The organism is Chelativorans salis (assembly GCF_025336525.1).
GTDB classification, from domain to species: Bacteria; Pseudomonadota; Alphaproteobacteria; order Rhizobiales; family Rhizobiaceae; genus Chelativorans; species Chelativorans salis.
In genome coordinates this window covers 223,728-276,168 of the sequence record NZ_JAOCZP010000002.1, presented here as the reverse complement: position 1 = coordinate 276,168, position 52,441 = coordinate 223,728, and the positions used below count along the sequence as shown (strand labels likewise).

61 protein-coding genes (2 of these 61 only partly in view) are annotated in these 52,441 nt (G+C 64.3%); 31 read left to right on the top strand and 30 right to left on the bottom strand.

The annotated features are described in order from the left end of the window. Nucleotides 1-111 carry the 3' portion of a BA14K family protein gene (locus N5A92_RS07240; RefSeq protein ID WP_260901340.1) on the top strand. It extends 366 nt beyond the left edge of the window, so the window shows 111 of its 477 coding nt (coding positions 367-477); its start codon lies off the left edge, out of view; its stop codon occupies nucleotides 109-111. A gap of 49 nt (nucleotides 112-160) precedes the next feature. Here N5A92_RS07240 and N5A92_RS07235 read toward each other — a convergent pair whose 3' ends face one another. The 3 genes from N5A92_RS07235 to N5A92_RS07225 form a co-directional block, all read right to left on the bottom strand. Beyond that, nucleotides 161-808, bottom strand: coding sequence for an MBL fold metallo-hydrolase (locus tag N5A92_RS07235; RefSeq protein ID WP_260901339.1), 648 nt, complete (start codon nucleotides 806-808; stop codon nucleotides 161-163). 124 nt (nucleotides 809-932) lie between these two features. Next, nucleotides 933-1,208 (bottom strand): hypothetical protein, encoded by a 276-nt coding sequence (locus N5A92_RS07230; protein WP_260901338.1) that lies wholly within the window; start codon nucleotides 1,206-1,208, stop codon nucleotides 933-935. Nucleotides 1,209-1,326: 118 nt separating this feature from the next. Continuing rightward, nucleotides 1,327-2,220, bottom strand: coding sequence for a branched-chain amino acid aminotransferase (locus tag N5A92_RS07225; protein WP_260901336.1), 894 nt, complete (start codon nucleotides 2,218-2,220; stop codon nucleotides 1,327-1,329). Nucleotides 2,221-2,454: 234 nt separating this feature from the next. Here N5A92_RS07225 and N5A92_RS07220 point away from each other — a divergent pair, with 234 nt between their 5' ends. Then, nucleotides 2,455-2,985: a MarR family winged helix-turn-helix transcriptional regulator gene (locus N5A92_RS07220; protein WP_260901335.1), complete on the top strand. Its 531-nt coding sequence runs from the start codon at nucleotides 2,455-2,457 to the stop codon at nucleotides 2,983-2,985. Next, nucleotides 2,982-3,719: a response regulator gene (locus tag N5A92_RS07215; RefSeq protein WP_260901334.1), complete on the top strand. Its 738-nt coding sequence runs from the start codon at nucleotides 2,982-2,984 to the stop codon at nucleotides 3,717-3,719. The genes N5A92_RS07220 and N5A92_RS07215 overlap by 4 nt, the downstream gene beginning before the upstream one ends. Nucleotides 3,720-3,728: 9 nt before the next feature. Here N5A92_RS07215 and N5A92_RS07210 read toward each other — a convergent pair whose 3' ends face one another. From N5A92_RS07210 to N5A92_RS07190, 5 genes are all read right to left on the bottom strand, one after another. After that, nucleotides 3,729-4,571 (bottom strand): alpha/beta hydrolase, encoded by an 843-nt coding sequence (locus N5A92_RS07210; protein ID WP_260901333.1) that lies wholly within the window; start codon nucleotides 4,569-4,571, stop codon nucleotides 3,729-3,731. Between the two features lie 207 nt (nucleotides 4,572-4,778). Further along, complete coding sequence (locus tag N5A92_RS07205; RefSeq protein ID WP_260901332.1) at nucleotides 4,779-5,144, bottom strand: SPW repeat protein; 366 nt, start codon at nucleotides 5,142-5,144, stop codon at nucleotides 4,779-4,781. An 89-nt stretch (nucleotides 5,145-5,233) separates the two neighbouring features. Then, the gene (locus N5A92_RS07200) at nucleotides 5,234-5,737 is read right to left on the bottom strand and encodes an Hsp20/alpha crystallin family protein (RefSeq protein ID WP_260901331.1); all 504 of its coding nucleotides are present in this window, start codon (nucleotides 5,735-5,737) and stop codon (nucleotides 5,234-5,236) included. 75 nt (nucleotides 5,738-5,812) lie between these two features. Continuing rightward, the gene (locus N5A92_RS07195) at nucleotides 5,813-6,280 is read right to left on the bottom strand and encodes an Hsp20 family protein (RefSeq protein WP_260901330.1); all 468 of its coding nucleotides are present in this window, start codon (nucleotides 6,278-6,280) and stop codon (nucleotides 5,813-5,815) included. Between the two features lie 173 nt (nucleotides 6,281-6,453). After that, nucleotides 6,454-7,656 carry an MFS transporter gene (locus tag N5A92_RS07190; protein WP_260901329.1) on the bottom strand — a complete coding sequence of 401 codons (1,203 nt, stop codon included), beginning with the start codon at nucleotides 7,654-7,656 and terminating at the stop codon, nucleotides 6,454-6,456. A gap of 319 nt (nucleotides 7,657-7,975) precedes the next feature. Between N5A92_RS07190 and N5A92_RS07185 the strand changes: the two genes are divergently transcribed. Continuing rightward, nucleotides 7,976-9,403 (top strand): sensor histidine kinase, encoded by a 1,428-nt coding sequence (locus tag N5A92_RS07185; protein WP_425248546.1) that lies wholly within the window; start codon nucleotides 7,976-7,978, stop codon nucleotides 9,401-9,403. 49 nt (nucleotides 9,404-9,452) lie between these two features. After that, nucleotides 9,453-9,812 carry a GFA family protein gene (locus tag N5A92_RS07180; RefSeq protein ID WP_260901328.1) on the top strand — a complete coding sequence of 120 codons (360 nt, stop codon included), beginning with the start codon at nucleotides 9,453-9,455 and terminating at the stop codon, nucleotides 9,810-9,812. Nucleotides 9,813-9,976: 164 nt separating this feature from the next. On the opposite strand, the gene N5A92_RS07175 is transcribed toward N5A92_RS07180, so the two are convergent. From N5A92_RS07175 to N5A92_RS07165, 3 genes are all read right to left on the bottom strand, one after another. Then, nucleotides 9,977-10,330 (bottom strand): tRNA-binding protein, encoded by a 354-nt coding sequence (locus N5A92_RS07175; protein WP_260901327.1) that lies wholly within the window; start codon nucleotides 10,328-10,330, stop codon nucleotides 9,977-9,979. A gap of 4 nt (nucleotides 10,331-10,334) precedes the next feature. Next, nucleotides 10,335-10,835, bottom strand: a complete 501-nt coding sequence (locus tag N5A92_RS07170) for a type III secretion system chaperone family protein (protein ID WP_260901326.1) — start codon at nucleotides 10,833-10,835, stop codon at nucleotides 10,335-10,337. Between the two features lie 332 nt (nucleotides 10,836-11,167). After that, a complete protein-coding gene (locus N5A92_RS07165; RefSeq protein WP_260901325.1) occupies nucleotides 11,168-11,464 on the bottom strand; it encodes an accessory factor UbiK family protein in 297 nt (98 codons plus the stop codon). A 169-nt stretch (nucleotides 11,465-11,633) separates the two neighbouring features. Here N5A92_RS07165 and lgt point away from each other — a divergent pair, with 169 nt between their 5' ends. Beyond that, entirely contained in the window at nucleotides 11,634-12,488 is an 855-nt protein-coding gene (lgt, locus tag N5A92_RS07160) for a prolipoprotein diacylglyceryl transferase (RefSeq protein WP_260901323.1), read from the top strand. After that, complete coding sequence (locus N5A92_RS07155) at nucleotides 12,485-13,567, top strand: class I SAM-dependent methyltransferase (RefSeq protein ID WP_260901322.1); 1,083 nt, start codon at nucleotides 12,485-12,487, stop codon at nucleotides 13,565-13,567. Before lgt ends, N5A92_RS07155 begins: the two co-directional genes overlap by 4 nt. A 12-nt stretch (nucleotides 13,568-13,579) precedes the next feature. Here the strand turns inward: N5A92_RS07155 and N5A92_RS07150 are convergent, their stop codons facing one another. Both N5A92_RS07150 and N5A92_RS07145 read right to left on the bottom strand, forming a co-directional pair. Next, nucleotides 13,580-13,966 (bottom strand): type II toxin-antitoxin system VapC family toxin, encoded by a 387-nt coding sequence (locus N5A92_RS07150; RefSeq protein WP_260901321.1) that lies wholly within the window; start codon nucleotides 13,964-13,966, stop codon nucleotides 13,580-13,582. Beyond that, nucleotides 13,963-14,208: a type II toxin-antitoxin system Phd/YefM family antitoxin gene (locus N5A92_RS07145; RefSeq protein WP_260901320.1), complete on the bottom strand. Its 246-nt coding sequence runs from the start codon at nucleotides 14,206-14,208 to the stop codon at nucleotides 13,963-13,965. Before N5A92_RS07145 ends, N5A92_RS07150 begins: the two co-directional genes overlap by 4 nt. 221 nt (nucleotides 14,209-14,429) lie before the next feature. Between N5A92_RS07145 and pgeF the strand changes: the two genes are divergently transcribed. The 4 genes from pgeF to N5A92_RS07125 all read left to right on the top strand — a co-directional run bounded on the left by pgeF (nucleotide 14,430) and on the right by N5A92_RS07125 (nucleotide 18,862). After that, entirely contained in the window at nucleotides 14,430-15,224 is a 795-nt protein-coding gene (gene pgeF, locus N5A92_RS07140; protein ID WP_260901319.1) for a peptidoglycan editing factor PgeF, read from the top strand. Continuing rightward, a complete protein-coding gene (locus N5A92_RS07135; protein ID WP_260901318.1) occupies nucleotides 15,224-16,375 on the top strand; it encodes a M24 family metallopeptidase in 1,152 nt (383 codons plus the stop codon). The genes pgeF and N5A92_RS07135 overlap by 1 nt, the downstream gene beginning before the upstream one ends. A 48-nt stretch (nucleotides 16,376-16,423) precedes the next feature. After that, the gene (locus tag N5A92_RS07130; protein WP_260901316.1) at nucleotides 16,424-16,999 is read left to right on the top strand and encodes a hypothetical protein; all 576 of its coding nucleotides are present in this window, start codon (nucleotides 16,424-16,426) and stop codon (nucleotides 16,997-16,999) included. 930 nt (nucleotides 17,000-17,929) lie between these two features. Continuing rightward, complete coding sequence (locus N5A92_RS07125; protein ID WP_260901313.1) at nucleotides 17,930-18,862, top strand: ribose-phosphate pyrophosphokinase; 933 nt, start codon at nucleotides 17,930-17,932, stop codon at nucleotides 18,860-18,862. Between the two features lie 11 nt (nucleotides 18,863-18,873). Here the strand turns inward: N5A92_RS07125 and N5A92_RS07120 are convergent, their stop codons facing one another. Next, nucleotides 18,874-19,260, bottom strand: a complete 387-nt coding sequence (locus N5A92_RS07120) for a DUF488 domain-containing protein (protein WP_260901312.1) — start codon at nucleotides 19,258-19,260, stop codon at nucleotides 18,874-18,876. 249 nt (nucleotides 19,261-19,509) lie between these two features. Here N5A92_RS07120 and N5A92_RS07115 point away from each other — a divergent pair, with 249 nt between their 5' ends. The 5 genes from N5A92_RS07115 (at nucleotide 19,510) to N5A92_RS07095 (ending at nucleotide 23,087) form a co-directional block, all read left to right on the top strand. Continuing rightward, on the top strand, nucleotides 19,510-20,166 hold the full coding sequence (locus N5A92_RS07115; RefSeq protein ID WP_260901311.1) for a 50S ribosomal protein L25/general stress protein Ctc: 657 nt from the start codon (nucleotides 19,510-19,512) through the stop codon (nucleotides 20,164-20,166). A gap of 30 nt (nucleotides 20,167-20,196) precedes the next feature. Continuing rightward, complete coding sequence (gene pth / locus N5A92_RS07110; RefSeq protein WP_260901309.1) at nucleotides 20,197-20,913, top strand: aminoacyl-tRNA hydrolase; 717 nt, start codon at nucleotides 20,197-20,199, stop codon at nucleotides 20,911-20,913. Between the two features lie 119 nt (nucleotides 20,914-21,032). Then, entirely contained in the window at nucleotides 21,033-22,136 is a 1,104-nt protein-coding gene (gene ychF, locus N5A92_RS07105; protein ID WP_260901307.1) for a redox-regulated ATPase YchF, read from the top strand. A gap of 22 nt (nucleotides 22,137-22,158) precedes the next feature. Further along, a complete protein-coding gene (locus N5A92_RS07100) occupies nucleotides 22,159-22,623 on the top strand; it encodes a MaoC family dehydratase (RefSeq protein ID WP_260901306.1) in 465 nt (154 codons plus the stop codon). Continuing rightward, on the top strand, nucleotides 22,620-23,087 hold the full coding sequence (locus N5A92_RS07095; RefSeq protein ID WP_260901305.1) for a MaoC family dehydratase: 468 nt from the start codon (nucleotides 22,620-22,622) through the stop codon (nucleotides 23,085-23,087). The genes N5A92_RS07100 and N5A92_RS07095 overlap by 4 nt, the downstream gene beginning before the upstream one ends. Nucleotides 23,088-23,202: 115 nt before the next feature. On the opposite strand, the gene N5A92_RS07090 is transcribed toward N5A92_RS07095, so the two are convergent. From N5A92_RS07090 to N5A92_RS07070, 5 genes are all read right to left on the bottom strand, one after another. Continuing rightward, complete coding sequence (locus N5A92_RS07090) at nucleotides 23,203-23,748, bottom strand: adenine phosphoribosyltransferase (RefSeq protein ID WP_260901304.1); 546 nt, start codon at nucleotides 23,746-23,748, stop codon at nucleotides 23,203-23,205. Nucleotides 23,749-23,840: 92 nt separating this feature from the next. After that, on the bottom strand, nucleotides 23,841-24,665 hold the full coding sequence (locus N5A92_RS07085; protein ID WP_260901302.1) for a cytochrome c1: 825 nt from the start codon (nucleotides 24,663-24,665) through the stop codon (nucleotides 23,841-23,843). A gap of 29 nt (nucleotides 24,666-24,694) precedes the next feature. Further along, nucleotides 24,695-25,981, bottom strand: a complete 1,287-nt coding sequence (locus tag N5A92_RS07080) for a cytochrome b (protein WP_260901301.1) — start codon at nucleotides 25,979-25,981, stop codon at nucleotides 24,695-24,697. A gap of 20 nt (nucleotides 25,982-26,001) precedes the next feature. Further along, complete coding sequence (petA, locus tag N5A92_RS07075; protein ID WP_260901300.1) at nucleotides 26,002-26,565, bottom strand: ubiquinol-cytochrome c reductase iron-sulfur subunit; 564 nt, start codon at nucleotides 26,563-26,565, stop codon at nucleotides 26,002-26,004. 193 nt (nucleotides 26,566-26,758) lie between these two features. After that, entirely contained in the window at nucleotides 26,759-27,070 is a 312-nt protein-coding gene (locus N5A92_RS07070) for a DUF6665 family protein (protein WP_260901299.1), read from the bottom strand. A gap of 70 nt (nucleotides 27,071-27,140) precedes the next feature. Here N5A92_RS07070 and N5A92_RS07065 point away from each other — a divergent pair, with 70 nt between their 5' ends. Together N5A92_RS07065 and N5A92_RS07060 are read left to right on the top strand one after the other, a co-directional pair. After that, a complete protein-coding gene (locus N5A92_RS07065) occupies nucleotides 27,141-27,485 on the top strand; it encodes a cupin domain-containing protein (protein ID WP_260901298.1) in 345 nt (114 codons plus the stop codon). A gap of 35 nt (nucleotides 27,486-27,520) precedes the next feature. Beyond that, nucleotides 27,521-28,153, top strand: a complete 633-nt coding sequence (locus N5A92_RS07060) for a LysE family translocator (RefSeq protein WP_260901296.1) — start codon at nucleotides 27,521-27,523, stop codon at nucleotides 28,151-28,153. Here N5A92_RS07060 and N5A92_RS07055 read toward each other — a convergent pair. Next, nucleotides 28,150-28,320 (bottom strand): helix-turn-helix domain-containing protein, encoded by a 171-nt coding sequence (locus N5A92_RS07055; protein ID WP_260901295.1) that lies wholly within the window; start codon nucleotides 28,318-28,320, stop codon nucleotides 28,150-28,152. The two genes, N5A92_RS07060 and N5A92_RS07055, sit on opposite strands and share 4 nt — an antisense overlap. 225 nt (nucleotides 28,321-28,545) lie before the next feature. Further along, the gene (hemF, locus tag N5A92_RS07050) at nucleotides 28,546-29,460 is read right to left on the bottom strand and encodes an oxygen-dependent coproporphyrinogen oxidase (RefSeq protein WP_260901294.1); all 915 of its coding nucleotides are present in this window, start codon (nucleotides 29,458-29,460) and stop codon (nucleotides 28,546-28,548) included. A gap of 103 nt (nucleotides 29,461-29,563) precedes the next feature. Here hemF and N5A92_RS07045 point away from each other — a divergent pair, with 103 nt between their 5' ends. Continuing rightward, nucleotides 29,564-29,821, top strand: a complete 258-nt coding sequence (locus N5A92_RS07045; protein ID WP_260901293.1) for a hypothetical protein — start codon at nucleotides 29,564-29,566, stop codon at nucleotides 29,819-29,821. 105 nt (nucleotides 29,822-29,926) lie between these two features. On the opposite strand, the gene N5A92_RS07040 is transcribed toward N5A92_RS07045, so the two are convergent. Then, entirely contained in the window at nucleotides 29,927-30,388 is a 462-nt protein-coding gene (locus N5A92_RS07040; protein WP_260901292.1) for a tRNA (cytidine(34)-2'-O)-methyltransferase, read from the bottom strand. Nucleotides 30,389-30,995: 607 nt separating this feature from the next. Between N5A92_RS07040 and N5A92_RS07035 the strand changes: the two genes are divergently transcribed. Together N5A92_RS07035 and N5A92_RS07030 are read left to right on the top strand one after the other, a co-directional pair. Continuing rightward, the gene (locus N5A92_RS07035; RefSeq protein ID WP_260902302.1) at nucleotides 30,996-32,846 is read left to right on the top strand and encodes an ABC transporter ATP-binding protein; all 1,851 of its coding nucleotides are present in this window, start codon (nucleotides 30,996-30,998) and stop codon (nucleotides 32,844-32,846) included. A 2-nt stretch (nucleotides 32,847-32,848) separates the two neighbouring features. Beyond that, nucleotides 32,849-34,729, top strand: a complete 1,881-nt coding sequence (locus N5A92_RS07030; protein WP_260901291.1) for an ABC transporter ATP-binding protein — start codon at nucleotides 32,849-32,851, stop codon at nucleotides 34,727-34,729. A gap of 28 nt (nucleotides 34,730-34,757) precedes the next feature. On the opposite strand, the gene N5A92_RS07025 is transcribed toward N5A92_RS07030, so the two are convergent. Further along, the gene (locus N5A92_RS07025) at nucleotides 34,758-34,949 is read right to left on the bottom strand and encodes a hypothetical protein (RefSeq protein ID WP_260901290.1); all 192 of its coding nucleotides are present in this window, start codon (nucleotides 34,947-34,949) and stop codon (nucleotides 34,758-34,760) included. 92 nt (nucleotides 34,950-35,041) lie between these two features. On the opposite strand from N5A92_RS07025, the gene N5A92_RS07020 reads away from it, so the two are divergent. Further along, complete coding sequence (locus tag N5A92_RS07020) at nucleotides 35,042-35,941, top strand: LysR substrate-binding domain-containing protein (protein WP_260901289.1); 900 nt, start codon at nucleotides 35,042-35,044, stop codon at nucleotides 35,939-35,941. Nucleotides 35,942-36,047: 106 nt separating this feature from the next. After that, nucleotides 36,048-36,233: a DUF1059 domain-containing protein gene (locus N5A92_RS07015; RefSeq protein ID WP_159587076.1), complete on the top strand. Its 186-nt coding sequence runs from the start codon at nucleotides 36,048-36,050 to the stop codon at nucleotides 36,231-36,233. 168 nt (nucleotides 36,234-36,401) lie between these two features. Here N5A92_RS07015 and N5A92_RS07010 read toward each other — a convergent pair whose 3' ends face one another. The 3 genes from N5A92_RS07010 to N5A92_RS07000 are packed head-to-tail and all read right to left on the bottom strand — an operon-like array spanning nucleotide 36,402 to nucleotide 38,964. Continuing rightward, nucleotides 36,402-37,691: a CCA tRNA nucleotidyltransferase gene (locus N5A92_RS07010; RefSeq protein WP_260901288.1), complete on the bottom strand. Its 1,290-nt coding sequence runs from the start codon at nucleotides 37,689-37,691 to the stop codon at nucleotides 36,402-36,404. After that, nucleotides 37,688-38,329, bottom strand: a complete 642-nt coding sequence (locus N5A92_RS07005; RefSeq protein ID WP_260901287.1) for a CoA pyrophosphatase — start codon at nucleotides 38,327-38,329, stop codon at nucleotides 37,688-37,690. The genes N5A92_RS07010 and N5A92_RS07005 overlap by 4 nt, the downstream gene beginning before the upstream one ends. After that, complete coding sequence (locus N5A92_RS07000) at nucleotides 38,326-38,964, bottom strand: DUF1285 domain-containing protein (RefSeq protein ID WP_260902300.1); 639 nt, start codon at nucleotides 38,962-38,964, stop codon at nucleotides 38,326-38,328. The genes N5A92_RS07005 and N5A92_RS07000 overlap by 4 nt, the downstream gene beginning before the upstream one ends. A gap of 132 nt (nucleotides 38,965-39,096) precedes the next feature. Between N5A92_RS07000 and N5A92_RS06995 the strand changes: the two genes are divergently transcribed. The 5 genes from N5A92_RS06995 (at nucleotide 39,097) to N5A92_RS06975 (ending at nucleotide 47,115) form a co-directional block, all read left to right on the top strand. Beyond that, a complete protein-coding gene (locus tag N5A92_RS06995; RefSeq protein ID WP_260901286.1) occupies nucleotides 39,097-40,119 on the top strand; it encodes an AAA family ATPase in 1,023 nt (340 codons plus the stop codon). A gap of 18 nt (nucleotides 40,120-40,137) precedes the next feature. Continuing rightward, complete coding sequence (locus tag N5A92_RS06990; RefSeq protein WP_260901285.1) at nucleotides 40,138-41,046, top strand: DUF58 domain-containing protein; 909 nt, start codon at nucleotides 40,138-40,140, stop codon at nucleotides 41,044-41,046. Further along, nucleotides 41,043-43,868 (top strand): DUF4159 domain-containing protein, encoded by a 2,826-nt coding sequence (locus tag N5A92_RS06985; protein ID WP_260901284.1) that lies wholly within the window; start codon nucleotides 41,043-41,045, stop codon nucleotides 43,866-43,868. Before N5A92_RS06990 ends, N5A92_RS06985 begins: the two co-directional genes overlap by 4 nt. Further along, nucleotides 43,868-45,940 carry a hypothetical protein gene (locus N5A92_RS06980; protein WP_260902298.1) on the top strand — a complete coding sequence of 691 codons (2,073 nt, stop codon included), beginning with the start codon at nucleotides 43,868-43,870 and terminating at the stop codon, nucleotides 45,938-45,940. Before N5A92_RS06985 ends, N5A92_RS06980 begins: the two co-directional genes overlap by 1 nt. 206 nt (nucleotides 45,941-46,146) lie before the next feature. Further along, the gene (locus tag N5A92_RS06975; RefSeq protein WP_260901283.1) at nucleotides 46,147-47,115 is read left to right on the top strand and encodes a hypothetical protein; all 969 of its coding nucleotides are present in this window, start codon (nucleotides 46,147-46,149) and stop codon (nucleotides 47,113-47,115) included. A 488-nt stretch (nucleotides 47,116-47,603) separates the two neighbouring features. Here N5A92_RS06975 and N5A92_RS06970 read toward each other — a convergent pair whose 3' ends face one another. Beyond that, entirely contained in the window at nucleotides 47,604-47,762 is a 159-nt protein-coding gene (locus tag N5A92_RS06970) for a hypothetical protein (protein WP_260901282.1), read from the bottom strand. Nucleotides 47,763-47,985: 223 nt separating this feature from the next. Then, nucleotides 47,986-48,510: a GNAT family N-acetyltransferase gene (locus N5A92_RS06965; RefSeq protein WP_260901281.1), complete on the bottom strand. Its 525-nt coding sequence runs from the start codon at nucleotides 48,508-48,510 to the stop codon at nucleotides 47,986-47,988. 288 nt (nucleotides 48,511-48,798) lie between these two features. On the opposite strand from N5A92_RS06965, the gene N5A92_RS06960 reads away from it, so the two are divergent. Further along, nucleotides 48,799-49,788, top strand: coding sequence for a glutathione S-transferase family protein (locus N5A92_RS06960; RefSeq protein ID WP_260901280.1), 990 nt, complete (start codon nucleotides 48,799-48,801; stop codon nucleotides 49,786-49,788). A gap of 3 nt (nucleotides 49,789-49,791) precedes the next feature. Here N5A92_RS06960 and N5A92_RS06955 read toward each other — a convergent pair whose 3' ends face one another. After that, nucleotides 49,792-50,286 (bottom strand): NUDIX domain-containing protein, encoded by a 495-nt coding sequence (locus N5A92_RS06955; RefSeq protein WP_260901279.1) that lies wholly within the window; start codon nucleotides 50,284-50,286, stop codon nucleotides 49,792-49,794. Between the two features lie 53 nt (nucleotides 50,287-50,339). Between N5A92_RS06955 and N5A92_RS06950 the strand changes: the two genes are divergently transcribed. Next, nucleotides 50,340-51,260 (top strand): metallophosphoesterase family protein, encoded by a 921-nt coding sequence (locus N5A92_RS06950; protein WP_260901278.1) that lies wholly within the window; start codon nucleotides 50,340-50,342, stop codon nucleotides 51,258-51,260. Here N5A92_RS06950 and N5A92_RS06945 read toward each other — a convergent pair. Then, entirely contained in the window at nucleotides 51,224-51,607 is a 384-nt protein-coding gene (locus N5A92_RS06945; protein ID WP_260901275.1) for a hypothetical protein, read from the bottom strand. The genes N5A92_RS06950 and N5A92_RS06945 overlap by 37 nt on opposite strands. Nucleotides 51,608-51,961: 354 nt before the next feature. Here N5A92_RS06945 and N5A92_RS27260 point away from each other — a divergent pair, with 354 nt between their 5' ends. Beyond that, nucleotides 51,962-52,441: the beginning of a calcium-binding protein gene (locus N5A92_RS27260; protein WP_313958392.1), read on the top strand. Its footprint extends 873 nt past the window's final position; the window shows 480 of its 1,353 coding nt (coding positions 1-480); its start codon is at nucleotides 51,962-51,964; the stop codon falls past the right edge of the window.

Below are 52,441 nucleotides of genomic sequence, written 5' to 3'. Positions count from 1 at the left end.
TGGAGCCGCGAGTGGTATCGCGCCTGCGACGCCCGCTATCGCAGCTTCGATCCACAGTCGGGCACCTTTATGGGCTATGACGGCCAGCGCCACTTCTGCGTGATCAGGTAAAAGAAAAAGACGGTAGGGCAGCAGGTGACGGACCCGATGCCCTACCGACCTATTCTCCTATCAGGAACGGATTGCTTCGCCGCTCGTCGCCGAACCGGCCGCCCGGCCCATGGCCGCACAGGAAACCGATCTCGTCGCCGAGTGGCAGAAGCTTGTCCTTGATTGAACGGATCAGGGCGGCATGGTTGCCGCCCGGAAGGTCCGTGCGGCCGATGGAGCCGTTGAACAGGACGTCGCCCACATGGGCGAACCTGGCATCCGCATTATAGAAGACGACGTGCCCCGGCGCGTGGCCCGGGCAGTGCAGCACCTGAAAGCCGTGTCCGACGAAGGAGACGACGTCGCCTTCCTCGAGAAAGCGGTCGGGCGTGACGTTACGCACCGGGTCCGTCAGCCCGAACATGCGGCCCTGCTCGGCCAGATTGAGCAGCATCTCACGGTCTGCTTCGTGCGGGCCGAGGATCTCGACATCGAGCTCGTCCTTCAGATCCATTGCCCCGCCGGCATGGTCGATATGGCCGTGGGTGAGCCAGATGGCCTCGATCGTCACTCCTGTCTGGTCGATGGCGGCACGGATGCGCTCCACCTCGCCGCCCGGATCGACCACCACGCCCCGCTTCTCATCCTCATCGAAGAGGATGGCGCAGTTCTGCTGGAACGGAGTGACGGTGACGATGGCGGCTTTGAGAGTGGTCATGACGAGGTTCTCTCCCGGGGGTCTGTTGAGAGTCGGCTGTCGGATGGGGTGGCTCTACCCCTCTCTCTATCTATAACAGAACGGGCGGCTGGCGCCGCCCGTTCGCACTCTTCCCGAAGAAAGCTCAGCTTTTCTTCATGCTTCCCATGACTGCGCCGACGATCCCGCTCAAGACGCCGCCGCCGACGACGCCGCCTACCGCGTCCCCAAGCAGGCCGCTCAGTGCGCCGGCATCACCGCCGAGAGAGGAAAGCAGAACGCCGCCGCCCACGCCGCCAACGGCGCCGCTGATGATCTTGGCAGCGTGTCCCATCGCCGCGTTCTTGAACGCCGCACCGACGGCCTCACCGCCGATGATGCCGGCGATCGCCTGCACGATGATCGGAAGAAGTGCTTCCATAACTATCCCTCCAGTAGCGCCGGCATCGCGTGCCGGCGCCACGATGAAACGCCGAATTAGACTAAAGTCAAATACGGGAGGACTGGCTCAGCCAGCGGCGGCCAGAGGGAACGGGCCCCTATTCCGCCGCCATGCGCTGGCCGGGGCGCACCTCGTTGGCATAGTCGTTCATCAAAAGACGAGCGATTTCACCGACTTGGAAGGTGTAAGGCCCGATTTCGGAAACCGGCGTCACCTCCGCCGCAGTGCCGCACAGGAAGCACTGCTCGAAGCTTTCCATCTCCTCGGGCATGATCGCCCGTTCGACCACTTCTATGCCCCTGCGGCGGGCGAGACCGATGACCGTGCGGCGGGTGATTCCATCGAGGAAGCAGTCCGGCACCGGCGTGTGCAGCACCCCGTCCTTGACGAAGAAGACGTTGGCGCCGGTGGCCTCGGCCACGCGGCCACGCCAGTCGAGCATCAGCGCGTCGGTATAGCCCTTGGCCTCGGCCGCGTGCTTGGACAGCGTGCAGATCATGTAGAGGCCGGCGGCTTTGGACTTGGAGGGCGCGGTCTTCGGGTCGGGGCGGCGGTACTCGGCCATGTCGAGGCGGATACCCTTCAGCCGCTGCTCCGGATCGAAATAGCTCGGCCACTCCCAGATAGCGATGGCGAGATTGATGCGGTTGTTCTGCGCCGAGACACCCATCATCTCGCTGCCGCGCCAGGCGATGGGGCGCACATAGGCGTCCTGAAGCTCCTGCTTGACGAGGAGCTGGCGGCAGGCCTCGTCGATCTCCTCCACCGTCCAGGGGATACGGAAGCCGAGGATGCGGGCGGATTCGTGCAGGCGCTCGGTATGTTCGGTGAGCTTGAAGATCTCGCCGCCATAGGCGCGCTCACCCTCGAACACCGCGCTTGCATAGTGCAGCCCGTGGGTGAGTACGTGCACCTTTGCATCCGCCCATCTGACGAACTCGCCATTGAACCAGATAAAGCCGTCAAGCTGGTCGAAAGGAACCGATGCCATCGTAACCTCTCCTGCGGGCCACGCCCTGAACAATGCCCAATACGAAACTGGCGAAAAACCGATTATGCCGGAAGACCGCGCGCCGAAGCAAACGCATTTACAGGAAGTTCCGGAAAACCCGCCTCGACGCACCTTTTTGTTCGCCATGAGCCGAAAAGCTTGGCAAAAATTATCAAGCGGCCTTAATTATGTCAATATGGCTGACATAATTTTAGTTCACCGGGAAAAACAACGATGAAAAGTCCTACGAAGCCGACCCCGCATGAGGCGACACGGGAAGACGAGGACGTGGACTTCGCCCTCATCGAACTCCTGTTCTTCGCCTACCGGGACTTCACCTCCGACCCCGACGCGATCCTGGCGCGCTATGACTTCGGGCGGGCGCATCACCGGGTGCTGCACTTCGTCAACCGACGGCCGGGACTGACGGTGGCGGAACTTCTTGAGGTGCTGAGAATTACCAAGCAGTCCCTCGCGCGCGTGCTCAAGCAACTCATCGATACCGGCTATGTGGTGCAGGTGCAGGGACCGCGGGACCGGCGCCAGCGCGAGCTCTACGTCACCAAGAAAGGCCACTCGCTCGCCCTGGCGCTGGCCCTGCCACAGTCCCGCCGCATCAATGCGGCACTTGAGGAGGCGGGGATTGAGGACCGTGCCGCCCTCGAGCGCTTCCTGAAGGCGATGGTGGATCCGGAACTCAGGGCGCAGGTCGACAGGCCGCCTTCCGGCGGCGATCGTACGAGCGAGAGAGGGAAGATGGAATGATCGAAGGCACCGTTGTCGAAAATGGCGCAGGCGCGCTGCCGAACGGCCCGCTGCCCGACGACGCCCCGCATCTGCTTGTCGTCGACGATGACAAACGCATCCGCACGCTTCTTCACCGCTTTCTGCGCGAAAACGGATTTCGAGTGACGATCGCCGGCGATGCGACGGAGGCGCGCCGCAAGCTCGAAGGGCTGGATTTCGACCTCATCATCCTCGACATCATGATGCCGGGCGAGGACGGCGTGGCGCTGACGCAGAGCCTCAGGACGCAAAAGACGATGCCCATCCTCATGCTGACGGCGCTCTCGGAGACGGAGAGCCGCGTCACCGGGCTGGAAGCGGGTGCCGACGACTATCTGCCGAAACCTTTCGACCCGCGCGAGCTGGTGCTTCGGGTCAACAGCATCCTGCGCCGCAGTGGCCAGCAGATGCCGCCCAAGCTGGAGCAGGTGGTGTTCGGCCCCTACACGTTCCAGATCCCCCGGCGCGAATTGAAGCGCGCCGGCGAGCCGCTGAAGCTCACCGACCGCGAGCGCGAGATCATGGCCATCTTCGCCGAGCGCGCCGGCGAGACCATCCCGCGCCACGAGCTCGTCGGAGAGGAATCGGAGGTGGGCGAGCGCACCATCGACGTGCAGATCAACCGCCTGCGCCGTAAGATCGAGCGCGACCCCTCCAACCCTGTGTGGCTGCAGACCGTGCGTGGGGTGGGATATCGGCTGAGCGTGGAGTAGGGAAAGCCCCTACTCCAGCCCGAACAGAAATCCGGCGATGGTTTCCATGCCACCGTGTCGGGGCATGTTGATGTGGTTTGCGCCTGGCAAGACGTGCAGGACGGACCTCCCTTCGCTGAGTGCGGCGAGTGCCTCGGCGAAATCGGGCGGCGTTATGGGGTCATTCTGGCCGGCCAGGAGCAGGATCGGTGCATCGATGGCGCCGATGCGCGAACCGTTGTCGAAGCGGGTGCGCACCAGCCAGAGGGGGACCGAGGTCTGCCGGCTGACGGCGGCGGGAAACGAGGTGAAAGGCGCCTCGAGAATGACCGCGCGGGGCCGAGCCCTGGTCGCCACATAGCTGGCGACGCCCGTTCCCATCGAATAGCCGTAGAGGACAATGCCGTCGGGAGCCAGTTTCTCATCGGACAGCTTGGCGAGAAGCGTCGCCGCGTCGCGGTAGAGCATGCTCTCGCTCGGCTGTCCCGGATTTCCGCCATAGCCGCGATATCCCGCCAACATCAGCCCATATCCCTCCTCGGCCAGCGTGAAGAGATGCTTCGGTCTGCGGATGAGATCGCCGAGCCGCCCCGGGAAATAGACGATGACGGGCTTACCCGGCGCCGGCGCGTAATACCAGGAGCGCAGCAACAGCCCGTCATGGGTGCTCATGTCGACAGGCTGCAGTTCGACGCTGCTTTCGATCTCCAGGAGGTTCAGAACCAGCCTTTCGCGGAAAAGGACGAACTCCGGCACGGTCTGCACCGCTACAACGCCGGCTGCCAGGAAGAGGGCCGCGAAGACGACGACGGCACGACGCAGGAGAGAGAACCGGCGGCGCCAGCCCCCACCCACGCGGATAACCCCTTCCATCGACAAAGACTTCAGCCCCTAGAGCGGCACGCGCCGCACCCCATGAATGCTTTTGTCGGGCATCATACGGTAACACGAGATTTCAAGCTATAACATTTGGTGATCAAATATATGTAACAATCGGCCGGCGAACCCTTCTCCGGCCGCAAAAAGTACACCCCGACCGCCGGAGCGGTCGGGGCCCGCTGTAGCGGGACGTAGGGCCGGTCAGGCGGCTGACATCCGCTGGCGCGCGAAATACAGTTCCAAGCCAGCGAGCACAGCGACGATCAGCCCGGCGATCACATGCGCCCAGAGGGCGGCCGCGATCGCGGCGAATCCCAGAACCCAAGGTGAGATGATCGCCCAGATGCCGAGGACGAGGTTTACCCATTCCTCCCACTCGGCGAAGGAGACCAAGGCTCCAATGGCGACCAGTGCGATAAGGGCACCAACCACCCAGGCGTTCCAGGCGGCCGTCGTTTCGGCCATGAAGCCCAGCGCCCAAGGCGTGAGCAACAAGGCAATGCCGACAACGAGGTTAACCACGTCGAGGGCAGTTTCCTGGGTATTTCGTATGACATCTTTTGCCATGACGACTGCTCCTTTCAGTCAGTATGGCAGGCAACGGGCTTTCCTTCGGGAAGCCGGCGTTGCGGCTGCCGACTCCGACGGGCGTGGCATCAGCGCCCGCCGTTGATGGCGATGCGCTTCGCGCTGCTTTTCGCCTGCTCGGTCTTCGGCAGGGTCACCGTCAGCACGCCGTTCCTGAAATCGGCCGCAACCCGGTCCTCATCGACCTCGGGGCCAAGTCCGATATGCCGCTCGAAACGGCCGTAGAAGCGCTCGCTGAATTGACGGTCCTTGTCCTCCGCCTCCGACTTCTTCTCACCTCGAAGTGTCAGAACGCCGTCCTTGAGGAGGACCTCCATGTCCTTTTCCTCGAGTCCGGGGACCTCTGCGGTCACGCGGATCTCGCCGTCGGTTTCACTGACCTCGACATCGGGCCAGGACGACCAGCCCGACATCCGACTGAACGGTGCCGGGGCGTCGAAATTCCGGAACACGTCGTCGAAAAGCCGGTTCATTTCCCGGTGCAAGGCCAGAAACGGACTGTTGTCTTCGCGGTAGACGGCCGGCGTGCGGCCACCACCGCGGTTCCAGGGGATGAGATTACGCATGTTCATGGCTATCTCCCTCGCATCGCTTGGCTGGGAGCGGTCCGCGCCCCGAACGCCGGCGGCGCGGACCGCTCACGAAAGTCAGGCGGCCTGCTTTTTGCCTTCGATCTGCTTGGAGGCCGCCGGTGTCTTGCCCGTGACCACGTCGATCCGGCGCGGCTTCATCTCTTCCGGGATGTCGCGCTCGAGATCGATGGTCAGCATGCCGTTCTCGAGCTTCGCGCCGACGACCTTGACGTGGTCGGCAAGCTCGAACCGGCGCGTGAAGGAACGCCCGGCAATGCCGCGGTGGAGATACTCCGCCTTGTCGTCCTCCGCCTTGACGCCGGAGACGACGAGCAGGTTCGGCTCCTGGATTATCTCGAGCTCGTCCTGCGCGAAGCCGGCGACGGCCATGCTGATGCGATAGGCGTCTTCACCGGTTTTGGCGATGTCGTATGGAGGCCAGTTGTCGACGGTCTGCAAGCGCGCCGGATTTTCCAGCAGACCGAGTATCCGGTCAAAGCCGATGCTCGACCGGTAGAGGGGAGAAAGGTCGAATGTTCTCATAGCCACATCCTCCTTAGAGCAACATGGTACGAGGGACGCCAAAGAGCTGGCGCCCCTTGACGGTATCGGTCCCATTCTCGGCGACCGATAAAAGAAATTTGGGTGTGAAGAGTGCAAGTTTCAAGAATGCGGGCGCCGTTTCCGCTATGGGCGGAAACGGCTTGGCAGAGGGCCTATGCAGGCTGGAGCCGCATACGCGGCTGTGATGGGAAGGCGAGCGCCACCGCCACCGCGCCGAGCCCGACAGCGAACGAGCCGATGAAGAGCCAAGCATAGCCGCCGAAGGTGTCGAACACCCAGCCGCCGGCGAGCGGGCCGAGCGCCATGCCGAGGCTCGACAGCATGGTTGCGGCCCCGAACACGGTTCCCATGACCGCCTGGCCGAAATATTCGCGCGCCAGCACCGCATAGAGCGGCATCACGCCGCCATAGGCCGCGCCGAAAATCACGGCCAGCGCATAGAACTCGCCGAGCCGGCTGACAAAGACATAGGCCCCGATCGCCAGCGCCTGTACGATCAGGCCCCCGATCAGCACCGGTTTGGCGCCGATACGGTCGCCGAGCACGCCGAAGAGGACGCGGCCGCCTAGGCCCGCCAGCCCCTCGACGCTGTAGATGCTGACCGCGGCCATCGGCGCGATGCCGCAGACGAGGGCGTAGCTGACCATGTGGAAGATCGGCCCCGAATGCGCCGCGCAGCACGCCATGAAGGTGAAGCCGAGTACCAGGAACCGCGGCGAGCGCAGCGCCTGTGCGGCCGATACCCTGGCGCCGGCTGCGGCGGCGCCGGAATCAGCGTCGGCGCTCGTCGTGACCGGCGGACGGCGGACCAGGAAGGCAGCGGGTATCAGGAGCGCCCAGGCGACCACGCCGATGACCAGCATGGCGGTGCGCCAGTCATAGGCGGTGATCAGCCAGCGCGCGAAGGGCGAGATGGTCAGCGGCGCCACGCCCATGCCCGCCGAGACGAGCGAGACGGCAAGACTGCGGTTCTTGTCGAACCACGCGGTGGCGGCGGCGATCATCGGCGCGAAGAAGGCGCTGGCGGCGAGGCCGACGAGAATGCCGTAGGTCAACTGGAATTCGAGCGGGGATTGCGTCCGGCTTGCCAGCACCAGGGCGAGGCCGAGAAGGGCTGCGCCGGCAAAAACGACGATGCGCGTGCCGAAACGGTCGCTCGCCACGCCCCAGCCGAAATTGCCGAGGGCCATCACCAGGAAATTAAGGGTCATGGCGCTCGAAATCGCGGCGCGCGACCAGCCGGTCTCGGTCGACATCGGGTCCAGGAAAACCGCCAGCGAGAACATCGCTCCAATGGCGACACAGGTCATCAGCGCGCCTGCGCCGACGATTACCCAACGATAAGGAATAGACATATCCGATTTCCCCTCGGTCTTCACAATCATCGTTCCGACACCACTTAGCGGTATGCCTGCAGCGTCACTTGCGGCCGGAGGACGACGGGTCGGTTGCCGATCCGACATTTTTTTCTCGGGCTTGTGCGACGATGATCGGCATTCCCGGAACGAACGCATCGGTGCCTCACATCGGTGACGCTGCGGGAAAAGACGGCTAGACTGCCGGACGCAGGCGAAGTCCCGCTTTACGCGGGCGCCCGCGGCGGGGTAATGCGCCAGTGCGAGCATTGCCGGTTTCTCGTGGAAGCCGTGGCATCCGCAGCACGCGGAAGAGTGAATGGCAAGATACGACCTATCCTGGGGCGAGAGAGACGACCTGCTGGCGCGCGTAGTGCGCGGGCTCCATACCGTGCGTCGACTGTGGCGCCGTCTGGCGCGGGGTGTGTCGCGCGCCCTGCCGAAGCGGCTTTACGCACGTTCGCTTATCATCGTGATCGCGCCGATGATCCTGCTCCAGTCGGTGATCGCCTTCGTCTTCATGGAGCGCCACTGGCAGACCGTCACCCAGCGCCTCTCCCAGGCCGTCACCCGCGATATCGCCGCCGTCATCGATGTCATCGAAACCTACGAGGAGACCACGGAGGACGGCGAAGAGGACTATTCCGAGATCATCCGCATCGCCCAGGAGCGGCTGGCGCTGCAGATCAGCATCGAGCCACCCGACCCCCTGCCCCCGCCCGGACCGAAGCCCTTCTTCTCCATTCTCGACAGGACGCTCTCCGAGGAGATCACGCGGCAGATCGGCAGACCCTTCTGGCTCGATACGGTAGGCAACTCGAACATCATCGAAATCCGCATCCAGCTCGATGGCAAGGTGCTGCGCATCTTCGCCCGGCGCAGCCAGGCCTATGCGTCGAACACGCATATCTTCCTGTTGTGGATGGTGGGCACCTCGCTGGTGCTTCTGGCCATCGCCGTTGCCTTCCTGCGCAACCAGATCCGCCCCATCCTGCAATTGGCGGAGGCGGCCGACAGCTTCGGCAAGGGACGTCCGACGCCAAGCAATTTCAAACCGCGCGGCGCTGAGGAGATCCGCCGTGCCGGCTCCGCCTTCGTGTTGATGCGCGAGCGCATCGAGCGCCAGATAGAGCAGCGCACCGCCATGCTGACCGGGGTGAGCCACGACCTGCGCACCATCCTCACCCGCTTCAAGCTGCAACTGGCGCTGGCGAGGTCCAAGGCGGACATAAAGGCGCTGGACCAGGACATCGAGGACATGCGCTCGATGCTCGAAGGCTATCTCTCCTTCGCCCGCGGCGACGCCGCCGAGGACCACGGCGCGTTCGACCTTGCTTCCTTCTTCGACAAGATGAGGGAGGAGGCGCGGCTGATGGGCTGCGAGTTCGAGGCTTCGTTGTCGGGCAAGCGCGAGGTGCTGGTGCGCCCCAATGCGTTTTCGCGGCTCCTGACCAACGTGATCAGCAATGGCTTCCGCTATGCCTCCACAGTTTCCGTCGACGCCGTGCACGGCAGGGGGAGCCTGGTCATTACCGTCGACGACGACGGCCCCGGCATCCCGCCCGAGAAACGCGAGGACGTTTTCAAACCCTTCGTGCGACTGGACGCAGCGCGCAACCAGGATGAGAGCGGCACCGGGCTCGGCCTGTCGATCGCCCGCGACATCGCCCGCGGCCATGGCGGCGATATCATGCTCGAAGACAGTCCGCTGGGGGGCTTGCGGGTGGTGATCCGCGTGCCGGCTTAGGGCCTGCGGCTCGGGTCGCAACCGGGAGAAGGAATGGAGGGCTGGAACAATGTTTGAAGCGACCTGCCATTGCGGCGCTGTGAAAATCCAAGCTTCGGCAGAGCCTGCCTGGCTGAACGAATGCAATTGCTCGGTTTGCCGGCGGCTGGGAACGCTCTGGACCTACTACCATCCGAGTGAGGTCACCTTCCTCGAGGGCGCGGGCAAGACTGTCGCTTATCTATGGGGCGACCGCGGGCTGGAGTTCCATCACTGCCCGACCTGCGGCTGCACGACGCATTGGGAGCCGGTGCGAAAGGAGGGGGCGGAGCGTATGGCGGTCAACGCGCGGCTGATGGACCCGGCGAAGATCGCCGGCATCAGGGTGCGGCACTTCGATGGTGCTGAAAGCTTCCGGTATTTGGACTGAAGGGTGCCCCCTCATTGCGGGGCAGGACTATCGCATGTGGGTTCTGAGTCCTTGATAGAACCCCCCTAACCCCTCCCCTCGAGGGGAGGAGGACGAAGCGGTTCTCGACGTGCCTCCCTCCCCCTTGAGGAGAGGGATTGAGGGTGGAGGTCAATGGGAAAGACTCAATGCAGCCGGCTGCCGTCGGGCACCTTTTTGTCCACCGCGGCAAGCACCACCGCTCCGGCTTCGTCTGAGAAACCCAAGGTGAGGACCTCGGACATGAACTTGCCGATCTGGCGTGGCGGGAAGTTGACGACAGCCATCACCTTGCGGCCGACGAGCTCTTCCGGCGTATAGTGCACCGTGATCTGGGCGGAGGATCTCTTCACGCCGATCTCAGGGCCGAAATCGATCTTCAGCTTGAAAGCGGGCTTGCGCGCTTCCGGGTAAGGCTCGGCCTCGACGACGGTGCCGGCGCGGATGTCGACCTTGAGGAAATCATCGAAGCCGATTTCCGGTGCCTTTCCGCTGTTCATTGCCTCAAGCCGTGCCGAAGGTCTCGAACAGCACGCTGTGGAGCGCTTCCTGCGCCGAGGTGCCGGACCAGATGACGTATTGGAACGCTTGGTAGTAGCACTCGCAGGCTTCCAGCGCACTGTTGAGCATCACCTCCACCTGCAGCCCCGTCGGCTCCACGCCGCCGGCGAGTACCAGCGACTGGCGGAACATGACGACGCCCTCGCGCTCCCACAGGTCGAAATGGCCGAAAAGCATCTGCTCGTTGATGAGCGAGAGGAGCCGCATCACCTCGAGCGCACGGTTTTCCGGCACCTTGAGGTCGAAAGCGCAGGCAACGTGCAGCGCCTCGAACTCCTCCATCCAGGAGAAGGAGACCTGGTAGTCCGTCCACGTGCCGGCGACCGAGATGGCAATCTCGTCGTCACCGTTGCGCTCGAAGCTCCAGTCGTTCGTGTGGGCGACATGCTCGATGACATCAACCGGATGGGCGTCACGCGCCATGTCGAGTTCAAGAAGGCTCATAAATCTGCTTTCCCGTTTTTGGAGGCACTGCCGCGCCCCGCCATGTGGCACATGCGGTTTTGAAGCACGCGACCAACGCAATTCGATACTGAGCGGAGCGAGGAGAGAAACGAGAGACTTGAGAACGGGCCCGCCCCAGCCCGGCGCATGACTTGTTTCGAATCATGCAGCAAATTCAGTCTATTGATGAGAGAAGCCGTGGCCAGTCCTTTTTTCGAATAGACAATCGACGGTGTGGATAGTTCGTTCCGCAGCGCAATTGCCCACGGCTTCTAAGCGACTCTCGCGCCTGCATTTTTTGCAATTGCACACAGGCTGGAAGCGGCAACAAATTATTTTTTGGATCGTGCGCCGGAGGCCGGTTTCTTGCCTCCCTCGCCGGCGGCGAGCTGCGCTTCCAGCGCCTCGATTCGTGACTGGAGGGCGGCGTTCTCCTCGCGCGCCTTGATCGCCATCTCGCGCACCACCTCGAAGTCCTCGCGCTGGACGAGGTCCATGGAGTGAAGCATGCGCTCGGCCTGGGTGCGGAAGAGCGTCTCGAACTCGCGGCGGACGCCTTGCGCGGCGCCGGCCGCGTCGGTCATCATCTTGGCGAATTCATCGAGGATGCGGTTCGTGCCGTTGGTCATGTCATAGCCTCTCCTAATCCCATGATTTGAGGTAGGGCCGGGCGGCGGCGAATGCAAGCGGAGAGACCCCGCGTCCCCAGGCTTGACCGCATACCCTTGACCGCACATCAGGGCTTGCGCATACCTGCCTCGCCGACCAACCGCCGGCGGCGCGAAACAGGAGGCACGATTGAGCGACTACCTTCTCCTGCCGCTGGCCGCGCTGCCTTTCCCGCAGATCGATCCGGTGATCTTCGAAATCGGGCCCTTTGCCGTGCACTGGTACGGGCTCGGCTACATCGCCGGCATCCTGTTCGCCTGGTGGTATGCCAAGCGGCTGGTGACGACGGAACGCCTGTGGGCGCACAGCACGCCGCCCATGAAGCCGACGGACCTCGACGATTTCGTCGTCTGGGCGGCGGTCGGGGTGGTGCTGGGCGGGCGGCTCGGCTACGTCTTGTTCTACGATCTGCCGCGCTACCTGGCGAACCCGCTCGATATCTTCGCCGTGTGGCAGGGCGGCATGTCGTTTCACGGCGGCATGCTGGGCACGATCCTCGCCATGGTGCTGTTTGCCCGCTCGCGCGGCATTAACGCCTGGAGCATGCTCGACACCATCGCCGCCACCGCGCCCGTGGGCCTCGGCCTGGTGAGGCTGGCGAATTTCATCAATTCCGAGCTTTGGGGCCGGCCGACGGACATGCCCTGGGGCGTCGTCTTCCCCGACGGCGGCCCGCTGCCGCGCCACCCGAGCCAGCTTTACGAGGCGGTGCTGGAGGGGCTGGTACTGTTCCTCGTGCTGCGCGTGCTGACCCACAAGGCGCTGAGGCTGAAGACGCCGCGCTTCGTCGGCGGCGCCTTCATCTGCGGCTATGGATTGTCGCGCATCTTCGTCGAGTTCTTCCGCGAGCCGGACGCGCATATCGGCTATCTGGCGGGCGGTTGGATGACCATGGGCATGGTGCTGTCGATGCCGATGGTGCTGGCCGGCCTCTGGGCCATGATGACAGCGCGCACGCCCGCCGCAGCGCGCCAGGAGCCATGACGGCGCTGAAGGAAAAGATCGCACGCCTGATCGAGGCGACAGGGCCGATGAGCGTCAGCGACTATATCGCGCTCTGCCTGTTCGACCCCGAGCACGGTTATTACACGACCCGCGAGCCCTTCGGCCGCGGCGGCGACTTCACCACCGCGCCTGAGGTGAGCCAGATGTTCGGCGAGCTCATCGCCGTGTGGCTTTATGCGGCGTGGCAAGCCGGCGGAGCGCCCGAGGACGCGGTGATCGCCGAGATCGGTCCGGGCCGCGGCACGCTGATGAAGGACATGCTGCGCACTCTTGTCCGGCTTGACGGGGGCTTCGCCGGTCGACGATTTGCCATGGTGGAGGCGAGTGAACGGCTTGTGGCGGTGCAGAAGGAGACGCTTTCAGGGGCGCCTGAACGGCCGGCATGGTACGGGCGCGTTGAGGATCTGCCGGATGGCCCGCTTTTCATCGTCGGCAACGAGTTGTTCGACGCCCTGCCCGTCCGCCAATACGTGAACACGACCGCCGGCTGGCGCGAGCGGGTGGTGGGGCTTGGCGAGGACGGGGCGCTTATCTTTATGGCGGGTGCCGGAGCGCCGGACCCGACATCGCTTCCGTCGGGAGCCGACGCTGCGCCTGAGGGCGCCGTCTTCGAGGCCGCCCCGGCGCGCGAGGCGCTGATGGAGACGATTGCCGGGCGGCTTGCAGCCCAGGGCGGCGCAGGGCTTTTTATCGACTACGGCTACGAGGGGCCGGCGCTGGGCGATACGCTGCAGGCGGTGCGCCGCCATGCCTATGACGACGTGCTGGCTCATCCCGGCGAAGCGGATTTGACGGCGCATGTGGATTTTGCGGCCCTTGCAAGGATTGCTGGCGCGCAGGGGCTGGGAGCGCGGCTGATGCCTCAGGGGGAGTTTCTTCTGGGGTTGGGGCTGCTGGATCGCGCCGGACGGCTGGGCGCGGGCAAGAGCGCGGAGGAGCAGGAGCGCATCCGCGGCGAGGTCGAGCGGCTGGCCGGGCCGGAAGGCATGGGGACGCTGTTCAAGGTGCTTGCGGTGCCGCGTGAGGTTGCCGTTCCTCCGTTTGATGCCGTTTCCTGAAGCTTGCTGGGGTCACACGCGCTGCACCGGCCCCGGATACTGCGCCAGGCGCGAATCGGCGGTCAGCAGCGTGATCCCCTCTATCGTCGCCTGCGCCACCAGAATCCGGTCGAACGGATTCCTGTGGATCGGCGGTAGGCTGCCCACGGCGACCGTGTGTTCGCTGGTGATCGGCAGCTCCAGATAGAAGTTGTCGATCAGCCCACGGCGCAGCACCCAGGCATCCACCTGGAAGTCGGGACGGCCCAGCCCGCTTTTGATCGTGATCTCCCACAGGCTGGCCGCACTGAAGACAAGCTCGTTCGAGCTCTGCTCCAGCAATTCCCGGGCGGTCGCGGAAAGACGCTCGGGCTGGCCTGCGGCCCAGAGAAGAAGCTGCGTATCCAGGAGCAGCTTCAAAACCCCTCACCGAAAAGTTCTTCGATTTCCTTCTCGCCTATGTGATCGAAATCGTCCGGCACCTTGATTCGGCCGGAGAGGAATCCCAGCCGGCGGGCCTCGCCGGCTGTGGGGGCATCCAGCCCGGCAACCTTCACCAGGGGCTTCCCGGCTTTGGCGATGATAAAGGGTTCGCCGCCCGCCGCACGCTCGACGAGGCGCGACAGATGCGTCTTCGCTTCGTGAATATTCACAGTTCGCATCGGCTTCATCCACAGACTTAGTTTTATAAACTTAGTTTACTACCGACCTTTGCGCAAGTGCTGGGTGTTCGGGCCGGTTCCAAAGTGGGAGCGGCTGAAACGCGGCGGTGAAGACCGTTGCCCCCAGGCGATTGCATCGCCTTCCCCCTTACGCGGATTGACTTGCCCCCTCCCCTGCCCCACGATCCGCCGCCGAATGAAGCAGGATTGCAAGGCGGCGCATGCTGGATATGACGAGGCCGGAGCCCATCCGGTCGCCCCTCCTCGACGGCGCACGCGCAAAAGGCGTGAAGCACGGTTTCTTCACCCGCGCCGGCGGCGTGTCGGAGGGTATCTATCGCGGCCTCAACATCGGCCTTGGCTCGAACGATTCGCGCGAGGCGGTGCTGGAAAACCGGCACCGGGTGGCGACCTGGATGGGCGTACCGGTGGAAAACCTGTGCACACTGCACCAGTGCCATTCGGCCGTTGTGGTGGTGGTCGAGGCATCGCTTGGCGGCACGCGGCCGAGTGCCGATGCCATGGTGACGCGGCAACCGGGGCTGGCGATCGGCGTTCTGGCGGCCGATTGCGGGCCGGTACTTTTCGCCGATGCCGAGGCGCACGTCATTGGCGCGGCGCATGCCGGCTGGAAGGGCGCTCTGACCGGCATCATGGAAAACACCATCGCCGCCATGGAGCGCCTGGGCGCCGAGCGCGAGCGGATCGTCGCCGTGCTGGGGCCGGCGATCAGCCAAGTCAACTATGAGGTGGGGCCGGAATACCAGGCGCGCTTTACGGATGCCGATCCTGAGAACGCGCGCTATTTCCGCGCCTCCGCACAGCCCGGCCATGCATTCTTCGACCTGAACCGCTATACGCTCGATCGGCTCTCTGACACAGGCGTGACGGCCGGGATGCTGGGCCACTGCACCTATGCGGACGAGGAACGTTTCTATTCCTATCGCCGCGCCACCCATCGCGGCGAGCCCGACTACGGACGCCAGATTTCGGCGATATGCCTGGAGGAGGTCTGATGGCGCTTCACTTCGACCGTGCCGAATTCGACGCCCGCCGTGACCGGCTGGTCATCGAAATGTCCGAGCGCAAGCTGGACGCGCTGCTCCTCTTCGCCCAGGAGAGCATGTACTGGCTGACCGGCTTCGACACCTTCGGCTTCTGCTTCTTCCAGTGCCTGGTGGTGAAGGCTGACGGCGAGATGGTGCTGTTGACCCGCTCGGCCGATCTCAGGCAGGCGCGCCATACTTCCATTATCGACAATATCGTGGTGTGGAACGACCGTCACGGCGCCAATCCGGCCACCGAGTTGCGCGATCTCCTGAACGACCTCGATCTCCTGGGATGCCGCATCGGCGTCGAGTACGACACGCACGGGCTGACGGCGAAAAACGGCCGAATGCTCGACGAGCAGTTCCAGACCTTCGCCAAGATCGAGGATACCTCCGACCTAGTGCCCCGCCTCAGGCTCATGAAAAGTCCGGCCGAGACGGAGAAGGTCAAGCGCGCGGCAAAGCTCGCCGACGACGCTTTCGATGCCGCCCTTCCGCTGATCAAGCAGGGTGGCGACGAGGCGGCTATCCTCGCTGCCATGCAGGGGGCGGTGTTCGCCGGCGGCGGCGACTATCCGGCCAACGAGTTCGTTATCGGCTCGGGCCAGGATGCGCTTTTGTGCCGCTACAAGGCGGGGCGCAGGAAGCTGACAAAAAACGACCAACTTACGCTCGAATGGGCAGGCGCCTACCACCACTACCACGCCGCCATGATGCAGACGGTGCTGACGGGCAAGGTCTCCAAGCGGCATCAGGAATTGTTCGAGGCCGCCCGCGACGCGCTTGTCGCCTGCGAAAAGGCGATGGCGCCGGGGAACACCTTCGGCGACGTCTTCGACGCCCATGCCCGCGAGATGGAGGCGCACGGGCTGACCAAGCATCGGCTGAACGCCTGCGGCTATTCACTCGGCGCGCGCTTTGCACCCTCCTGGATGGATCCGCCGATGTTCTACAATGGGAGTCCGGAACAGATCGCGCCCAACATGTCGCTCTTCGCGCATATGATTATCATGGATTCCGAATCGGGCTGCGCCATGTGTCTCGGCCGCACCTACCTCACCACACAAGCCGAGCCGGCGCCGCTTTCTCGTCACGGGCTCGAATTGATCGTAAAGTAAGAATTTTGCGATAGCGCGAATGGGGCTTGAAGCGGGGAAGAGAAACGGATGAGGCGGTTTGCAACTATTATCGGCCTGATGCTGCTGGCGCCGCTCTTCAGCGCCTGCGCGGGAACGGATGTGAGCGGCCTCAACCCGCAGCCCGGCCGCGGGATTGCGTCTGTAGAGGCGCAGAGAGGCGATGGCGGCGTCGCAGGCTCCTCCGCAAGCCAGGCGGCTGCGCCAATGGCTCAGGAAGGCCAGACGGTCGCTGCCGTCAGCACTGATGCACGCGTGCAGTTCGCGCCGGTGATCGGCGCCACCGAGGAGGCCCTGCCCCCGCTTTCCAGCCGGCTTTCCGCGCGTGCCCGCCAGCGCGGCATCCCCATTACGCAAGGCGCCGGCGCCACGCATGTCGTCAAAGGCTACTTCTCCGCCATCGCCGATGGCAACGAGACGACCGTCATCTATGTCTGGGACGTGCTCGACCCTTCGGGCAACCGCCTGCACAGGATCCAGGGCCAGCAGAAGGTGCCCGGCGGCGAGGGCGACGGCTGGTCCTCGGTCACCGGCCAGACCATGGAGACGATCGCCGACCGGACCGTCGACGACCTGGCGGCGTGGCTTACGCGGGACGCATCCTAACGGCACGCTCCGGAACATCGATAAAGCCCATGCCCCGCGCTCACCCAGCCATTAACTGATCCAGGAGACGCAGACCACCGAGATTCCGTGGCGTCTGAGCTGGGTGACACAGTCCGCGAAATGCGCGCCGCTTGTGGCAACGTCGTCTATCAGCAACCCGAAGGTGCCTTCGAGGGCGTGCCCCACAAAACGCGACCTGAAGTGCATACTCTGTTTCGGATGACTGGGTGAGCGACCTCCCGCCACACGAGTGACGAGAGGCGCGCAATATCCGATGTTCAGATCATCGGCGACGAAGCGCGCGACCAATGAGCCGAAATTCTCTTTCTTGGAGGAACTTCCGCCTGGCACACCACAAATACAGTCATATGGCTTGCCGTTCGTGATTGTGGACGCGCAGGCTGCGATTTCTCGTGCGATCCCGCGCAGAGTCGTTTCATCCGGAGCACTTTTAAGGTTGCGCATTTGCTGCAACCTGTAGTCGTTTTATGGGCGTTCTCCAGCTTCGTGGAGAAAAAAAAGAAATGTCAGAGCGGCTCCGACGCCTTATATTAGATAACAAAGTCTCGTTCAGGAATGAGTAATTTGGGTTTTTATTAAGTAAATACTCCTCAGTTAATTCGCCAAGACTTGGAAAGTCAGCATGGTCTTCTGCAACGCATACGCCACTACTTCTCATGCTACCTGCCCCACCAGTGGTAAACATTGAGTTATTCAATCATGTATCACTATAAAACAGAATATGTCAAACACGTACAAATTGGCGGAGAGACAACTCTTGACTACCAGCGGCACATCGGGAGCGGAGCTATCGAGGCTGTTGCCAAGGAAGCATTCATTCGGCGGAGGATTTTTTCCGCCGATGCTTGCAATAGCCGGCCACCCCGCTAAAAGCCGGACAGAAGTCGAGGCGTTGGCCGGGAACATTCCATGAAGCTCTTTGCGGGCAATTCCAACCGGGTTCTGGCGGAGGCCGTTGCCCGCTATCTCAATATCTCCCTTGGAAAAGCCACAGTGCGGCGCTTCGCCGACCAGGAGATTTTCGTCGAGGTGCAGGAGAATGTGCGCGGCGAGGACGTCTTCGTCCTGCAGTCCACCTCCTACCCCGCCAACGATCACCTGATGGAACTCCTGATCATGATCGACGCCTTCCGCCGCTCTTCGGCGCGGCGGATCACGGCGGTACTTCCCTACTTCGGCTATGCAAGACAGGACCGCCGCACCTCCGGCCGCACGCCGATCTCGGCCAAGCTGGTGGCCAACCTGATCACCCGCGCCGGCGCCGACCGTGTTTTAACGCTGGATTTGCACGCCGGCCAGATACAGGGCTTCTTCGACATCCCGACCGACAACCTCTTCGCCGTGCCGGTGATGGCGCGCGACATCAAAGCGCATTACAAGCTGGAAAACGTGATGGTGGTCTCGCCGGACGTCGGTGGTGTGGTGCGCGCCCGCGCGCTTGCCAAGCGCATCGATGCACCGCTCGCCATCGTCGACAAGCGCCGCGACCGGCCGGGGGAATCGGAGGTGATGAACGTCATCGGCGACGTGCGCGGCCGCGACTGCCTGCTGATCGACGATATCGTCGATTCCGGCGGCACGCTGTGCAACGCGGCCGAGGCGCTTTTGAACGGCGGCGCCACCAGCGTGACGGCCTATATCACCCACGGCGTGCTTTCAGGCGGTGCCGTTGCGCGTATCTCCGGCTCAAAGCTTAAGGAGCTGGTCATCACCGACTCCATCCAGCCCACCTCGGCGGTCGAGGCTTCGAAGAATGTCCGCGTCGTCACCATCGCCGACCTGATCGGCGAGGCAATCTCGCGCACCGCTACGGAAGAGTCTGTGTCGAGCCTGTTCGACTGAGGGCAGCTCGCTCAGCCGATCACGGCACTCCGTTCCGCGAGTAGCTCGCGCAACACCGCGCGGTGGCAGCGTGCTTCGTCCTCGCAATAGCAGCCGATCGAGAAGTCCGCGTTGCGTGAAAGCGCCGACAGAAGGTCGAGGGTATGCCGGGGCGCGGGAGCGTCCATCTCCGCGCGGAACGCCTTGACGAAGGCGGTCCACTCGCGCTCCGTCTTCGCGGCCTGGGCCTTGGAGACGAGTTCGGGACTGGGCGAAAGCTCCGGATACCAGACGTCAAACCAGTCGTCGGCCGCATACCGCTCCTTGCGCACGCCTCGCGGCGGGCGCCGCACCGTGCCGATCCGTATCCCCTCCCCCGGCAGGCGGGGTGTGCCAAGTCGAACGATCCGCAATGCCATGGGTGAAGCTCCACTTGTGTCGCAGGGCAACGATAGCACACTCTGATGGCGCTCCGGTACGGTCGCCGCAATCCTCGCGCATGCCCTTGCGCCCCTCCCCGCCATCCGCTATAGACCCGCCGTCCGCGCAGACACCCTTGGAGGCAGCGCGGATGGAGGCCGGCCTTGCGCAACAAGCGTCAGGCGGCTTTCTCGTTTTTCGGGCATGTGTGCGTCCGGAAACGCTCCGAAACTTGAAAGGAAAAGCCAATGAGCCGTCAGTCCTATGAACTGAAGGCCGAGGCGCGCGAACGGGTCGGTAAGGGGTCCGCCCGGGCAATTCGGCGCAGCGGTAAGATTCCCGCCGTTATCTACGGCGAAAAGAAGCCCCCCATGACGATCGCCCTGCCCTACAAGGAAGCGTTCCAGCGCATCCATGGCGGCGGGTTCCTGACCACCATTGCCACGATCGACGTGGACGGCGAGAAGATCCAGGTCCTGCCGAAGGATTATCAGCTCGATCCCGTTCGCGGCTTCGCTGAACACATCGACTTCCTGCGTATCGGCCGCAACACCATCGTCACCGTCAACGTGCCGGTGCACTTCACGAACGATGAGCTGGCGCCCGGTATCAAGCGCGGCGGCGTCCTGAACGTGGTGCGCCACGAGGTGGAGTTCACCTGCCCGGCGACCGCCATTCCCGATTTCATCGAGATCGACCTGACGGGCCTCGACATCGGCGATTCCGTGCATATCTCGGCGGTGAAACTGCCAGAGGGCGTGGCGCCGACGATCACCGACCGCGACTTCACCATCGCCACGGTCGCTGCCCCCGCCGGCCTGAAGTCGGAGGAAGAGGAAGCGGCTGAAGCCGAGGCCGAAGAGGCCGAGGAAGAGGCGGAAGGCGAGGACAAGGGCGAGGAATAGCCCTTTCCCCTCCATCGAGGGTAGTTCCCCATGCTCCTCATTGCAGGGCTCGGCAATCCCGGCCGGCAATATGAGAACTACCGGCACAATGTCGGTTTCATGGCGGCGGATGCCATTTTTCGCCGCCATTCCTTTTCGCCCTGGTCGAAGAAGTTCAGCGCGCTGGTTTCCGAAGGCCGGCTGGGCGGTGAGAAGGTGCTGCTGATCAAGCCGCAGACCTATATGAACCTCTCCGGCCAGGCGGTCGGCGAGGCGATGCGCTTTTACAAGCTTACTCCCGCCGATCTCATCGTCCTCTACGACGAACTGGACCTGGCGCCGGCCAAGGTGCGCGTGAAGGTCGGCGGCGGCGCCGGCGGCCACAACGGCATCAAATCCATCGACGCCCATTGCGGCAAGGACTATCGCCGCGTGAGGATCGGCATCGGCCATCCCGGCGATAAGGCGCGCGTCACCGGCCATGTGCTGGGCGATTTCGCCAAGGCCGATCAGGCGTGGCTGGAGCCGCTTCTGGAGGCGATCGCCGACAACGCCGAGATGCTGGTGAAGGGCGACGATTCCGGCTTCATGAACAAGGTAAGCCTGGCCGTCAAAGGCAAGGCGGAGCCGGCCGGAAACGAGCGAAAGCCTGCCGCCAAGGGGCAGAGCCATATCCGGCAGGCGCGGCCGCAGAAGCCTGCCGCACCGGTGCCCGAGAGCGGGCCGATGGCCGCCATGCTGAAGAAGCTCTTCGGGGAGAAGAAGTAGCGCGGGTTCGGCGTCTGGCCGCGGGCGATGCTCCCAGGGCTTGACGATGGCCGCTCCCTTCGCCCATAGCCCTGCCAACATTCTTTGAACAGCCTTCACCTTACAGGACAAAGCACAAGATGGGTTTCAAATGCGGCATCGTCGGCCTGCCAAATGTCGGCAAGTCGACGCTTTTCAATGCGCTGACGAAGACGGCCGCCGCACAGGCGGCGAACTATCCATTCTGCACCATCGAGCCGAATACGGGTGAGGTGGCGGTGCCTGATCCGCGGTTGAAGAAGATCGCCGGGATTGCGCAATCCAAGGAGGTCGTGCCGACGCGTATTTCCTTCGTGGATATCGCCGGGCTGGTGCGCGGCGCTTCCAAGGGCGAAGGGCTGGGAAACCAGTTCCTGGCCAACATCCGCGAGGTCGACGCCATTGTGCATGTCCTGCGCTGCTTCGAGGACGAGGACATCGCCCACGTCGAGGGCCGCATCGACCCGGCGGCCGACGCCGAGACGGTGGAGACGGAGCTGATGCTCGCTGATCTGGAAAGCCTGGAGCGGCGCATCGTGCAGACGCGCAAGCGCGCCACAGGCAAGGACAAGGAGGCGATCACTGTCCTGCCGATGATGGAGAAGGCACTGGCGCTCTTGCAGGACGGCAAGCCGGTGCGCCTGCTCTTGGCCGATCTTGCGGCCGAGGACCTGCATATCCTGCGCTCGCTCAACCTTTTGACGTCGAAGCCGGTGCTTTACGTCTGCAACGTTGCCGAGGGCGACGCGGCGGGTGGCAATGCATACAGCGCGGCGGTGGAAAAGATGGCCGGCGCGCAGGGCGCAAAATCCGTGGTGATCTCTGCAGCCATCGAGGCGGAGGTGGCGCAGCTTCCCGAGGACGAGGCGGCCGAGTATCTGGAGGCCATGGGGCTCGAGGAACCGGGCCTCGACCGGCTGATCCGCGCCGGCTACGAGCTGCTTGACCTGATCACCTTCTTCACTGCCGGGCCCAAGGAGGCGCGTGCCTGGACCGTCAAAAAGGGCGCCAAGGCGCCGCAGGCGGCAGGCGAGATCCACACGGACTTCGAGCGCGGCTTCATCCGTGCACAGACGATCGCCTATGATGACTTCGTGCGCCTCGGCGGCGAGACGGCGGCGCGCGAGGCCGGCAAGGCGCGCGATGAGGGCAAGGACTATGTGGTCGCGGATGGCGATGTGATGCTGTTCAAGTTCAACGTGTGATTTGCTCCTGAAGGGAGAGGCGATGAGCGGGAAGCGCTGGGCCTACGAGGATTTTGTCGAGGGCTGCGTCATCGCCCTTCCCGAGAAGCGCGTCGGCAAGGAGGAGATCGTCGAATTCGCCTCCGAGTTCGACGCTCAGCCCATGCATCTCGATGAGGAAGCGGGCAAGGCGAGCCTGCTCGGCGGGCTTTCGGCTTCCGGCTGGCATACCTGCTCGATGTTCATGCGCATGATGTGCGAGGCATTCCTGCTCGATTCCACCTCGCAAGGCTCGCCCGGCATCACCGACATGCGCTGGCAGCGCCCGGTGCTGGCGGGCGACACGTTGTCTGGCGCCTCGACCGTGCTTTCCAGGCGGCACCTGAAGTCGCGGCCGGGCCTCGGCCTCGTCACCTTCCGGCACGAGGTGAGGAACCAGCGCGGCGAGACGGTGATCGTGTGCGAGAACCCGATTCTGTTCCGCCTGCGCGAGGAAGGTGCGGCATGAGCCTCGACGCCTATCTGCGGCTCGGCGAGACGGTCCGGCTCGGCAGCCACACCTTTACGGCCGACGAGATCAAGCGCTTCGCTGAAAAATACGATCCGCAGCCCTTTCACCTGGACGAGAGGGCGGCGGAGGAGAGTGTATTCGGCCGACTTTGCGCGTCGGGCTGGCACACCTGCGCCATGTGGATGAGGTACAATCTGCAAAAGGCGCGGACCGATGACGACGCTTGGCAGGAACCGGGCCCGCGGCCGGAGTTCGGCCCCTCGCCCGGCTTTTCCAACCTGAAATGGCCGAAGCCGGTCTATGCGGGGGACACGATCACCTTTACGCGCAGCGCGGTCTCACACCGCGCGCTCGCCTCGCGGCCGGGGTGGCGGCTTCTTTCGCTGAAGGCGGGAGCTTTCAACGGCGGTGGGGAGATGGTGCTGGCGTTCGACAATTCGGTGCTTGTGAGGGTTGGGTAGGCAAAGTTCGGGAATTCCAGCACCCTTTCGCGCGCCACCTCTGCCCGGCAGGGCAGAGGTGGCGCTGACACATCCGGATGCGGGTACCACCCCTCCTTGCCCCGGAAAGACTGCCTCAATCCCCCTCGAACGCGATCAGCGTGTGCACGTCGACGCCGAGCCCTTCGAGCCTGGCGCGGCCGCCGAGGTCGGGCAGGTCTATGACGAAGCAGGCGGCAACGATGTCGGCACCCATCTGGCGCAGAAGGCGGACGGCGGCCTCGGCCGTGCCGCCAGTGGCAATGAGGTCGTCAACGAGGATCACCTTTTCACCCGGCTCCACCGCGTCGGCGTGCATCTCCATCTCGTCGAGCCCGTATTCCAGGCTGTAGGCGACGCGCACCGTCTCGTGCGGCAGTTTTCCCTTCTTGCGGATGGGGATGAAGCCGGAGGAGAGCTGGTGGGCGATGGCACCGCCGAGGATGAAGCCGCGCGCCTCGATGCCGGCGATCTTGTCGATCTTCGAGCCGGCATAGGGATGGACGAGTTCGTCCACGGCGCGGCGGAAGGCGCGCGCGTTGCCCAGGAGCGTGGTGATGTCGCGGAAGAGGATCCCCGGCTTCGGATAGTCGGGAATGGTGCGGATGGCGGAAAGAAGCGTGTCTTCGAGGGAAGGTTTCATCGGCAGCCCCGGCCCGTTGCAGTTCTTTTTGCCCTCTTGCGGGTCAAAAGAAAAGGGCGCCATGCGGCGCCCTTGCACTTTCGCGGGGACCGTCAGTGCGCTTCGGCCCACACCTTGCGCTTGGTGAGGTAGACGAGGCCGCCGAAGAGGACCAGGAAGATCATCACCGTGAAGCCGGTTGCCTTGCGTGCCTCCAGGTGCGGCTCGGCGGCCCACATCATGAAGGCGGCAACATCGCGGGAATACTGGTCGACCGTTTCCGGGCTGCCGTCGTCATAGGTCACCATGCCGTCCGAAAGTGGCGGTGCCATTGCGAGCGAGGCGGAGCTCAGGAAATAGGGATTGTAGTAGGTGCCCTCGGGCACCTCATGGCCTTCCGCCTCTTCCTCATAGCCGGTCAGAAGCGCGTGGATATAGTCCACGCCGCCTTCGGCATATTGGGTGAAGATGTCGAAGAGGAAGGTGGGAAATCCGCGTTCCACCGCACGTGCCTTGGCCAGAAGCGAGAAGTCCGGCGGCGCGGCGCCATTGTTGGACGCCGCTGCCTGCTCCGGATTGGCGAAGGGCGCGGGGAAATAGTCGGACGGCGTGGCGGGGCGCGTGAACATGTCGCCATTCTCGTCCGGACCGTCCTCGACCTCGTATTCGGCGGCGATGGCGCGAACCTGCTCATCCGTGTAGCCGAGGTCCTCCAGATTGCGGAAGGCGACCATGTCGAGCGAATGGCAGGAGGAGCAGACCTCACGGTAGACCTTGAAGCCGCGCTGCAACTGTGCCTTGTCGTAGGTGCCGAAGGGGCCGTCGAAGCTCCATTCGACCTGCGGCGGCTTCTTCAGCGGGTATTCCGCCGCCTCCGCGGAGGTGGCCATGGCAATGCCGAGGCCGAGCGCAGCCAGCCCGTGGAGAAACGTCTTCATTTCCAAGATCCTTTTGCGCATACGCTCGCTCATGCCTCGCCGGCGGTCTGGGCAGCCGGGGTGCCGGGCTTATTCTTCTCCAGCACCGCCTCGGTGATCGAGTTCGGCATCCGGCGCGGCGTCTCGATCAGGCCGAGGACCGGCATTACGACGATGAAGAATGCGAAATAATAGAGTGTCGCGGCCTGCGCCATTGCGACGTAGGCACCCTCCGCCGGCCGCGAGCCGAGCCAACCGAGGAAGATGGCGTCGGCCACGAAAAGCCAGAAGAACAGCTGGTACCAAGGCCGGTAGACCGCCGAGCGCACCTTCGACGTGTCAAGCCAAGGCACCACGAACAGGACCGCGATGGCGCCGAACATGGCGAGCACGCCGCCGAGCTTGGAATCGATCGGGCCGATGTTGAAGGTGATGGCGCGCAGGATCGCGTAGAAGGGCAGGAAGTACCACTCCGGGACGATGTGCGCCGGCGTCTGCAGCGGGTTGGCCTCGATGTAGTTGTCGGGGTGGCCGAGATAGTTGGGGATGTAGAAGACGAAATAGAGGAACACCAGGAGGAACACGACCATGGCGAAGCCGTCCTTGATGGTCGCGTAGGGCGTGAAGGCCACAGTATCCGTCTTCTGCTTCACCTCGATGCCGGTCGGGTTGGTCTGCCCCGTCACGTGCAGCGCCCAGATGTGGAGCACGACGACGCCGGCGATCATGAAGGGCAGCAGATAGTGCAGCGAGAAGAAGCGGTTGAGGGTGGGATTATCGACCGCGAAACCGCCGAGCAGCAGCTGCTGGATCCAGTCGCCGACGAGCGGGATCGCCGTGAAGAAGCCGGTGATCACGGTGGCGCCCCAGAAGCTCATCTGGCCCCAGGGAAGCACGTAGCCCATGAAGGCGGTGGCCATCATGAGGAGATAGATGATGCAGCCCAGGATCCACAGAAGCTCGCGCGGCGCCTTGTAGGACCCGTAAAAGAGGCCGCGGAAGATGTGCACATAGACGGCGATGAAGAAGAACGAGGCGCCGTTGGCGTGCAGATAGCGCAGAAGCCAGCCGGAGTTGACGTCGCGCATGATCTTTTCGACCGAGCTGAAGGCGATCTCCGTGTTCGAGGCATAGTGCATGGCCAGCACGATGCCGGTGAGGATCTGCACCGTCAGCATGAGCGACAGGATGCCGCCGAAGGTGTAGGCATAGTTCAGGTTGCGCGGCACCGGATAGGCGACGAAGGAATCGTAGACAAGGCGCGGCAGCGGAAGGCGCGCATCCATCCAGCGCCCGAAGCCCGTCTTGGGGGTGTAGGTAGAATGTCCACCGCTCATCTTAAAATACGCTCCCTTGCCTACCCGATCTGAACGACCGTGTCGGAGATGAATTCGAATGTCGGAACGGCCATGTTTTCCGGCGCGGGTCCTTTGCGGACGCGCCCAGCCGTGTCGTAATGCGAGCCGTGACATGGGCAGAACCAGCCGCCGAAATCACCGGCCTGGCCCAGCGGCACGCAGCCCAGATGCGTGCAGATGCCGATCATGACCAGCCAGTTTTCCCTGCCCTCACCAGCCGAGCGATCGATGTCCGTCGCCGGCGCGTCGGCCGGCAGGTTGTCGTTGCGGGCGATGGGATCCTTGAGGTCTTCGAGGGCCACCTGGCGGGCTGCCTCGATCTCCTGCTCGGTGCGGTTGCGGATGAAGACCGGCTGGCCGCGCCACTTCACCGTCAGGGACATGCCGGGCTCGACGGCCGAGACGTCGACCTGGATGGAGGCCAGCGCCCTGGTGGAGGCGTCGGGGCGCATCTGGTCGATGAACGGCCAAATGGCGCCGGCCGCACCCACGGCGCCGGCCACGCCGGTTGCCACGTAGAGAAAGTCGCGACGGGTGTGTTCGGTCGAATGGGTAGCGCTCACGGGGCTGCGGTCCTTTCACCTAATGCCTGCCGGGAAGAAGCTTATGTCGATACCGTGCCCGCCCCTCGGATTCGCCACGACGGGCCGGCCGTTCCCCCGGCAATTGGCGATGGTTTCTATGCGCGACGGTCAGACTTGTCCAGACGGCGGAAGGCAGCAGGGCAGATTGTCGCGGGGATAATGCTGTCGGCCGCTATCGCGCACCGAGCCGCACCAGGACGGCGCGCGGGATTGCCAAGTGGCGCACCACCTCATCGTGCCGCTTCATCCCGCATAGCTCACGCTGGATGAAATAGGCATAGACGGCATCCGCCGCCTCGCGCAGCAAGTTGGCACGTTCCGCACCCTCGCCATCGTGCGCGGCGAGCCTGTCCAGGCTCTCCTCGGCGCGCCGGCCGGCGCGGCCAAGGACGGCCGCCATCTCCTCGGCCAACTCGTAGTCGAGCGCGCCGATGCCGGTGTTGGGCGCGCGGGAGGGGCTTGATGAGGATGGGGATCGCAGCATGAGACGCTCCTGATGCTTGCCGCCTGTTTCACCTCGACAGCGGCTGGAAAGCGGACATATTGTGCCTGCCATGGCACATGTCATCAAGCGCGAGAGTTGGGCCGACCGGCCCGAGGGCTGGCACGGCGAATGGGAGGGTGGGTCGTTCCAGGCTGGCATCTCCGTTATCTTCTTCTCCAGCGAAGAGATCGGCGCCGGACCGCGGCTTCACACCCACCCATATCCCGAGACCTTCATCGTGCGCCGGGGCCATGCCCGCTTCACGGTGGAGGGGAAAGCGATAGACGCGGAGGCGGGGCAGATCCTGGTGGTGCCGGCGGGAGCGCCGCACAAGTTTGAAAACCTTGGTCCAGGGCCCCTGGAGACCACCGACATCCATGCCAGCGAGCGATTCGTCACCGAATGGCTGGAGTGAGGGCGGCCGCGGGTTCAGTTGATAGGAATTCCTTGATGACGCTTCTGGAACTTTCGGCCTTCAGCCTCGTCGCCGCCCTTCTGGTGGTCTCGCCCGGCCCCAACGGCGTGCTGATCGCCAAGACCGTGCCGACCTCGGGCAAGGCGGCGGGCTTTGCCAACATCGCCGGCTTTTTTGCTGCCTTCTATCTGCACGGCGCGCTGTCCATCCTCGGCATTTCCATCATCCTCGTGCAGTCGGCTCAGGCCTTCTTCATCGTCAAGATGCTGGGCGCGGCCTATCTGTGCTTCATCGGCATCAAGGCGCTGTGGCAGGCCTGGAAAGGCGTGACCGCGCCGGCCCATGTGCCGCCGGCCAGGCGCAGGCGCACCTTGGCGCGCGCCGTTGCCGAAGGGTTCCTCACCAATGCGCTAAACCCGAAGGTGTCGATGTTCTACCTCGCCGCCTTCCCGCAGTTCATCCCCGCCAGCGCCGACGGCGTGAAGTGGGCCTTCCTGCTGGTGGCGATCCACGCGCTGATCAACATCGTCTGGTTCTCTGTTTTGGTGCTGCTTTTCTCAACGCTGAAGGGGCTCGGTGGCCGGCCCAGCGTGCAACGGTGGCTGAAGGCGGTGACGGGGGCGGTGTTCGTCGCTTTCGGGCTGAAGTTGGCGACGTTGAGGCCCTAGACCGCGTTACGGCGCTCCAGCCGTTCACGCATGCCCTTGGGGTCGGCGAAGATGAGGTCGATCAGCGTCTTCGCCGTTGCGTCCGGCTCGGTGCGCCGTTGCTCCCAGTTGCGCAGCGCAGCGAGCGGGATACCGAGAAGGGCGGCGAAGCCAGACTGATTCATCATCAGCATCGCCCTTATGACGCGGCCCCGTTCAGGCATGGATCCTCGGGTCAAGCCCGAGGATGACGACGGGAGGGGCATTTCGGCAAATCTCGGACGTCGCAGAAATCGCGGGGGCACCGCCACTTCGTCATCCTCGAGGATCCATGCCTGAACGCTTCCGCTCCACAAATGGGCGAAATCCATCCGGCAGCAGATATATGCTTCCAGCGTACCGCGACAGGTCTCTCACGGCCACTTCGCCACCGGCGGCATGCTGGACAGGATCGAGTCAACGTTGCCGCCGGTCTTCAAGCCGAAGATGGTGCCGCGGTCGTAGAGGAGATTGAATTCGACGTAGCGGCCGCGGCGGACGAGTTGTTCCTCGCGGTCGGCTTCCGTCCAGTTGGTATCGAAGTTCTGGCGCACCAGATATGGGTAGATGACGAGGAAAGCGCGGCCTAGGTCTTGGGTGAAGGCAAAGTCCGCATCCCAGCCGCCCTTCTCCTCGGGGCTCTTCAGCCAGTCGTAGAAGATGCCGCCGATGCCGCGGGGCTCGTTGCGGTGCGGCAGATAAAAATATTCATCGCACCAGCGTTTGAAGCGGTCATAGTCGGCGATCTGGGTGTGCCGGCCGCAGACGAAGCGCATGGCCTTGTGGAAGGCCACCGTGTCGGGGTCCTCCTGGGTGCGGCGGCGCTCGAGCACCGGGGTGAGGTCGGCGCCGCCGCCAAACCATTGGCGCGTCGTCACCACCATGCGCGTGTTCATGTGCACGGCCGGCACGTTGGGATTCTGCGGGTGGGCGATGAGCGAGATGCCGGAGGCCCAGAAGCGCGGGTCTTCCTCGGCACCGGGGATCTGCTGGCGGAACTCGGACGAGAATTCGCCGTGGACGGTGGAGGTGTGCACCCCCACCTTCTCGAACACGCGGCCATGCATGAGCGACATCACGCCGCCGCCACCCACGCCTTCCTCACGCTGCCAAGGGGTGCGCTCGAAGCGGCCGGGAGCGCGGGTGGAGAGCGGGCCGGTCAGCGCGTCCTCGAGCTCCTCGAAGGCGGCGCAGAGACGATTGCGCAGGTTTTCGAACCAAACCTTCGCCGCAGCCTTCTTATCCTCGATATCCTCGGGCAGTCCGGCCGGTATATCGGGTCTGTCCATGATCTTTCCTCCCGCGTCCGGCGCCGCACATGGCGGACAAAGGACTCGCATTTTCCTCTCGCGATCCCTAATCTCCTTGTCCAACGGGTCAAGGAGTTCTTTCGTGCGTGTGCCCGCCAAGCCTCGGCTCGATGGCCTGAAACAGGCCCTCGACAAGAAGCGTGCCAACGGCCATCGCCTGCCGCGCGATGGCTTCCTGCGCGAGACCTTTTCGCTGCCGCGCGCCGAGGCCCGGGCCAAGGCTCGCGAATGGCTGGAGCGCTGGCCCAAGCAAGCTTACTGGACCGAGATCGAAAGCTGGTGCGAGCGCCCCGGCGATGTGATCGAGTTCACTATGCGCCGCCTGCCGAGCGCCGACTAACACCCACCTTTCCCGCTTGACCTCAACCTAAGTTGAGGGTGTAGCCGCCCTCCTTCGATTGCCACGAAGGAGAAAACGCGCATGCAGAACAACGGCAGAGCCATCCTATCCCATCTGCCTGAGCGCCTCGCCGCAGGCCATGGCCGCGGCGACCGCGACGTTGAGGCTGCGCGCCTTCTCGCGCATGGGGATGACGAGGCGGTGATCAGCCGCCTTATGCACCGCCTCCGGCGCGCCCGACGATTCGCACCCGAAGAGCAGGATGTCGCCGTCGCGAAAGCAGAAGGCCGTGTAGCGCACGGCGGCGGTGGTGGTGAACAGGATGAGCCGGCGCCCCTCGTCGCACCGCCAGCGCTCGAAGGCTTCCCAGGAGGTATGGCGGTTGAGGGAGGCGATCTCGAGATAGTCCATTCCCGCCCGTTTCAGCGCCCGGTCCGACAGGTCGAAGCCAGCCGGCTCGATCAGGTCCACCGTCAGGCCCAGGCAGGCGGCGATGCGCAGGATGGCGCCGGTGTTGCCGGGGATGTCCGGATGGAAAAGGGCGATGTGGATATCATTTCCGTTCATGACACAACCAATTGTAGCCTTCGGGCCACAGTGGCCGATGAAGGTGACTATACACCGACGAAGCCTCTGGCCATCCTTAACACTCTCGGATATAAGGCCGGCGCAACCGACGTAAACTGTTGGAGACAGACATGGATAACCGGATGTTCGTTTCCATCGTCCGTGGACGCCCCTGGACTGGGGCCCGACTCACGGCCTGACGGCGGTTTTCGTTCCGACGCTTACTTCTCCCCTGTAGAACACGCACGAGCGAATCCGCCGGAACCTTTTCCGGAATTCCGCAAGGATTCGCTCCATGTCTTCAAAATTTCCCAAAGGGCGCAAAGCGCCTCCAACACCCATCACCCCCGCTGCGACCGCGCTGCCGCCGGACGGTGCAGGCAAGGTTCCTGCCAAGACCCTGTCAGGAGCCTTTTCCGCCGCCCTTGGCGCAAAGGCGCAAATACCGCATTCGGGATCAAAGACGCCGCGGGAGAAAGGCGCCGGCCCGAGACAGCTCCCCGGCAAGGCGGGCGCTCAACCGATCAAAAATTCAAAGCCCGGCGCACCTACCGTACCGCGCAAGGGGCACCGCTGAATGCCTGTCGACGCTATCAAGGATGAAACGATGCTGAGCTGGTTCGAAAGACGCCTGCCGCCCTTCCCCGCCGATGAGCCGGAAGAGCCGCCGAAGACGCTGATCGCCTTCTGCCTGCATTTCATCAAGGGCGCATGGGGATATCTGACGCTCCTGGCAATCCTGACGGCGACGATCGCGATTACCGAGGTCTGGATGTTCTCCTTCCTCGGCAACATCGTCGACTGGCTGGCGGACCGAGACCGGGAGACATTCCTGCAGGAGGAGGGCTGGAAACTGGCAGGCATGGCATTCATCGTCCTGGTGTTCCTGCCCCTGACGGTGGTCCTCCACTCGCTTACCAACCATCAGGTGCTGCTGGGCAATTTCCCCATGCGCATCCGCTGGCAGGTGCACCGCTATCTGCTGAAGCAGTCGATGACCTTCTATCAGGACGAGTTTGCCGGCCGCATCGCCACGAAGCTGATGCAGACGGCGCTTGCCGTGCGCGAATGCGTCATCAAGCTGATCGACGTGCTGAACTATGTCACGGTGTATTTCGCCGGCATGCTGGTCATCGTGGCATCCGCCGATCTGCGTCTTGCAGCACCGCTCGCCGTTTGGCTCATCGGCTACATTCTGCTGCTGCGCAACTTCGTGCCGCGGCTGGGTCGTGTGGCCAAGGAACAGGCCGACGCGCGCTCCGTCATGACCGGCCGCGTGGTCGACAGCTACACCAACATCCAGACGGTGAAGCTGTTCTCCCATGCGCGCCGCGAGGCGACCTATGCGCGGGAGGGCATGTCCGGCTTCCTGACGACAGTCTATAGGCAAATGCGGCTGGTGACGGGACTGTACGGGCTGCTCTACGTGCTCAACTCGCTGTGTCTGTTCTCCGTCGGCGCCTTGTCCATATGGCTGTGGCTGGGCGAAGTGGTGTCGATCGGCGCCGTCGCCGTGGTGCTCGGTCTGGTCCTGAGGCTGTGGGGTATGTCGCAGTGGATCATGTGGGAAATGACCATGCTGTTCGAGAACATCGGCACCGTGCAGGACGGCATCGCCTCGATTTCGCTGCCGCGCGTGGTTGACGACCGGCCCGGTGCCAAGGAACTGCAGGTCGAGAAAGGAGAGATCGTCTTCGACCGCATCCGCTTCCACTACGGCAAGGAAGGCGGTGTGATCGAGGACCTGTCGCTGACCATCCGGCCAGGCGAGAAGGTCGGCCTCGTCGGCCGCTCCGGCGCCGGCAAGTCGACGCTGGTCAACCTGCTCCTGCGCTTCTACGACCTCGAAGGCGGGCGCATCCTGATCGACGGCACGGACATCGCCAACGCGACGCAGGATTCGTTGCGCGCGCAGATCGGCATGGTCACCCAGGACACCTCGCTGCTGCACCGTTCCGTGCGCGATAACATCCTTTATGGCCGGCCCGATGCCCACGAGGCGATGGTGCTGGAGGCGGCAAGGCGTGCCGAGGCACTGGACTTCATCGAAGGCCTGTCCGACATAAAGGGGCGGAAAGGGCTCGACGCCCATGTCGGCGAGCGCGGCGTGAAGCTGTCGGGCGGTCAGCGCCAGCGCATCGCCATCGCCCGCGTCATGCTGAAGGATGCGCCGATCCTGATCCTGGACGAGGCGACGTCAGCGCTCGATTCGGAGGCCGAGGCGGCGATCCAGGAGAACCTGGCGGCGCTGATGCAGGGCAAGACGGTGATCGCCATCGCCCACCGCCTGTCGACCATCGCGGCGATGGACCGGCTGGTGATCATGGACGAGGGCCGTATCGTCGAGGAGGGTACTCACGACGAGCTGATCGCCAGCGGCGGCATCTACGCCCAGCTCTGGCAGCGCCAGTCGGGCGGGTTCCTCGACATCGAGCAAGCGGCAGAGGCTGCGGAGTGATAATGGACGCAGACGAAGAAAGGCCAGGCCTGAACGAGCGCTTGTGGCGGCGTGCCGAAGGGGTGATCGACCCCTTCGGCGACACCGAGCGCGAGGTGCTGCCCGTGGACGCGTTCAGGTTCATCCTCTTCTTCGCCACCCAGGCCAAATGGCCGTTCGTCCTTCTCCTCATCATCGGCGGTCTGGCGGGCGCGGTGGACGCCGGGCTCTATTGGGGGCTGGGCAAGCTGATCGACCTGCTCGACGCCTCGACGCCGGCGACGCTGATCGCCGACCATTGGTCGACGCTCCTGGGGCTCGCCTTCCTGGTGCTTTTCGCGCGTGCCGCCGTCATGCTCGTCAACACGGTGATCGAGGAGCAGGTGATCGCGCCCTCCTTCTATCAGCGGGTGCGCTGGCAGTCCTTTCGCCGGGTGATGGACCAGCCCTACGAGTTCTACCAGAACGACTTCGCCGGCCGCATCGCGACCAAGATCATGCAGGGCGGCGAGGCGACGGGCGACTTCATCGTCTCGGCTCTGCAGACCATGTGGAGCTTCCTCACCTTCCTGCTGCTTGCCGGCACCATCTTGACTGCACTGGATCCCCTGTTGGGGCTGGTGCTCGGGCTGTGGTTCTTGGCTTTCGTGATTGCTGCGCGCTACCTGCTGCCGCCGCTGCGCGAGGCCGGCAGGCGGCGCGCCGACGAGCGCTCGATCCTCAACGGCCGCATGGTCGATGCCTTCACCAATATCATGGCCGTCAAGCTTTACGACAGCGGACGGCGGGAGCACGCCTATGTGCGCGACGGCATGGCCCGCCTGCTCAAAGCCGTACGGACCCTGACACGTGCCATCACCCGCGTGCGCGCCGCCGTCTTCATCCTGAACGGCATCATGATGGCGGCTGTCGGCACGCTTGCGGTAATGAGCTGGATGAACGGAAACGCCTCGACCGGCGAGATCGCCGCCGCCATGGGTCTCGTTTTCCGGCTCAACCAGATGTCCGGCTACATGATGTTCTCCGTCAACGGGCTCATTCGCTCCTATGCCACGGTGCAGGACGCCACAGGAGTGATCTCGCGCCGCCCGGCCATCCAGGACGCGCCCGATGCGCGGGCGATCGCGCATGCGACGGGCGACATCCGCTTCGAGGACGTCACCTTCAACTACGGCAGGGACCGCGGCGTGATCGAGGGGCTGAACCTTCACATCCGCCCCGGCGAGCGCGTTGCCCTTGTCGGCCCCTCGGGGGCAGGCAAAACGACCATCGTCAACCTGATGCTGCGGCTTTTCGACATCGAGGGCGGCCGCATCCTGCTCGATGGCAAGGACATCCGCGATATCACGCAAGCTTCGCTGCGCGCTCAGTTCGGCGTCGTCAGCCAGGAGCCGATGCTGATGCATCGCTCGATCCGCGACAACATCGCATACGGCAAGCCGGGCGCCAGTGAAGCGGAGATCGTGGCAGCCGCCAAGCGAGCCTCGGCGCATGACTTCATTCTCGAGGTTGGCGACCTCAAGGGCCGCACCGGCTACGACGCCCATGTGGGCGAGCGCGGAGTGAAGCTGTCCGGTGGTCAGCGCCAGCGCATCGCCATTGCCCGCATGATGCTGAAGAATGCGCCGATCCTCATCCTCGATGAGGCGACCTCGGCGCTCGATTCCGAGATCGAGGCGGTGATCCAGGAGAACCTGGGGCAGCTGATGGAGGGCAAGACCGTGGTCGCCGTGGCGCACCGCCTCTCCACCATCGCTGCGCTCGACCGCGTGATCGTGCTCGACGGGGGCCGCGTCGTCGAGGAAGGCTCGCACGCGGAACTGATCACGCGTGGCGGACTTTATGCGCAGTTGTGGAAGCGCCAGTCGGGCGGATTCCTCGGCGAGAGGCTGGCGGCGGAATAGGCGCCAGGCCTTTCCGTTGCTTCTTCTATCAGCACCGGCAAACACGCGTCGGCTCGAAAGGCAAATCTGCCAGTTCGCGCTCGTTCATGGTCGCGAGGTCGGGGTGGGATAGCGGATCGCGGCGCCATCCGCTCTGGTCGTCCGCATAATCCTTGATCGCCCGGAACTGCTCCATGCGGCGGCGAAAGTGGGCGGCGATGCTCAAGAAAAGCTGGACCATGGGTTTATCCTCCAAGTTTCATTCCCAGAGGATCTAGCCAAGATACCATGATTTCAATGGAGATTGCCTGCACGATGCTTTAGAAAGGCTATATGAAGAATCTGAACCGCGTCCATCTCAACGCGCTGCGTGCCGTCGAGGCGGTGCTGCGGCTCGGCTCGCTGGCGGCGGCTGCGAACGAGATTGGTGTTTCCATCGGTGCGGTAAGCCAACATGTCATCCGCTGTGAGCGCCAGCTTGGCCGGAACGTCTTCGACCGGACGAAGCGCGGGCTAGTGCCGACGGCCTTTGGGCAGCAGATCGCCGGGCGACTGAACGAAGGGTTCGGCAACCTTGACGAGGCCGTGGCTGCCGCGCGGCGGCACGCCGACAACGTGCTGACCATCTCGGTCGCGCCGGTCTTCGCATCGAAATGGCTGGTGCAGCGGCTTGCGGGCTTTTCGCGGCAGCATCCGCAGATGCGGCTCAGGCTCGACGCCTCGGTGGCGCTGGTCAATCTCGACGCTTCCGATATCGACCTGGCGATCCGCGTCGGCGAAGGCGGTTGGCCGGGGGTGAACGCGGAGTTCGTGCTGGCGCAGGAAGTCTTTCCCGTGTGCGCGCCGGCGCTGGCGGAGGGGCTGAAGACGCCGCGTGACCTTGTTTCCGCGCCCATCGTGCGCGACGCCAACTCCAACATAAGCTGGGACGTATGGCTTGCCCCGCACGGCCTGAGCGAAAAGGACCTCGGCGAGGGCAGCGCCTTTACCGACGCTTCGCTGGCGCTGGATGCGGCGATCGCCGGCCAGGGGGCGATGCTCGCATGGCAGACGCTGGCCCACGACGCACTGGCCGCAAATTTGCTGGTGCGCCCTTTCGAGGAGGTGGCCGAGACGAAGTTCGGCTATTGGCTGGTGACGTCGAAATCGCGCCCGGAGCCGAGAAAGGTCAAAGACTTCAAGACGTGGCTTCGCCAAGAGATAGCCGCCACGGCTTCCGCCTATAAAACATGATCGCCTCTAAATCGTGATCGCCTCGCCCTGTCCGCTCTCGGCCAGCCGCCCCATATCATGCTATATTGACGGCTTCTGCCAACGCGAAACAAAGGAGGTTCGAACGATGAAAGAATTTCATTGCGGATCACTCGTCCCCGGTTGCGACTGGCACACAAGGCATGAGGAAGAGGCGGAGGTCATCCGTCGCGCCGTTGAGCATATGCGCGAGGCCCATGGCGAGACGATCATCCGCGAAAGCATGATCGAGGCGATCCGCTCGCGCATTACCCAAGAGAGGGACGCGGCGTAGCGCCGTACCCCTCCCCCTGCGATAAGCTTGGAATGGGGAGGGTGGACAGCCACCGGAGGCGGATGGACGGGTGAGCTCGCTCCAGCCGCGCTCTGGCTTTTCATGATGATTCAGGCGTGAAATCCCTCGACGTCGAGTACGGCCGAAGCGGCCCCAACGGTCCCGTCGCTATCGCGCCGGTCCACCCTCCCCTCGAGAGGGAGGGAATGAGCGCTCGGCTTTCTTCAACAGCTCCTCGCGCGTCATCTTGAAGCCGGAGTCGATCCAGGCCTGCTCCAGCTCGGCGAGCAGCGCGCCGAGCTCTTCGCCGGGTGCATGGCCGGAGGCGACGAGGTCTTTTCCCTTGATTGGCAGGACCGGTCGTTTCCAGCGCTCGAGGATGTCGAGCAGCCGCTGGAAGCCGGCGGCTTCGGCAAGCGCCTTATCGTCCTCCGGCGCACGGGCGCGGGCGGTGGCGAGTGCCAGACGCAGACGCTTGTCGATGCCTTCGGGGCTATTGCGGTAGAGCAGCTTCACGAAATCGGCCTCGGAGAGCGCGCGGTCGGGAAGCGGCGCCTGCGCCCAGGCGACGATCGAGGCCGCCTCGGCCTTCGACAACCGCAGCCGCGCGGCAAGCGCCTCCAGGCGCGTGACGTCGGGCGGGAGGATGGCGGCCAGCCTGAGCATCGGGTCTGGCGGCCATGAAAGCCCCTGCTCCGCTGCCATCAGGGGGTGGATGGTATCGATGCCCCATTTCTCGCTTTCCGGCAGCACCATGGTGAGCGCATTGGTCGTGCGCATCCACAAAAGCGCTCGTGAAGGATCGGGCGCCGAAAGCAGCTTTCTCAGTTCGCCCCAGACGCGCTCGGCCGAAAGCCTTGAAAGGCCCTCCTTGAGCCGGGCGCAGGCCTTCAGACCTTCGGCGTCCGGACGGCCGGAGCCGTACCAGGCGAAGAAGCGAAAGAAACGCAGGATGCGCAGATAATCCTCCCGGATACGCGTTTCGGCATTGCCGATGAAGCGCAGGGTGTGCGTGTCGAGATCGTCGAGGCCGCCGACGAGGTCGACCACCCGCCCGTCGGCCTCCGCATAGAGCGCGTTGATGGTGAAGTCGCGGCGCTCGGCGTCGCTTCTCCAGTCGCGGCCGAAGACGACGCGCGCGCGCCGACCGTCGGTCTCCACGTCGGCGCGCAGCGTTGTGACTTCATAAGGCTTTCCCTTGGCCACGACCGTCACCGTGCCGTGCTCGTAGCCCGTGGGCACGACCTTGAAGCCGGCCGCCTTTGCCCGCCGTGTCGTCTCGTCGGGCGGGGTGGTGGTGGCGATATCGATATCGGTCACCGTCTGGCCAAGAAGCGCGTTGCGCACCGCCCCGCCGGCAATTCGCGCCTCTTCGCCGTCCGCATTGAGAACGCCAAGCAGCGCCTGCAGGCCCGGTTCCCGCAGCCAGTCGGCACCGGCGATGGTGGCAGAGGTCATTGCGCGTAGAGCCTTTCATAGAGCATGTGCAGGATACCGGCGGTGACTCCCCATATGAAGCGGCTGCCGTAAGGCATTGTATAATAAAAACGTTCCCGTTCCTGCCAAATTCGGCTTTCGCGCCTGTGGTTGGCCGGGTCCATGAGGAAGGACAGCGGCACCTCGAACGCCGCATCCACTTCGTCCGGATTGAGCGCCAGCGAAAAACCCGGTTTCACGACCGACAGGATCGGCCGAATACGATAGCCGCTGCCGGTCGCATAGTCGGGCATGCGGCCGACGATTTCGATGCGCGCGGGGTCGAGGCCGATTTCCTCCCGGGCCTCGCGCAGGGCAGCGTGCTCGGGCGAGGCGTCGCTTGCGTCGATGCGCCCTCCTGGCAGGGCGATCTGGCCCGAATGGCTGCGCAGATTGGCGGTGCGCTGGGTGAGGATGACGGTCGTCTCGTCATCGTGATCGACCACCGGAACGAGGACGGCGGCGTCATGCAGGCGATCACGCACGATGAGGTGCTTGAGGTCCGGGTTGAGGCGATGATCGCCGTAGGCGTCGGGATCGTGCGCGGGATCCTGTGCGGCGGCGCGGCGGCGGAATTCCTCGGCGGAGAAGGGATTTTTCGTGTCGGTCGAAAGGGTCATTCGGAGAGCGCCTTGAGCTTTTCGGCGGGCATGATGGGAAAGACCATGCCGCCGGAGCGGACAGCGAACATCACCCGGCCGTCGATCTCCACCTCCTCGCCCAAGGCGGCAAGCTCGTACATGACGGGGCGCGCCACCAGCGCCTCCAGCCGTCCGCGCACGAGGACGTAGGGCTTCATGCCGCCGGTGCCATCCTCGTCGACGAAGCGGATGGGATGGTCCGAGCCCGCCTCCACCACGTCGCCCACATTGGTGCGGAAGGTCAGACGCTGATTCTCGCCCTTGCCCGTGGCAACCATCTCGACAGCAACGAACGGCGCGTCCTCGACGCGGATGCCGACTTTTTCCACCGGCGTTACGAGGTAGGTCTTGCCGTCCTCGTCCTTGCGCAGGACGGAGGAAAAAAGCTGCACGAGAGGCATCCGGCCTATGGGCGTGCCGAGATAGAACCAGGTGCCATCGGCCTTTATTTCCATGTCGAGGTCGCCGCAGAAGGTTGGATTCCAGCGCTCCACGGGGGCCGCGCCCTTGCCTGCACGCGCCGCACGCGCGATCAGCGCCGATAGCGCTCCGGCATCGGCAGCCTTGGCGAAAATGCCTTCCTCGGCGGAACTATGGCGATTTGCAGGGGTCATGGTCACGAAATAGTCACTGTTCTTCGGCTTGTCAGCCTTACGATCTGATTTAAGCTCCGTAGGGTGGCAGGCTGCGACTCCTGAACCATGTATCGCAGACGGGGCCAGTTCGGCAAAGCGAGGAAAAGCCGCATGAGCATCATCGCCAGGGAGAGCCAGGCCGGCGCGGTCAGGACCGGTGAGAAGGAAATGGTGGCGGAGGCCGAAACCGCCCTTGCCGACATCGCCCGTGTGCGCGAGGGCGTGGGCCGAGTGATCTACGGTCAGGAGGCGGTGGTCGAGCGGGCGCTCGTGGCATTGCTCGCCGGCGGGCACGCGCTTCTGGTGGGCGTGCCGGGCCTCGCCAAGACCAAGCTTGTGGAGACCCTCGGCATCGTTTTGGGCCTCGACACCAGGCGCATCCAGTTCACGCCGGACCTGATGCCGTCGGACATTCTCGGCTCCGAGGTGATGGAGCAGGACGAGAACGGCCGCCGCGGCTTCCGCTTCCTGCCGGGGCCGATTTTCGCCCAGCTCCTGATGGCCGACGAGATCAATCGCGCCAGCCCGCGGACCCAATCCGCACTTCTGCAGTCGATGCAGGAATACCACGTGACGGTGGCCGGCCATCGCCACGACCTGCCCTCCCCCTTCCACGTGCTGGCCACCCAGAACCCGCTGGAACAGGAAGGCACCTACCCGCTGCCCGAAGCCCAGCTCGACCGCTTCCTGATGCAGGTCGACATCCTGTACCCGGAACTGGAGGCAGAGAAGCGCATTCTCCTGGAGACGACAGGCGTTGAGGAAGCCCGGCCGGCGAACGTGCTCACACCGGAGAGGCTGAAGGAAGTGCAGACGCTCGTCCGCCGCATGCCGGTGCCTGAAAGCGTGGTGGAGGCTATTCTGGCGCTGGTTCGCTCGGCTCGCCCCGGCCTCGGCCATCCCGAGACGGACCGGCATGTTGCCTGGGGTCCGGGCCCGCGCGCCAGCCAGGCGCTGACGCTATGCGCCCGCGCCCGGGCTCTCTATGAAGGGCGACTTGCCCCTTCGGTCGACGACGTGCGCGCGCTGGCCGAGCCGGTGCTGCAGCACCGCATGGCGCTCACTTTCGCCGCCCGGGCGGAGGGCATGAGCGTGCGCGACGTCATCGCCCGGCTGGTCAAGGGGCTGGGCTGATGCAACGGCGGAACGTTGATGGCGCGGATCGGTGAAGTCACCACCCAGGTTGAGACGCGGGATGCGCTTGCGCGAGCACGCACACGGGCCGCACTGGTGCCAGATCTGCTGGTGGAGGCGCGGCGCGTCGTCAACAATGTGATCGCCGGCTGGCACGGCCGGCGACGGCGCGGCATCGGCGAGAATTTCTGGCAGTTCCGGCCCTATGTGGACGGCGAGGCGGTGGCCCGCATCGACTGGCGCCGCTCCGCCCGCGAGGAAGACCACATCTATGTGCGCGACCGCGAATGGGAGGCCGCCCACACGGTTTGGCTGTGGGCCGACCGCTCGCCGTCCATGCTGTTCCGCTCCAGCCAGGCGGACGTTTCCAAGGAATCGCGGGCGCTGGTGCTGATCCTGGCCTTGGCCGAGCTCCTGTCGCGCAGCGGCGAGCGCATTGCCTGGCCGGGGCTTTCCGATCCCTTCGCCGCGCGCAACGGGGCGGAGAGGCTGGCCCAGCAGATCGCCCATGCGGAGCCCACCACCGCGCGCCCCGACCTGACGGTCGTCCGTCGCTTCTCCGATATGGTCGTCGCGGGTGACTTTCTGGATTCACCGGAAGAGACCATGCGCTGGCTCGACCCGCTGGCACGCGTCGGCGCCAGAGCGCATCTGATTGAGGTGGCCGACCCGGCGGAAGAGACCTTCCCCTATTCCGGCCGCACCGAGTTTCATGATCCAGAGACGGGTGAACGGCTAACCGCGGGCCGCGCCGAGACGCTGGGCGAAGACTACCGCCGGCTCTATCTCGCCCGGCGCGAGACGCTTTCCAGGTGGTGCAAGAAGCTTGGCTGGAGCTACACTGTAAACCATACGGACCGACTGGCTTCCGAAGCGCTCATCGGCGTGCACACGGCAATGACGTCCGAAATGGATGTCGGCCGATGAATTTCCTCCCCCTCTCCTTCGGTGCACCGATGGTCTTATGGGGCCTGCTCGCCCTGCCCGTCATTTGGTGGCTCTTGCGGCTCACCCCGCCCCGGCCGCAGCAGGAGACCTTCCCGCCGCTCGCCATCCTGGCGCGTATCGTGAAGAAGGAGGAAACGCCGCACCAAAGCCCTTGGTGGCTGACGCTTCTGAGGTTGGCGCTGGCAGCACTCGTCATCCTGGCGTTGGCTGCTCCAGTCTTCAACCCGCGCGAAAAGATAGCCGTGGGCGGTGAGGCGCTGGCCATCGTGATGGATAACGGCTGGTCGAGCGCTCCTGACTGGGAGCGGCGTGTGGCCACGGCGACGCGGCTGATCAATGACGCCAAGGAGAGCAGCGTGCCGGTGATCGTGGCACTGACGGCGGAAAAGCCGGCGCAGGACATCGGGCCCTTTGACGCCGACACCGCTATCGAGCGGCTGAACGCGGCCGAGCCCCGGCCCGTGCCGACAGATCGACCGGCAACCTACGCCCGCGTTGCCGATGCGCTTGCCGATATGCCCGGCGCGACCCTGGCCGTGTTGGCGGACGGACTTGCGGGGCCCGACGACGAGGCGGCGTTCGAGACGCTGTTTTCCGCCGAGCTTTCCGACGTCCTGTGGGTTGCGCCGGACCGGCTGCCGGTCGTTGCGCTCTCCGACAGCGCCAACGAGCCGGAGCGCTTTGTGGTGACAGCGGTGCGGCGCGAGGACGAGATGGGGCCGCGCCAGGTTATCGCCCACGCTTCCGACGAGCGCGGGCGCCGGATCGCCGAGACGACCATCACCTTCGGTCCCGGCGAGGCACGGGCCCGCGGTGAAATGCGCGTTCCCTTCGAACTGCGCAACGACTTCGCCTCCATCGGCATTACCGGTGAGGACCATGCCGGCGCGCTGCGCATGCTCGACGAGAACGCGCGCCGCCGGCGCGTCGGGCTGCTGTCGCAGCATGAGGCGGACCAGGCGCAGCCGCTGCTATCGCCCCTCTACTATATCCAGCGCGCGCTCGGTCCCTATGCCGACCTCATCCGGCCCTCAGACCCCGAGCTGACCGAGGCCATCCCGCAGCTTCTGGAACAGAAGCCGGCGGCGATTGTCATGGCCGATGTCGGCACCCTTCCGGATTCGGCACGAGAGGCGCTGGTCGAATGGATGCGCGCGGGTGGCACGCTGATCCGCTTCGCCGGGCCGCGGCTGGCGGCGGCGGATCATGATGAAGAGTTGCTGCCCGTGCGGCTGCGCGAAGGCGAGCGCTCGTTGGGCGGCGCGTTATCGTGGTCGGAGCCGCAGTCGGTGGACGACTTTCCAGCAGGCGGCCCCTTCTCTGACCTGACACCGCCGCGCGACGTGACGGTGAGCCGCCAGGTGCTGGCCGAGCCATCGGCCGACATCGTCGAGCGCACCTGGGCCAATCTCGCCGACGGCACGCCGCTGGTGACGGGCGCCGCACGCGGCGACGGCCGCGTCATCCTGTTCCACGTCACACCGGAAGCCACCTGGTCGAGCCTGCCGATCTCCGGAAGCTTCGTCGAGATGCTGCGGCGCATCGTGCAGCTTTCGCGTAACCAGGGGAGCCTTGCGGCTGACCAGGAGGAACAGAGCGGACGGCTGCCGCCCTACCGCATGATCTCGGCCACCGGCACGCTGGTGCCGCCCGGGCCGGAGGCCGAACCGCTGCAGCTTGCCGGCGATGCGCCGGTCACGCTTGCCAATCCGCCGGGGCTCTACGGCTCGGAGGAAGGCGTGGTGGCGCACAACCTTCTGGCGCCGGATGCGCAACTTACCGCCCTCTCCCGCCCCACGGCGCCGGTGACCATGAGCGAAGCACGCTATGCCTTCGACCAGTCGCAGCCGCTCAAAGGACCGCTGATGGCCGCGGCGCTGGCACTTCTGGCGCTCGACACGCTGGCTGTGCTGTGGCTGGGCGGGCTGTTGCAGCGGCGCCCGACGCGCCGCGCCGCCTCCACTGCTTCTGTGCTGCTTGCCACCGCCCTCGCATTCTCGCTGCTGGTGCCGGACAATGCGTTGGCGCAGGACAACCCGCAGCCGGGCGACATGGAGGCGATCGAGGCGATTGCGGCCACCCGTATCGCATATGTCAGGACCGGCATTTCCTCGGTCGATGCCATCAGCCGCGCTGGCGTACAGGGCCTGTCGCGCTTCCTGGCCGAGAAGACGGCGCTGGAGCCCGGCGCGCCAGCGGCTCTCGACATCGCCACGGATGAGCTTTCTTTCTATCCCCTCATCTACTGGCCCATCGACCCCAATGCCGAGATGCCCTCCGAGGAGGCCATCGCGCGCATCGACGCCTATATGCAGCAGGGAGGCACAGTGCTTTTCGACACGCGCGACCAGTACTCCTCCGGCTTTGGCTCGTCCGGCTCGGTGAGCCCTGAGACGCAGCGGCTGCGCGACATCCTTTCCGGCCTGAACGTGCCGCCACTGGAACCGGTGCCGGATGACCACGTGCTTACCAAGGCGTTCTACATCCTCTCGGAGTTTCCCGGCCGTTACCGCGGCAGCGACTTGTGGGTGGAAGCCTCCGCGGAGGCGGAGAGCCGCGCTGACCGGCCCGTGCGCACGGGCGACGGTGTGTCCCCCATCATGATCACCGCCAACGATCTTGCCGGCGCATGGGCCGTGGGTTCGAACGGCGAGCCGCTGCTGCCCACCGTGCCGTCGGACCCGATGCAGCGCACATATGCACTGCGGGCGGGCGTGAACATCATGATGTACATGCTGACCGGAAACTATAAGTCGGACCAGGTTCATGTGCCTGTCCTGCTGGAGCGGCTCGGCCAATGATGAACTGGTCCTTGAGCTTCGATCCGCTGTTTTCCTGGGGTGTACTGGCGCTTCTTACGATCCCGCTCGCCTGCCTGATGGCGCTCAGCCTGTTCGCTGGCCGGCGCGGCGCGCTGCTTCGCCTGGGAGCACTTATCGCTCTGGCGCTGGCGCTCCTTAATCCGGTGCTCCTAGAAGAAGAGCGGGATCCGCTCAAAAGCGTCGTCGCCGTGGTGATCGACGAAAGCCAGAGCCAGGACATCGGCGACAGGAGCGAGGAGACACAACAGGCGGCGCAAGCGCTGGCGGAGCGGCTGGAGCGCTTCAATCAGTTCGAGGTGCGTACGGTCGAGGCCGGCCGAGGCGAAGCCGTCGACGAGAACACCGAGACCCGTCTCTTCGAAGCGCTGGAGAGCACGTTACGCGACGTGCCATCCTCGCGCGTGGCCGGCTCCATCATGATCACCGACGGCCAAGTGCACGACACACCGCCAAACGTCTCGGGCCTCGCCGGACCGCTGCATGCGCTGATCACCGGCCGGGAGGGCGAGCGCGACCGGCGAATCCGCTTTGAGCGTGCGCCACGCTTCGGCATCGTCGGGCAGCCTCTGGAAATGAGCTACCGCGTCATCGATACCGAGGGCGAGACCGGGCAGGTGGAGGTCGAGGTTCTCGTCAATGGTGAACTGGCGCTGGTCGAGCAGGCGACGATCGGCCAGGAAATGCCGCTGGAAGTCACCGTCCCCACCGCCGGACGCAACATAGTGGAACTCAGGATCCCGGTGGAAGAGGGCGAGATTACGGAGACCAACAACCGCGCCGTCGCCCTGATCGACGGCATCCGCGAGAACCTGCGCGTGCTGCTCGTTTCCGGTGAACCGCATTCGGGCGAGCGGACCTGGCGCAACCTGCTCAAGTCCGACGCTTCCGTCGACCTCGTCCACTTCACCATCCTGCGCCCGCCGGAGAAGCAGGACGGCACGCCGATCAACGAATTGTCGCTGATTGCCTTCCCGACGCGCGAGCTCTTCGTCGAAAGGATCGACGACTTCGACCTCATCATCTTCGACCGCTACCAGCACCGCGACGTGCTGCCGATCCTCTATTACGACTACATCGCCGAGTATGTGGAGAATGGCGGAGCACTTCTGATCGCCGCTGGGCCCGAGTTCGCCGGTGACCAGTCCATCGCCCATACGCCGCTGATCTCGGCGCTGCCGGCGCTGCCCAGCGGAGAGGTGACGGAAGCCGGCTTCTATCCCCGCCTGACGGATACGGGCGCCCGCCACCCCGTCACCCGCGGGCTCGACGGTTCGGCCTCCGAGCCGCCCGGCTGGAGCCGCTGGTTCCGCGCCGTCGGCATCGGCCGGACGGACGGCCAGGTGGTGATGCAGGGGCCGGACGAGCAGCCGCTTCTCTTGCTGGCGCGCCGCGGCGAAGGCCGGGTCGGCATGTTCCTGTCCGACCAGGGCTGGCTGTGGGCGCGCGGCTTCGAGGGCGGCGGCCCCTACGTCTCGCTCTATCGCCGCATCGCCCATTGGCTGATGAAGGAGCCGGACCTGGAGGAAGAGCGGCTGACGGCGGCCGGCCGCGGCATGCGGCTTGAGATCACGCGCCAGTCCATGGAGGACGAGGTCGGCACGGCCACGGTGACCGCCCCTTCGGGCGAAACACGCGACGTGCCGCTGACGGCCGGCGAGCCCGGCCTCTTCCGCGGCACGCTGGAGGCCGACGAAATCGGCCTCTACCAGGTCGAGAACGGTGATCTGACGGCGCTTGCCCATGTCGGCCCGGTCAATGCGCCGGAATTCGTGAACACGGTGTCGACGGAAGAGGTGCTGGCGCCGGTGGCCGAGGCGAGCGGGGGAAGCGTGCGCCGGCTGGAGGGTGGCGTGGGCGGACTGAACCTCCCCAACATCGTGCCGGTGCGCGCCAACGCCACCACGGCGGCAGGGCGCGACTGGATCGGGCTAAGGAGCACCAACGATAGCGTCTTGCAGTCGATCAGGCGGGTGCCGCTGTTCGCCGGCTTCCTGGGTCTCGGGCTGCTGCTCCTGGCGCTCGGCGCCATGTGGTACCGTGAGGGGCGCTAAGGCGCGATCCGGCTCCCCACATCAGTGGCCGCGGCCTTCTTGCTTCGCAACGCCACATTTCAACCGCTCCGTCACTACAGTATAGGATCGAAAATCGATTCTCAGGAAGCACGATGGGTAGATTATGCGCCCGAACGGACGCACGGCGCTCCAAGTATATTTTATCAGCTATACCATTGATTTAAATAATTATTCGAGAGGACAAGATGCGGATTTCGACATCTATTGGAGCCATCGCCGCCGTATTGGCGGCGCTCTGTGGCTCTGCTTCTGCGGGAGGTGGGGATGCGCCGGCGAACTTTCTCTATACGAGTTCCGGAAGCCTTGAAGAGTTACGGCCTGTTCTTGAGCGGCCTGACATCGACGGCGTTCAGATCGTCTACAACTGGAAGTCGCTGGAACCCGGCATGGGGCAATACGACTTCTCGGCGATCGAGGGGGATCTGGCGGTTGCCGACAAGCTAGGCAAGAAGCTTTTCATCCAAGTGCAGGACCGCTTCTTCTCGATCGAGGCGAGGAACGTGCCTGCGTATCTGACGACCGGCCTGCAATATGGCGGCGGCCTGGTGGCTCAGGTCGACAACGCCGGTGAGAGACAGCCGGTCGGTCACGGCTGGGTGGCCATGCAGTGGAACGATGCGGTGCGCGGCCGCTTTCAGGCTCTCATAGAAGCCTTGGCCGATACGTTCGACGGGAGGGTATTCGGCATAAACCTGCCCGAGACCGCCGTCGATATCGACATGAAGGGCGACCGCACCGGTTTTACCTGTGACGCCTATTTCGAGGCGGAGATGGATAATCTGGCCGCCGCCTGGGCGGCCTTCACGAAATCGCACGTCGTGCAGTACGTGAACTTCTGGCCCTGCGAGTGGGCAAACGACCACGACTACATGGGGCGGCTGTTCGAATACGCCGCCGATCACGATATCGGCCTTGGCGGCCCCGACATCGTCCCCTACCGCAAGGTGCAGATGAAGAACGCCTATCCTTTTTTCAACCGATACAAGGGAAAGCTCGGCCTCGTGGCAATGGCGGTGCAGGAGCCGACCCTGACCTATACGAACCCGAAGACCCGCAAACCCTTCACGAAAGAGGAGTTCGTCCGCTTCGCCACCGATTATCTGGGGGTTGACGTGATCTTCTGGAGTTCGCAATCGCCATGGCTGAAGGGCTGACGGTGCTATTCGGACCGCCGGGCCTTGCTGCGGCATGGAAATGTGTTGAGGAATTGTCTTTGTTGTTTTCCGCGAGCGGTCTCCGTCACGGACCTCACACCCCTCGATCAGATAAGAGACGCCAACTCCGTACGAAATATCCAGGATGTGTCTCGGTCCAGCGAGCTACGATGGGCTGCACCTGAATGAAGGCAACGCTGGGATGGGTGGCCAAATCGGTGACGTATAGCTGCTGCGACTGGCAAGCCTCCGGCGCCGTCGCCAGGCAGGCCAGGATGATAAGTGTGTAGTCCATTATCTCCATTCGCGGAAACTGCGACCTGCCTGGCAATCAGAAAAAGGCCGCACAAACCGCCCCCCTTGTGATGATGCTGGTATCCAAATCTTGTGCTGGTTGCGCCTCTCTCGCAACGTGGCTTTTCGAAGTATGAAGCCTGCGCTATTGCCGGGAATTCCCCGCTCTTCAGCAACGCCGTTTCGAGGTAGCCTCAAGAGGATCGCCGCATCCGCCGGCCGCACAGAAACGCGACAACGAGCGGCCCGAGCACCATCAGGGCGGAGGCGAGATAGGTCTGGGCAATGTAGGCAGCACCAAGTTCACGCAGGATGGCTGGGCCAGCATGCGGGTCGTTGACTTCCCCGAACATGCTCGATGCCACAGAAGCGAGACGGGCAGCACGAGAAGGGCGAGCAGCGGGCACAGGCGGCTAAGGCCGTAGGACAAGGCGCTGAGGGTGGCGACCCGTGCCCAGATTTCCACTACCGTGGGCTCCTTGTCGGCTACCCCGGCCAATGCGGGGGACGCGGCTGCCAGCAACAGCGGCAGGGCGAGGAGGCGTGCGGTCTTGCGGTTCATGAGTCGGGCTTCGCCTAGCTCCCCCCACCCTCGGCCACCAATGCCGCGTGCGTCACCTTGCCCGAGAGTGCCGCCAGCGCGCCCTCCTTCAACTCCACCGCCAGGAGGCGGTTGGGATCGACCGGGCGCGGCATGCGCAGTTGGCCGGGCGGGATGCGTTTGAAGCCAAGCGGTCCGTAATAGGGTTCGTCGCCGACGAGGACCACCGCGCCGGCGCCAACCTCGCGCGCGGCCTCCACGGCGATCTTCACCAGCTTCTTGCCGATGCCCTTGTTCTTGTAGACGGGACGCACGGCAAGCGGCCCGAGCAGAAGCGCCCTGCCCTCGCCCGCGGCGATGCGCGTCAAGCGCACCGAGGCGACGACATGGCCCGCGTTGAGCGCGACGAAGGACAGCGCGCGTTCGTGCGGCCCGCCTTCGCGGATCTTGTAGGCGGCGCGCGTGAAGCGGCCGGGGCCGAAGGCCTCGGCGTTGATGTGCTCGATTTCGGCGTCGTGCGCCGGGTCTTCCGGCAGAAAGGTAATGTCGGCAAGGGACATGGAGAGATTTCCGGTGATGGGACAGGGTCATGCGGCGTCAGCGTACCGCGCAAGCCGCACCCACGAAGGGCGCGTCAGTCCTATCGTCGTCGCTGCACCGGAAAGAGAACCATTACATCCATCTCCAGGGAGCGGTTCCGCTAGCACCAAACGCCCGTCTCGTCCACTGGAATGATGCGCCTTCCTTGCGGAACGTCCTGAATTGTTGACGATGCGTTCATGCCTGCCGGGGTTGGGAAGTGCTCCTTTAGGTCCTAGATGCGGGTGGCAGACAGAAGGAGAATGACGATGGGCCTGCTTGTCGACGGCGTTTGGCGCGACCAATGGTACGACACCTCGAAAACCGGCGGCCGCTTCGAGCGGTCGAAATCGCAGTTTCGTGATTTCGTGACCAAGGACGGGCAACCGGCTGAGGGGCGCGAGCGCGGCTTCAAGGCAGAGCCCGGCCGCTACCATCTCTACATATCCTACGCATGCCCCTGGGCGCACCGCACGCTGATCTTCCGCAAGCTAAAGAAGCTGGAGGATGTGATCTCCTTCTCCGTCGTGCATCATTTCATGGGCGAGAACGGCTGGACGTTTAAGACAGGGGACGGGGCGACCGGCGACCAGCTCTACGGTCTCGATTTCCTGCACCAGATCTACACCAAGGCCGACCCGCATTATTCAGGCCGGGTGACGGTGCCGGTCCTGTGGGACAGGAAGACGGAGACCATCGTCTCCAACGAATCGGCCGAGATCATCCGTATGCTGAACTCAGCCTTCGACGAATGGGGCGATGCCTCGGTGGATCTCTACCCTGCACCACTGCGCGCCGAGATCGACGCCGTCAATGAGTTGGTCTACGAGAACATCAACAACGGTGTGTACCGCGCCGGCTTCGCCACGACACAGGAAGCCTATGAGGAGGCCTTCGGCCAGTTATTCGCCGCCCTCGACACGGTGGAAGAGCGCCTGTCGCGCCAGCGCTATCTCGCTGGCGAGCGGCTGACGGAAGCCGATTGGCGGCTTTTTACGACGCTGGCGCGCTTCGATCCGGTCTATGTCGGCCACTTCAAGTGCAACCTGCGCCGCATCAGCGACTATCCGAACCTGTCGAACTATCTGCGCGAACTCTACCAGGTGCCGGGCGTCGCCGAGACGGTGAATATGCGCCACATCAAGGCGCATTATTACGGCAGCCATGCCTCCATCAACCCGACGCGCATCGTTCCGGTGGGGCCGGAGGTGGACTATTCGGCACCCCATGACCGGGGGAGGCTCGCCAAGGCGGCGTAGCGCCTACCACTCCGCCGACACCGGCACCCCTTCGAAGATTTCCGCCAGGCGCCGCCGGGTGGCCTCCGTCGTCTCCTCCGGCAGCGCGTCGAGGGAAAAGAACCGTGCCTCGGCGATTTCCCCGTCCGGGGTGTGCGGGCGGGTCTGGCGGAAATTTGCGACGAGATAGACGGCGACGTGGTCGCGGCGGCTGGCCTGGCGGTTGAAATGAACCGACTTCAGCTCCGGAGCGCCAGCTAGGGCGATGTTGCCCTCCTCTTCCAGTTCGCGCGCCAGGCCAGCTTCCATGGTCTCGCCCGGCTCGACGCCGCCGCCGGGCAACTGCCATCCGGCCACATAGGTGTGGCGCACGAGGAGAACGGTGCGGGCCTGCGTGTCATACACGACGCCACGCACGCCGAGTGTCATGGGGCGGCGGAAGAGGAACCAGAGATGGAAGAGGCGCACGATGAGGCGCGTCTTCTCGGCAGGGCGTGGTTCCAGACGACGTGCGCTCATGCGAAACTCCGCGGGGGCTGGAAAGGCAGGCGGGGCTGCACTACACACGTTGCATGTTTCGCCTTGCACATTTTTCCGACATCCATCTGGGGCCGCTGCCCGACATAACCTATCGCGAACTCGTCTCCAAACGCATTACAGGCTACCTCCACTGGCAGCGCCGCCGGCGGGTCCACCTCGACCACGGCATCATCGACCGCATCACCGACGACATGCTGGCCGCGAAGCCCGACCACATCGCCCTGACCGGCGATCTGGTGAACCTCGCCCTCGACAAGGAGATCGAGATGGCACGGCTGTGGCTGGAGGGGCTCGGGGCACCGGAGGAGATTTCAGTGGTGCCCGGCAACCACGACGCCTACGTGCCACGGGCGCTCGCCAGGGCTTGCCAAGCTTGGGGCCCTTACATGAAGGGCGACGGAAGCATGCCGCCGACCGGCCGCTACGGCTTTCCCTATCTGCGGGTGCGCGGGCCGGTGGCGATCGTCGGGGTGTCGTCGGCGCGGGCGACCGCGCCGTTTCTGGCCAGCGGCTATTTTACCGAAAACCAGGCGGGGAAGACGGCCGAACTTCTGGACGAGGCCGGCGCACGGGGTCTCTTCCGCATCGTCCTGATCCACCATCCGCCAGTGCGTGGCGCTACGGGTCCGCACAAGCGGCTTCTCGGCATCTCACGCTTCCAGAAGATGGTGCGGCGGCACGGCGCGGAGCTAGTGCTGCACGGGCACACACACCTGCCCACGGTTCACCGCATCGACGGGCCGGACGGCACGGTGCCGGTGGTCGGCGTGGCGGCGGCCGGCCAGTTGCATGGCGGGGCGAAGCCCGCGGGGCACTACAATCTCTTCGAGATCGTCGGCGTCCCGGGGGCGTGGCAGGTGCGGCTGGCGCGGCGGGGGGCGGTCGAGGGGCAAGCGGAGATCGGCGAAATCTCTTCTCAGGTGCTGGTGTCCGGCGAGCGCACGCCGGCGTGAGCAGTCTCGCGACGACGGCGGAAGTAGGCCAGAAGTGCCGACAGGATTTTGCTTATGACCATACCCAACACGCCCGCGAAGAACACGAGACACACGAAGGCAAAGAGGCGAAAGTCTTCGTGCACCGCTCCCTGCTCGTCAATGGAAGCGAACGGGCTGAGAGCAACAAAAAGTCCAATTCCAAGAACGGTGAGGACGAGAGACGCCCAAGAGGAAAAAGCCAGAAAGCGCTGAAAAGATTCAGCCATAACCATCTCCAAGAATACATCTTCATCAAATAATGCACCGCCTGGCATGCGAATCCGGCCAAAACTTGTTTCTTTTCGGCGTTCTTCTTCGTCTCCCATCGATTCCCGGAGTTGCAGCGGCTTCTTGGGGGCTCACACTTTCAGAAGGTGGTGCGGCGGCGCGACGCGGAGCTGGTTCTGCACGGCACGCGCTTCTGTCCGCTATGCACTCCATCAACCGGGTCGGACGGTGCGGTGCCGGTGGTCGGCATGGCGGTGGCTTGGGTCCTCTTGCCACGCCGCGAGGGCCGCCGGGTATAACGCCCGATATATATACTATTAATAACAGTTTACTTGAGGCCCCACAACCTAAGGTATATATGGCCGAAATCTAGCGGGGGCTGGCGATCGGCAACGCGCGGACATCCGAGCGATGCGTCATAAGACGTTGCCGACCTTGTAAGGGGTAACGCCATGTCCACCAATGTCTATGTGGGCCTCGGCTCCACGGTTCCGAGCTTCGTCTATGACAAAGTTACCAAACCGGGGACCGACGGCGATGACACTCTCCTTGGCGGCGATGGTGAAGTCGTCCAGGGCGGCCCGGGCGATGATGCCATTGGCGGCGGAAACGGCAGCGTCCTTTCCGGGGGCGAGGGTGCCAATCGCTTTGTCCTTACCGGCAGCTGGGGCGACACTTATGTGACCGACTTCCAGCGCGGCGACAAGATCGACTTGTCGGGGGTCCCCGGTCTGAAGGGCTTCGACCAACTCGAGATCACTTCGACGGGGATAGACGAGACCGGCAATTCCCACGCCAAGGTGGGCGTCATCGTAGAGTTCGATGGCAACCGGATTGTCCTGGCCGGGGTTCATTGGTGGGATCTTACGGCAGACGATTTCATCTTCCCCGAAGACAACGATACCCCGACGCCTCCGGAGCCGGCGTCAGAC

What these genes read in the sequence shown, in the direction of transcription:
- ychF (WP_260901307.1), top strand. Translation starts at nt 21,033, where the DNA reads ATGGGTTTCAAATGCGGCATCGTCGGCCTGCCAAATGTCGGCAAGTCG.
- N5A92_RS07035 (WP_260902302.1), top strand. Translation starts at nt 30,996, where the DNA reads ATGCTGAGCTGGTTCGAAAGACGCCTGCCGCCCTTCCCCGCCGATGAG.
- N5A92_RS07235 (WP_260901339.1), bottom strand. Translation starts at nt 808, where the DNA reads ATGACCACTCTCAAAGCCGCCATCGTCACCGTCACTCCGTTCCAGCAG.
- N5A92_RS06960 (WP_260901280.1), top strand. Translation starts at nt 48,799, where the DNA reads ATGGGCCTGCTTGTCGACGGCGTTTGGCGCGACCAATGGTACGACACC.
- pgeF (WP_260901319.1), top strand. Translation starts at nt 14,430, where the DNA reads ATGCTGGATATGACGAGGCCGGAGCCCATCCGGTCGCCCCTCCTCGAC.
- N5A92_RS07060 (WP_260901296.1), top strand. Translation starts at nt 27,521, where the DNA reads ATGACGCTTCTGGAACTTTCGGCCTTCAGCCTCGTCGCCGCCCTTCTG.
- N5A92_RS06965 (WP_260901281.1), bottom strand. Translation starts at nt 48,510, where the DNA reads ATGTCCCTTGCCGACATTACCTTTCTGCCGGAAGACCCGGCGCACGAC.
- N5A92_RS07130 (WP_260901316.1), top strand. Translation starts at nt 16,424, where the DNA reads ATGAGGCGGTTTGCAACTATTATCGGCCTGATGCTGCTGGCGCCGCTC.
- N5A92_RS07065 (WP_260901298.1), top strand. Translation starts at nt 27,141, where the DNA reads ATGGCACATGTCATCAAGCGCGAGAGTTGGGCCGACCGGCCCGAGGGC.
- N5A92_RS07170 (WP_260901326.1), bottom strand. Translation starts at nt 10,835, where the DNA reads ATGAGCCTTCTTGAACTCGACATGGCGCGTGACGCCCATCCGGTTGAT.
- N5A92_RS07230 (WP_260901338.1), bottom strand. Translation starts at nt 1,208, where the DNA reads ATGGAAGCACTTCTTCCGATCATCGTGCAGGCGATCGCCGGCATCATC.
- N5A92_RS07175 (WP_260901327.1), bottom strand. Translation starts at nt 10,330, where the DNA reads ATGAACAGCGGAAAGGCACCGGAAATCGGCTTCGATGATTTCCTCAAG.
- N5A92_RS07180 (WP_260901328.1), top strand. Translation starts at nt 9,453, where the DNA reads ATGTTTGAAGCGACCTGCCATTGCGGCGCTGTGAAAATCCAAGCTTCG.
- N5A92_RS07020 (WP_260901289.1), top strand. Translation starts at nt 35,042, where the DNA reads ATGAAGAATCTGAACCGCGTCCATCTCAACGCGCTGCGTGCCGTCGAG.
- N5A92_RS07185 (WP_425248546.1), top strand. Translation starts at nt 7,976, where the DNA reads ATGGCAAGATACGACCTATCCTGGGGCGAGAGAGACGACCTGCTGGCG.
- N5A92_RS07095 (WP_260901305.1), top strand. Translation starts at nt 22,620, where the DNA reads ATGAGCCTCGACGCCTATCTGCGGCTCGGCGAGACGGTCCGGCTCGGC.
- N5A92_RS07120 (WP_260901312.1), bottom strand. Translation starts at nt 19,260, where the DNA reads ATGGCATTGCGGATCGTTCGACTTGGCACACCCCGCCTGCCGGGGGAG.
- N5A92_RS07155 (WP_260901322.1), top strand. Translation starts at nt 12,485, where the DNA reads ATGACGGCGCTGAAGGAAAAGATCGCACGCCTGATCGAGGCGACAGGG.
- N5A92_RS07200 (WP_260901331.1), bottom strand. Translation starts at nt 5,737, where the DNA reads ATGAACATGCGTAATCTCATCCCCTGGAACCGCGGTGGTGGCCGCACG.
- N5A92_RS07015 (WP_159587076.1), top strand. Translation starts at nt 36,048, where the DNA reads ATGAAAGAATTTCATTGCGGATCACTCGTCCCCGGTTGCGACTGGCAC.
- N5A92_RS07080 (WP_260901301.1), bottom strand. Translation starts at nt 25,981, where the DNA reads ATGAGCGGTGGACATTCTACCTACACCCCCAAGACGGGCTTCGGGCGC.
- N5A92_RS06970 (WP_260901282.1), bottom strand. Translation starts at nt 47,762, where the DNA reads ATGTTCGGGGAAGTCAACGACCCGCATGCTGGCCCAGCCATCCTGCGT.
- N5A92_RS07115 (WP_260901311.1), top strand. Translation starts at nt 19,510, where the DNA reads ATGAGCCGTCAGTCCTATGAACTGAAGGCCGAGGCGCGCGAACGGGTC.
- N5A92_RS07135 (WP_260901318.1), top strand. Translation starts at nt 15,224, where the DNA reads ATGGCGCTTCACTTCGACCGTGCCGAATTCGACGCCCGCCGTGACCGG.
- N5A92_RS07030 (WP_260901291.1), top strand. Translation starts at nt 32,849, where the DNA reads ATGGACGCAGACGAAGAAAGGCCAGGCCTGAACGAGCGCTTGTGGCGG.
- N5A92_RS07195 (WP_260901330.1), bottom strand. Translation starts at nt 6,280, where the DNA reads ATGAGAACATTCGACCTTTCTCCCCTCTACCGGTCGAGCATCGGCTTT.
- N5A92_RS06955 (WP_260901279.1), bottom strand. Translation starts at nt 50,286, where the DNA reads ATGAGCGCACGTCGTCTGGAACCACGCCCTGCCGAGAAGACGCGCCTC.
- N5A92_RS06995 (WP_260901286.1), top strand. Translation starts at nt 39,097, where the DNA reads ATGAGCATCATCGCCAGGGAGAGCCAGGCCGGCGCGGTCAGGACCGGT.
- N5A92_RS07100 (WP_260901306.1), top strand. Translation starts at nt 22,159, where the DNA reads ATGAGCGGGAAGCGCTGGGCCTACGAGGATTTTGTCGAGGGCTGCGTC.
- N5A92_RS06945 (WP_260901275.1), bottom strand. Translation starts at nt 51,607, where the DNA reads ATGGGAGACGAAGAAGAACGCCGAAAAGAAACAAGTTTTGGCCGGATT.
- N5A92_RS07225 (WP_260901336.1), bottom strand. Translation starts at nt 2,220, where the DNA reads ATGGCATCGGTTCCTTTCGACCAGCTTGACGGCTTTATCTGGTTCAAT.
- hemF (WP_260901294.1), bottom strand. Translation starts at nt 29,460, where the DNA reads ATGGACAGACCCGATATACCGGCCGGACTGCCCGAGGATATCGAGGAT.
- pth (WP_260901309.1), top strand. Translation starts at nt 20,197, where the DNA reads ATGCTCCTCATTGCAGGGCTCGGCAATCCCGGCCGGCAATATGAGAAC.
- N5A92_RS07210 (WP_260901333.1), bottom strand. Translation starts at nt 4,571, where the DNA reads ATGGAAGGGGTTATCCGCGTGGGTGGGGGCTGGCGCCGCCGGTTCTCT.
- N5A92_RS07010 (WP_260901288.1), bottom strand. Translation starts at nt 37,691, where the DNA reads ATGACCTCTGCCACCATCGCCGGTGCCGACTGGCTGCGGGAACCGGGC.
- N5A92_RS07085 (WP_260901302.1), bottom strand. Translation starts at nt 24,665, where the DNA reads ATGAAGACGTTTCTCCACGGGCTGGCTGCGCTCGGCCTCGGCATTGCC.
- N5A92_RS07215 (WP_260901334.1), top strand. Translation starts at nt 2,982, where the DNA reads ATGATCGAAGGCACCGTTGTCGAAAATGGCGCAGGCGCGCTGCCGAAC.
- N5A92_RS07025 (WP_260901290.1), bottom strand. Translation starts at nt 34,949, where the DNA reads ATGGTCCAGCTTTTCTTGAGCATCGCCGCCCACTTTCGCCGCCGCATG.
- N5A92_RS07220 (WP_260901335.1), top strand. Translation starts at nt 2,455, where the DNA reads ATGAAAAGTCCTACGAAGCCGACCCCGCATGAGGCGACACGGGAAGAC.
- N5A92_RS07005 (WP_260901287.1), bottom strand. Translation starts at nt 38,329, where the DNA reads ATGACCCTTTCGACCGACACGAAAAATCCCTTCTCCGCCGAGGAATTC.
- N5A92_RS07000 (WP_260902300.1), bottom strand. Translation starts at nt 38,964, where the DNA reads ATGACCCCTGCAAATCGCCATAGTTCCGCCGAGGAAGGCATTTTCGCC.
- N5A92_RS07040 (WP_260901292.1), bottom strand. Translation starts at nt 30,388, where the DNA reads ATGAACGGAAATGATATCCACATCGCCCTTTTCCATCCGGACATCCCC.
- N5A92_RS06990 (WP_260901285.1), top strand. Translation starts at nt 40,138, where the DNA reads ATGGCGCGGATCGGTGAAGTCACCACCCAGGTTGAGACGCGGGATGCG.
- N5A92_RS07165 (WP_260901325.1), bottom strand. Translation starts at nt 11,464, where the DNA reads ATGACCAACGGCACGAACCGCATCCTCGATGAATTCGCCAAGATGATG.
- N5A92_RS07205 (WP_260901332.1), bottom strand. Translation starts at nt 5,144, where the DNA reads ATGGCAAAAGATGTCATACGAAATACCCAGGAAACTGCCCTCGACGTG.
- N5A92_RS07070 (WP_260901299.1), bottom strand. Translation starts at nt 27,070, where the DNA reads ATGCTGCGATCCCCATCCTCATCAAGCCCCTCCCGCGCGCCCAACACC.
- N5A92_RS07125 (WP_260901313.1), top strand. Translation starts at nt 17,930, where the DNA reads ATGAAGCTCTTTGCGGGCAATTCCAACCGGGTTCTGGCGGAGGCCGTT.
- N5A92_RS06975 (WP_260901283.1), top strand. Translation starts at nt 46,147, where the DNA reads ATGCGGATTTCGACATCTATTGGAGCCATCGCCGCCGTATTGGCGGCG.
- N5A92_RS06980 (WP_260902298.1), top strand. Translation starts at nt 43,868, where the DNA reads ATGAACTGGTCCTTGAGCTTCGATCCGCTGTTTTCCTGGGGTGTACTG.
- N5A92_RS07055 (WP_260901295.1), bottom strand. Translation starts at nt 28,320, where the DNA reads ATGATGAATCAGTCTGGCTTCGCCGCCCTTCTCGGTATCCCGCTCGCT.
- N5A92_RS06950 (WP_260901278.1), top strand. Translation starts at nt 50,340, where the DNA reads ATGTTTCGCCTTGCACATTTTTCCGACATCCATCTGGGGCCGCTGCCC.
- N5A92_RS06985 (WP_260901284.1), top strand. Translation starts at nt 41,043, where the DNA reads ATGAATTTCCTCCCCCTCTCCTTCGGTGCACCGATGGTCTTATGGGGC.
- N5A92_RS07145 (WP_260901320.1), bottom strand. Translation starts at nt 14,208, where the DNA reads ATGCGAACTGTGAATATTCACGAAGCGAAGACGCATCTGTCGCGCCTC.
- N5A92_RS07090 (WP_260901304.1), bottom strand. Translation starts at nt 23,748, where the DNA reads ATGAAACCTTCCCTCGAAGACACGCTTCTTTCCGCCATCCGCACCATT.
- N5A92_RS07190 (WP_260901329.1), bottom strand. Translation starts at nt 7,656, where the DNA reads ATGTCTATTCCTTATCGTTGGGTAATCGTCGGCGCAGGCGCGCTGATG.